This window comes from Dechloromonas sp. H13 (assembly GCF_009469615.1).
In the GTDB taxonomy this organism is placed as follows: domain Bacteria; phylum Pseudomonadota; class Gammaproteobacteria; order Burkholderiales; family Rhodocyclaceae; genus Azonexus.
Genome location: NZ_SSXX01000001.1, coordinates 224,435 through 279,965, shown reverse-complemented (window position 1 = coordinate 279,965; position 55,531 = coordinate 224,435). Strand labels below are relative to the sequence as shown.

The 55,531-nt window shown below is 64.5% G+C and carries 54 protein-coding genes (2 of these 54 cut by a window edge); 29 read left to right on the top strand and 25 right to left on the bottom strand.

Annotation, left to right across the window (positions count from 1 at the left end):
- Positions 1–971, bottom strand: partial view of a GGDEF domain-containing protein gene (locus GH660_RS01325; protein WP_194266196.1) — the 5' portion only. 55 nt of this gene lie to the left of the window's left edge; 971 of the gene's 1,026 nt are visible here — the first part of the coding sequence; it begins with the start codon at positions 969–971; its stop codon lies beyond the left edge, outside the window.
- Positions 972–1,124: 153 nt separating this feature from the next.
- Between GH660_RS01325 and GH660_RS01320 the strand changes: the two genes are divergently transcribed.
- Genes GH660_RS01320 through ispH form a run of 5 tightly spaced genes read left to right on the top strand, consistent with a single transcriptional unit; the run spans position 1,125 to position 6,676 of the window.
- Positions 1,125–2,045 carry a bifunctional riboflavin kinase/FAD synthetase gene (locus GH660_RS01320; RefSeq protein WP_153144771.1) on the top strand — a complete coding sequence of 307 codons (921 nt, stop codon included), beginning with the start codon at positions 1,125–1,127 and terminating at the stop codon, positions 2,043–2,045.
- 9 nt (positions 2,046–2,054) lie between these two features.
- The gene (ileS, locus tag GH660_RS01315; RefSeq protein WP_153144770.1) at positions 2,055–4,853 is read left to right on the top strand and encodes an isoleucine--tRNA ligase; all 2,799 of its coding nucleotides are present in this window, start codon (positions 2,055–2,057) and stop codon (positions 4,851–4,853) included.
- Complete coding sequence (gene lspA, locus GH660_RS01310; protein WP_153144769.1) at positions 4,846–5,328, top strand: signal peptidase II; 483 nt, start codon at positions 4,846–4,848, stop codon at positions 5,326–5,328. Before ileS ends, lspA begins: the two co-directional genes overlap by 8 nt.
- The gene (locus GH660_RS01305; RefSeq protein WP_153144768.1) at positions 5,325–5,756 is read left to right on the top strand and encodes a peptidylprolyl isomerase; all 432 of its coding nucleotides are present in this window, start codon (positions 5,325–5,327) and stop codon (positions 5,754–5,756) included. Before lspA ends, GH660_RS01305 begins: the two co-directional genes overlap by 4 nt.
- Positions 5,756–6,676, top strand: coding sequence for a 4-hydroxy-3-methylbut-2-enyl diphosphate reductase (ispH, locus tag GH660_RS01300; RefSeq protein ID WP_153144767.1), 921 nt, complete (start codon positions 5,756–5,758; stop codon positions 6,674–6,676). The genes GH660_RS01305 and ispH overlap by 1 nt, the downstream gene beginning before the upstream one ends.
- A gap of 104 nt (positions 6,677–6,780) precedes the next feature.
- Here ispH and GH660_RS01295 read toward each other — a convergent pair whose 3' ends face one another.
- The 6 genes from GH660_RS01295 to GH660_RS01270 form a co-directional block, all read right to left on the bottom strand.
- Positions 6,781–12,243 (bottom strand): PilC/PilY family type IV pilus protein, encoded by a 5,463-nt coding sequence (locus tag GH660_RS01295; protein WP_194266194.1) that lies wholly within the window; start codon positions 12,241–12,243, stop codon positions 6,781–6,783.
- A gap of 71 nt (positions 12,244–12,314) precedes the next feature.
- Positions 12,315–12,890 carry a hypothetical protein gene (locus tag GH660_RS01290; protein WP_153144765.1) on the bottom strand — a complete coding sequence of 192 codons (576 nt, stop codon included), beginning with the start codon at positions 12,888–12,890 and terminating at the stop codon, positions 12,315–12,317.
- Between the two features lie 50 nt (positions 12,891–12,940).
- Positions 12,941–14,056 carry a PilW family protein gene (locus tag GH660_RS01285; protein ID WP_153144764.1) on the bottom strand — a complete coding sequence of 372 codons (1,116 nt, stop codon included), beginning with the start codon at positions 14,054–14,056 and terminating at the stop codon, positions 12,941–12,943.
- On the bottom strand, positions 14,053–14,490 hold the full coding sequence (gene pilV, locus GH660_RS01280; RefSeq protein WP_153144763.1) for a type IV pilus modification protein PilV: 438 nt from the start codon (positions 14,488–14,490) through the stop codon (positions 14,053–14,055). The genes GH660_RS01285 and pilV overlap by 4 nt, the downstream gene beginning before the upstream one ends.
- 1 nt (position 14,491) lies before the next feature.
- Positions 14,492–15,076, bottom strand: a complete 585-nt coding sequence (locus tag GH660_RS01275) for a GspH/FimT family pseudopilin (protein ID WP_153145353.1) — start codon at positions 15,074–15,076, stop codon at positions 14,492–14,494.
- Complete coding sequence (locus tag GH660_RS01270; protein ID WP_153144762.1) at positions 15,073–15,501, bottom strand: type IV pilin protein; 429 nt, start codon at positions 15,499–15,501, stop codon at positions 15,073–15,075. The genes GH660_RS01275 and GH660_RS01270 overlap by 4 nt, the downstream gene beginning before the upstream one ends.
- Before the next feature lie 205 nt (positions 15,502–15,706).
- On the opposite strand from GH660_RS01270, the gene GH660_RS01265 reads away from it, so the two are divergent.
- Both GH660_RS01265 and rpsT read left to right on the top strand, forming a co-directional pair.
- Complete coding sequence (locus GH660_RS01265) at positions 15,707–16,516, top strand: hypothetical protein (RefSeq protein ID WP_153144761.1); 810 nt, start codon at positions 15,707–15,709, stop codon at positions 16,514–16,516.
- Positions 16,517–16,606: 90 nt separating this feature from the next.
- Entirely contained in the window at positions 16,607–16,876 is a 270-nt protein-coding gene (gene rpsT, locus GH660_RS01260; RefSeq protein WP_153144760.1) for a 30S ribosomal protein S20, read from the top strand.
- Between the two features lie 62 nt (positions 16,877–16,938).
- On the opposite strand, the gene GH660_RS01255 is transcribed toward rpsT, so the two are convergent.
- Positions 16,939–17,238: a DUF3579 domain-containing protein gene (locus GH660_RS01255; RefSeq protein WP_153144759.1), complete on the bottom strand. Its 300-nt coding sequence runs from the start codon at positions 17,236–17,238 to the stop codon at positions 16,939–16,941.
- 285 nt (positions 17,239–17,523) lie between these two features.
- Between GH660_RS01255 and GH660_RS01250 the strand changes: the two genes are divergently transcribed.
- The 6 genes from GH660_RS01250 to GH660_RS01225 all read left to right on the top strand — a co-directional run bounded on the left by GH660_RS01250 (position 17,524) and on the right by GH660_RS01225 (position 22,048).
- Complete coding sequence (locus tag GH660_RS01250) at positions 17,524–18,696, top strand: aspartate aminotransferase family protein (protein ID WP_153144758.1); 1,173 nt, start codon at positions 17,524–17,526, stop codon at positions 18,694–18,696.
- Between the two features lie 5 nt (positions 18,697–18,701).
- Positions 18,702–19,622, top strand: coding sequence for an ornithine carbamoyltransferase (gene argF, locus GH660_RS01245; protein WP_153144757.1), 921 nt, complete (start codon positions 18,702–18,704; stop codon positions 19,620–19,622).
- A gap of 32 nt (positions 19,623–19,654) precedes the next feature.
- The gene (locus GH660_RS01240; RefSeq protein ID WP_153144756.1) at positions 19,655–20,890 is read left to right on the top strand and encodes an argininosuccinate synthase; all 1,236 of its coding nucleotides are present in this window, start codon (positions 19,655–19,657) and stop codon (positions 20,888–20,890) included.
- A gap of 3 nt (positions 20,891–20,893) precedes the next feature.
- Positions 20,894–21,115 (top strand): DUF2788 domain-containing protein, encoded by a 222-nt coding sequence (locus GH660_RS01235; protein WP_153144755.1) that lies wholly within the window; start codon positions 20,894–20,896, stop codon positions 21,113–21,115.
- Positions 21,116–21,433 carry a pyrimidine/purine nucleoside phosphorylase gene (locus tag GH660_RS01230; protein WP_153144754.1) on the top strand — a complete coding sequence of 106 codons (318 nt, stop codon included), beginning with the start codon at positions 21,116–21,118 and terminating at the stop codon, positions 21,431–21,433.
- A gap of 120 nt (positions 21,434–21,553) precedes the next feature.
- Complete coding sequence (locus GH660_RS01225; protein WP_153144753.1) at positions 21,554–22,048, top strand: YajQ family cyclic di-GMP-binding protein; 495 nt, start codon at positions 21,554–21,556, stop codon at positions 22,046–22,048.
- Between the two features lie 85 nt (positions 22,049–22,133).
- Here GH660_RS01225 and GH660_RS01220 read toward each other — a convergent pair whose 3' ends face one another.
- Positions 22,134–22,847 carry a type 1 glutamine amidotransferase gene (locus GH660_RS01220; RefSeq protein ID WP_153145352.1) on the bottom strand — a complete coding sequence of 238 codons (714 nt, stop codon included), beginning with the start codon at positions 22,845–22,847 and terminating at the stop codon, positions 22,134–22,136.
- 21 nt (positions 22,848–22,868) lie between these two features.
- Here GH660_RS01220 and GH660_RS01215 point away from each other — a divergent pair, with 21 nt between their 5' ends.
- The 8 genes from GH660_RS01215 to GH660_RS01180 all read left to right on the top strand — a co-directional run bounded on the left by GH660_RS01215 (position 22,869) and on the right by GH660_RS01180 (position 29,870).
- A complete protein-coding gene (locus GH660_RS01215; protein WP_153144752.1) occupies positions 22,869–23,507 on the top strand; it encodes a TIGR02281 family clan AA aspartic protease in 639 nt (212 codons plus the stop codon).
- Positions 23,508–23,517: 10 nt separating this feature from the next.
- Positions 23,518–23,775, top strand: coding sequence for a hypothetical protein (locus GH660_RS01210; protein WP_153144751.1), 258 nt, complete (start codon positions 23,518–23,520; stop codon positions 23,773–23,775).
- A gap of 44 nt (positions 23,776–23,819) precedes the next feature.
- On the top strand, positions 23,820–24,365 hold the full coding sequence (locus GH660_RS01205) for a CoA pyrophosphatase (protein WP_228276359.1): 546 nt from the start codon (positions 23,820–23,822) through the stop codon (positions 24,363–24,365).
- Between the two features lie 64 nt (positions 24,366–24,429).
- Positions 24,430–25,353, top strand: a complete 924-nt coding sequence (locus GH660_RS01200; RefSeq protein WP_153144749.1) for a CobD/CbiB family protein — start codon at positions 24,430–24,432, stop codon at positions 25,351–25,353.
- Between the two features lie 23 nt (positions 25,354–25,376).
- Positions 25,377–26,558 carry an acetyl-CoA C-acyltransferase family protein gene (locus GH660_RS01195; protein WP_153144748.1) on the top strand — a complete coding sequence of 394 codons (1,182 nt, stop codon included), beginning with the start codon at positions 25,377–25,379 and terminating at the stop codon, positions 26,556–26,558.
- Between the two features lie 202 nt (positions 26,559–26,760).
- Entirely contained in the window at positions 26,761–28,173 is a 1,413-nt protein-coding gene (locus tag GH660_RS01190) for a circularly permuted type 2 ATP-grasp protein (RefSeq protein ID WP_153144747.1), read from the top strand.
- 4 nt (positions 28,174–28,177) lie between these two features.
- Positions 28,178–29,125, top strand: coding sequence for an alpha-E domain-containing protein (locus GH660_RS01185; protein ID WP_153144746.1), 948 nt, complete (start codon positions 28,178–28,180; stop codon positions 29,123–29,125).
- A gap of 10 nt (positions 29,126–29,135) precedes the next feature.
- The gene (locus tag GH660_RS01180) at positions 29,136–29,870 is read left to right on the top strand and encodes a proteasome-type protease (protein ID WP_153144745.1); all 735 of its coding nucleotides are present in this window, start codon (positions 29,136–29,138) and stop codon (positions 29,868–29,870) included.
- A gap of 10 nt (positions 29,871–29,880) precedes the next feature.
- Here the strand turns inward: GH660_RS01180 and GH660_RS01175 are convergent, their stop codons facing one another.
- The 13 genes from GH660_RS01175 to urtB form a co-directional block, all read right to left on the bottom strand.
- Positions 29,881–30,183: a hypothetical protein gene (locus GH660_RS01175; protein WP_153144744.1), complete on the bottom strand. Its 303-nt coding sequence runs from the start codon at positions 30,181–30,183 to the stop codon at positions 29,881–29,883.
- A gap of 204 nt (positions 30,184–30,387) precedes the next feature.
- Positions 30,388–30,993: an urease accessory protein UreG gene (ureG, locus tag GH660_RS01170; RefSeq protein ID WP_153144743.1), complete on the bottom strand. Its 606-nt coding sequence runs from the start codon at positions 30,991–30,993 to the stop codon at positions 30,388–30,390.
- Between the two features lie 7 nt (positions 30,994–31,000).
- A complete protein-coding gene (locus GH660_RS01165) occupies positions 31,001–31,687 on the bottom strand; it encodes an urease accessory protein UreF (RefSeq protein ID WP_153144742.1) in 687 nt (228 codons plus the stop codon).
- Positions 31,684–32,214 carry an urease accessory protein UreE gene (gene ureE / locus GH660_RS01160; RefSeq protein WP_153144741.1) on the bottom strand — a complete coding sequence of 177 codons (531 nt, stop codon included), beginning with the start codon at positions 32,212–32,214 and terminating at the stop codon, positions 31,684–31,686. Before ureE ends, GH660_RS01165 begins: the two co-directional genes overlap by 4 nt.
- A 6-nt stretch (positions 32,215–32,220) precedes the next feature.
- The gene (ureC, locus tag GH660_RS01155; RefSeq protein ID WP_153144740.1) at positions 32,221–33,927 is read right to left on the bottom strand and encodes an urease subunit alpha; all 1,707 of its coding nucleotides are present in this window, start codon (positions 33,925–33,927) and stop codon (positions 32,221–32,223) included.
- The gene (locus GH660_RS01150; RefSeq protein ID WP_153144739.1) at positions 33,927–34,232 is read right to left on the bottom strand and encodes an urease subunit beta; all 306 of its coding nucleotides are present in this window, start codon (positions 34,230–34,232) and stop codon (positions 33,927–33,929) included. The genes ureC and GH660_RS01150 overlap by 1 nt, the downstream gene beginning before the upstream one ends.
- A gap of 9 nt (positions 34,233–34,241) precedes the next feature.
- The gene (gene ureA, locus GH660_RS01145; RefSeq protein WP_153144738.1) at positions 34,242–34,544 is read right to left on the bottom strand and encodes an urease subunit gamma; all 303 of its coding nucleotides are present in this window, start codon (positions 34,542–34,544) and stop codon (positions 34,242–34,244) included.
- Positions 34,545–34,553: 9 nt separating this feature from the next.
- Positions 34,554–35,420, bottom strand: a complete 867-nt coding sequence (locus tag GH660_RS01140; protein ID WP_153144737.1) for an urease accessory protein UreD — start codon at positions 35,418–35,420, stop codon at positions 34,554–34,556.
- 60 nt (positions 35,421–35,480) lie between these two features.
- Positions 35,481–36,509 carry a polysaccharide pyruvyl transferase family protein gene (locus GH660_RS01135; protein ID WP_194266193.1) on the bottom strand — a complete coding sequence of 343 codons (1,029 nt, stop codon included), beginning with the start codon at positions 36,507–36,509 and terminating at the stop codon, positions 35,481–35,483.
- A 40-nt stretch (positions 36,510–36,549) separates the two neighbouring features.
- Positions 36,550–37,242, bottom strand: coding sequence for an urea ABC transporter ATP-binding subunit UrtE (gene urtE, locus GH660_RS01130; RefSeq protein WP_153144735.1), 693 nt, complete (start codon positions 37,240–37,242; stop codon positions 36,550–36,552).
- A gap of 590 nt (positions 37,243–37,832) precedes the next feature.
- Positions 37,833–38,669: an urea ABC transporter ATP-binding protein UrtD gene (urtD, locus tag GH660_RS01125; protein WP_153144734.1), complete on the bottom strand. Its 837-nt coding sequence runs from the start codon at positions 38,667–38,669 to the stop codon at positions 37,833–37,835.
- Positions 38,666–39,781: an urea ABC transporter permease subunit UrtC gene (urtC, locus tag GH660_RS01120; protein ID WP_153144733.1), complete on the bottom strand. Its 1,116-nt coding sequence runs from the start codon at positions 39,779–39,781 to the stop codon at positions 38,666–38,668. The genes urtD and urtC overlap by 4 nt, the downstream gene beginning before the upstream one ends.
- A 9-nt stretch (positions 39,782–39,790) precedes the next feature.
- Positions 39,791–41,368, bottom strand: a complete 1,578-nt coding sequence (gene urtB / locus GH660_RS01115) for an urea ABC transporter permease subunit UrtB (RefSeq protein WP_153144732.1) — start codon at positions 41,366–41,368, stop codon at positions 39,791–39,793.
- Between the two features lie 258 nt (positions 41,369–41,626).
- On the opposite strand from urtB, the gene GH660_RS01110 reads away from it, so the two are divergent.
- A complete protein-coding gene (locus GH660_RS01110) occupies positions 41,627–41,983 on the top strand; it encodes a hypothetical protein (RefSeq protein ID WP_153144731.1) in 357 nt (118 codons plus the stop codon).
- 666 nt (positions 41,984–42,649) lie between these two features.
- Positions 42,650–43,738: a tRNA (uridine(54)-C5)-methyltransferase TrmA gene (gene trmA / locus GH660_RS01105; protein ID WP_153144730.1), complete on the top strand. Its 1,089-nt coding sequence runs from the start codon at positions 42,650–42,652 to the stop codon at positions 43,736–43,738.
- An 81-nt stretch (positions 43,739–43,819) separates the two neighbouring features.
- On the opposite strand, the gene urtA is transcribed toward trmA, so the two are convergent.
- Positions 43,820–45,082: an urea ABC transporter substrate-binding protein gene (gene urtA / locus GH660_RS01100; protein ID WP_194266192.1), complete on the bottom strand. Its 1,263-nt coding sequence runs from the start codon at positions 45,080–45,082 to the stop codon at positions 43,820–43,822.
- Between the two features lie 129 nt (positions 45,083–45,211).
- Here urtA and GH660_RS18095 point away from each other — a divergent pair, with 129 nt between their 5' ends.
- The 5 genes from GH660_RS18095 to GH660_RS01080 all read left to right on the top strand — a co-directional run bounded on the left by GH660_RS18095 (position 45,212) and on the right by GH660_RS01080 (position 48,591).
- The gene (locus tag GH660_RS18095; RefSeq protein WP_255478647.1) at positions 45,212–45,346 is read left to right on the top strand and encodes a hypothetical protein; all 135 of its coding nucleotides are present in this window, start codon (positions 45,212–45,214) and stop codon (positions 45,344–45,346) included.
- Between the two features lie 3 nt (positions 45,347–45,349).
- Positions 45,350–46,222 (top strand): bile acid:sodium symporter family protein, encoded by an 873-nt coding sequence (locus tag GH660_RS01095; RefSeq protein WP_153144729.1) that lies wholly within the window; start codon positions 45,350–45,352, stop codon positions 46,220–46,222.
- A 93-nt stretch (positions 46,223–46,315) separates the two neighbouring features.
- On the top strand, positions 46,316–47,509 hold the full coding sequence (locus tag GH660_RS01090; RefSeq protein WP_194266189.1) for a VanZ family protein: 1,194 nt from the start codon (positions 46,316–46,318) through the stop codon (positions 47,507–47,509).
- Positions 47,509–48,180 carry a glutathione S-transferase family protein gene (locus GH660_RS01085; protein ID WP_153144727.1) on the top strand — a complete coding sequence of 224 codons (672 nt, stop codon included), beginning with the start codon at positions 47,509–47,511 and terminating at the stop codon, positions 48,178–48,180. The genes GH660_RS01090 and GH660_RS01085 overlap by 1 nt, the downstream gene beginning before the upstream one ends.
- 159 nt (positions 48,181–48,339) lie before the next feature.
- Positions 48,340–48,591, top strand: coding sequence for a hypothetical protein (locus GH660_RS01080; protein ID WP_153144726.1), 252 nt, complete (start codon positions 48,340–48,342; stop codon positions 48,589–48,591).
- Between the two features lie 75 nt (positions 48,592–48,666).
- Here the strand turns inward: GH660_RS01080 and GH660_RS01075 are convergent, their stop codons facing one another.
- Both GH660_RS01075 and GH660_RS01070 read right to left on the bottom strand, forming a co-directional pair.
- On the bottom strand, positions 48,667–49,593 hold the full coding sequence (locus GH660_RS01075; RefSeq protein ID WP_153144725.1) for a response regulator transcription factor: 927 nt from the start codon (positions 49,591–49,593) through the stop codon (positions 48,667–48,669).
- A complete protein-coding gene (locus tag GH660_RS01070; RefSeq protein WP_228276310.1) occupies positions 49,580–53,068 on the bottom strand; it encodes an ATP-binding protein in 3,489 nt (1,162 codons plus the stop codon). The genes GH660_RS01075 and GH660_RS01070 overlap by 14 nt, the downstream gene beginning before the upstream one ends.
- A gap of 92 nt (positions 53,069–53,160) precedes the next feature.
- On the opposite strand from GH660_RS01070, the gene GH660_RS01065 reads away from it, so the two are divergent.
- On the top strand, positions 53,161–55,531 hold the 5' portion of the coding sequence (locus GH660_RS01065) for a DUF2126 domain-containing protein (protein ID WP_153144724.1). 1,004 nt of this gene lie beyond the right edge of the window; only the first 2,371 of its 3,375 coding nucleotides appear in the window; its start codon is at positions 53,161–53,163; its stop codon lies beyond the right edge, outside the window.

Below are 55,531 nucleotides of genomic sequence, written 5' to 3'. Positions count from 1 at the left end.
CAGGCAACGCGGTTGCGCCCATTCTGCTTGGCCCAGTAAAGCGCGGCATCGGCGCGGTCGATCAGGCCCGTCGGCGTGTCGTGCGGCCGCAGGCGGCAGAAGCCGATGCTGACCGTGGCCCGGCCGACGGCGGCAAAGCCGTGGCTGGCGACGGCCATGCGGAAGCGCTCGAAGACGTTCAGGGCGTTCCGCTCGGTCGCCGGTTGCAGGACGACGATGAACTCCTCGCCGCCGAAGCGGAACAATTGGTCGTCGTAGCGGAAGGTGTCGCGCAGCAGTTGCCCGAAGCCGACGAGCACCGTATCGCCGGTCAGGTGGCCGTGCCCGTCGTTGATGCGCTTGAAATGATCGATGTCGCAGATCGCCAGCCAGTGGTGATCGTCATGCCCGCTGCGCCGGCGGCGGGAGGCGTCCGGATCGTGCGTCGCGTCGTCGCCGGCAGCGTGGCCGAGGACTTCGAAGAGATGCTTGTCGAAGGTCTTGCGATTCGCGAGGCCGGTCAGGGTGTCCGTTTCGCCGTAGTCGAGGAGCGCCAGGTGGTGCCCGAAATACTCGACCAGGCCCATCAGCAGGACGCGGCGTTCGGCGGGAAAGTCGGCCGGCAGGGAAATGTCGATCAGATAGATCAGCTGATCGTCGGCGATGACCGGGAAAACCAGGCGGTCCGAGCCATCGGGGAGCGGTTCGAGGACGACGCTGCGTTCTTCCTGGCAGCGCCGCAGCAAGGGGTCGTGGTCGATCGGGCGGCAATGGCGGCGTTCCGGCAGATAGGCGTTGTGCCAGAACTGTCCGGCGGCGTCGAATCCGGCGCACGAAAAGACGATCCACTTCTTCTGGCCGGGAAAACAGCGATAGACGTTGAACGCCGGCGGCGCGAAGAGGCCCTGCGTCGCCTCGACGAGCGCCGCGTTGATTTCGGTGCGGTCGCGCTTCGATGAAATGCGGATGATGTGCTCTATCAGCTGGAGCATGGGGGCATCGACCCTGGCCGGGAGTAAAGGAACAAATGTAGCAAATTCGGGCCGTCGATGCGAAATTGCCGGCGGCCGGCCGGTGGCGCGGCGATCCCGGACAAGCGCGGCACGTGACAAGCCGTTATAATTGCCCATTTTTTCGGGCATCAAATGCGGGTTTTTCGCGGCTTTTCGCGCCCGGTTCCGGGGCCGACGGCGTTGGCGATCGGCAATTTCGACGGCGTTCATCGCGGGCACGGCGCCTTGCTGGGCCGCCTGGGCGATGTCGCGCGCCAGCATGCCCTGCCGCCGACCGTCCTCACCTTCGAACCACACCCGCGCGAATTCTTCAGCCCGGCCTCGGCGCCGGCGCGGCTGACGACCTTTCGCGAGAAGATCGAACTGCTCGGCGAGGCCGGCGTGGCGCAGGCGATGGTCTGCCGTTTCAATGCGGCCTTGGCGGCGCTTTCGGCCGAACAGTTCGTCGAACGGGTGCTGGTCGGCGGCCTGCAGGTCCGGCACGTCATCATCGGCGACGATTTCCGCTTCGGCAAGGGGCGCACCGGCGACTTCGCGCTGCTGCAAGCTGCCGGCCGGCAGCACGGGTTCGCCGTCGAAGCCATGGGCAGCGTCACGGTCGACGGCGAACGGGTGTCCAGTTCCGGCGTGCGGGCGGCGCTGGCGGCGGGCGAGATGGAGCACGCGGCGCGCCTGCTTGGCCGTCCCTACATCATCGACGGCCAGGTGACGCGCGGCCAGCAACTTGGCCGCCAGTGGGGCTTTCCAACGGCCAACCTGCGCATCCGGCACAATCCGCTGCCGATGGCGGGCGTCTTTGCCGTCGAGGTGGGCGGCCTGGGCGACCGGCCGCTGCCCGGGGTGGCGAATCTCGGCATCCGGCCGACCGTCGGCGGCACGCGGCCGCTGCTCGAGGTCCATCTGTTCGATTTCGAGCGCGACATCTACGGCGCCCATATTTCGGTCCGTTTCGTGCACAAGCTGCGCGACGAACGGCGCTTTCCCAATTTCGACGCCCTCAAGGCGCAGATCGCGGCCGATGCCGTGGCGGCGCGGGCTTTCTTCTCGCTGTGAGCATGCACAATGGCTGACTACAAAGACACCCTGAACCTGCCGGATACCGCCTTTCCGATGCGCGGCGACCTGCCCAGGCGCGAGCCGCAATGGGTCGCCGAGTGGCAGCAGAAGCAGCTCTACCGGCGCATTCGCGAGATCAGCGCCGGCCGTCCGCGCTTCGTGCTGCACGACGGCCCGCCGTACGCCAACGGCGACATCCACATCGGCCACGCGGTCAACAAGGTGCTGAAGGACATCATCGTCCGTTCGAAGACGCTGGCCGGCTTCGATGCGCCCTACGTGCCGGGCTGGGATTGCCACGGCTTGCCCATCGAGCACCAGATCGAGAAACTGCACGGCAAGAACATTCCGGCCGACAAGGTGCGCGAACTGTGCCGTACCTACGCCGCCGAGCAGGTCGAGCGGCAGAAGAAGGATTTCATCCGCCTCGGCGTGCTGGGCGACTGGGACGATCCCTACCTGACGATGAACTTCAAGGCCGAGGCCGACGAAATCCGCGCGCTGGGCAAGATCCTCGAGCAGGGCTATCTCTATCAGGGGCTGAAGCCGGTCAACTGGTGTCTCGACTGCGGCTCGGCGCTCGCCGAGGCCGAGGTCGAGTACGAGGACAAGACCTCGCCGGCGATCGACGTCGCCTTCGAGGTGCATGAAAACCACGCCGAAAAGCTGGCCGCCGCCTTCGGCCTGACCCACCTGCGTGGCCCGGCGTTCGCGGTGATCTGGACGACGACGCCGTGGACGCTGCCGGCCAACGAGGCAGTCAGCGTGCACCCGGAACTGACCTACGACCTGATCGAAACCGGGAAGGGCGCGCTGATCCTGGTGCGCGAGCTGGCCGAAGCCTGCCTCAAGCGCTATGGCCTCGAAGGCACGGTCGCCGGTTCGTGCAGCGGCGACAAGCTCGACCAGATCCTGCTCCGCCACCCGTTCCAGCAGCGCGACGTGGCCATCATCTGCGGCACCCACGTCACGACCGAGGCCGGTACCGGCCTCGTGCATACCGCGCCGGCGCACGGCGCGGACGACTTCGCCATCGGCAAGCGCTACGGCCTGCCGGTGAACAACCCGGTCGGCGACGACGGCCGTTTCCTCGGCAACACGCCGGCGCTGACGGTCGGCGCGCTGGCGGGCAAGACGGTGTGGGAGGCCAATCCGCTGGTGCTGCAGGAACTCGACGGTTGCGGTCGACTGCTCAAAACCGAGAAAATCCAGCACAGCTACCCGCACTGCTGGCGGCACAAGACGCCGATCATCTTCCGCGCCACGACGCAATGGTTCATCGGCATGGAACACCGCAAGGACGAGAACGCCTCGACCCTGCGCTGGATCGCCGAGCGCGCCGTCGACGAGACACAGTTCTTCCCGGCCTGGGGCCGCGCCCGCCTGGAGGCGATGATGAAGACCCGCCCCGACTGGTGCGTCTCGCGCCAGCGCAACTGGGGGGTGCCGATCCCGTTCTTCCTGCACAAGGAAACCGCCCAGCCGCATCCGCGCACCGCCGAACTGATCGAGCAGGTCGCGCAGCGCGTCGAGCAGGCAGGCATCGAGGCGTGGTTCAGCCTGGATGCGCGCGAACTGCTCGGCGACGAGGCCGACCAGTACGTCAAGATGAAGGACACGCTGGACGTCTGGTTCGATTCCGGCACGACGCACTGGCACGTCCTGCGCGGCTCGCATGCCGCCGTCTCGACCTATCCGGCCGACCTCTACCTCGAAGGCTCCGACCAGCATCGCGGCTGGTTCCAGTCCTCGCTGCTGTCCGGCTGCGCCATCGACGGCCGCGCGCCGTACAAGGCGCTGCTGACGCACGGCTTCGTCGTCGACGGCAAGGGCCACAAGATGTCGAAGTCCAAGGGCAACGTCATCGCGCCGCAGCAGGTTTCCGACAAGATGGGCGCCGACATCCTGCGCCTGTGGACGGCGTCGACCGATTACTCGGGCGAACTGTCGATTTCCGACGAAATCCTCAAGCGCGTCGTCGAAGGCTACCGCCGCATCCGCAACACCCTGCGCTTCCTGCTCGCCAACGTGTCGGATTTCGATGCCGGGAAAGACATGCTGCCGGTCGGCGAATGGCTGGAAATCGACCGCTACGCGCTGGCGCTGACGCGCGAACTGCAGGAAAGCTGTCGCGCCGACTACGACCGCTACGAATTCCACCGCGTCGTCCAGGCGCTGCAGACCTTCTGTTCGGAAGATCTCGGCGGCTTCTATCTCGACATCCTGAAGGACCGCCTGTATACGACCGGTCCCGATTCCCGGGCCCGCCGCTCGGCGCAGTCGGCGCTGTGGCACATCACGCAGAGCTTCGTCCGCCTGCTGGCACCGATTACCGCCTTCACCGCCGAGGAGGTCTGGCAGGTGCTGACCGGCAACGCCGACGATTCGGTGATGTTCCAGGTCTGGCACGAACTGCCGAAGCCGGAAGGCGAGGGCGATCTGCTCGCCAAATGGGCGCTGGTGCGCGCGGCGCGCGCCGACGTCACCAAGGCGCTGGAAGCACAGCGCGAGGCCGGCAAGATCGGCTCCGCCCTGCAGGCGGCCGTCGAGATCCGCTGCGCCGGCGAGAAATACGCGGCCCTGGCGACGCTCGGCGACGACCTGAAATTCGTCTTTATCTGCTCGTCGACCGCGCTGGTCGAGGACGCGGTCGAGCAGGTTGTCGCAACGCCACTGGTGCACGCCAAGTGCGAACGCTGCTGGCACGTGCGCGCCGATGTCGGCGCCGATGCCGGGCATCCGTCGCTGTGCGGCCGCTGCGTCAGCAACCTGTACGGCGAGGGCGAGGCGCGCGACTGTGCCTAGGGCGGGGCGCTGGTATGCCCTGGCCGGGCTGGTCGTCATCCTCGACCAGCTCAGCAAGTGGGTCGTCCTGCACCACATCCGGCCGGGCGAGACGATCTACGTCACGCCGTTCTGGAACTGGGTGCTGACCTTCAATCCGGGCGCGGCCTTCAGTTTCCTGGCCGATCAGCCAGGCTGGCAGCGCTGGCTGTTTACGGTGCTGGCGCTGGCGGTTTCCGGCTGGATCGCGCTCGAACTGCGTCGTCATCCCGAACAGAAACTGCTCTCGCTCGCCCTGACGCTGGTCATGGGCGGCGCGCTGGGCAACGTCATCGACCGTGTGCGCTTCGGCGCCGTCGTCGATTTCGTTCAATGGCATGCCGCCGGCTACTACTGGCCGGCCTTCAACGTCGCCGACTCCGCCATCACCGTCGGCGCGATTTTGCTGGTTTTTTCGACGTTGACCGCAACCGACAAGAGAGAGATTCCCCGATGAGCGCAACCGTCCGTTCCGACAGCTACCTGACCCTGCACTACCGCATCACCGCGCTCGACGGCGAGGAATTCCTGTCCACCTTCGACATGAGCCCGGCCACCCTGCAGATGGGCAGCGGCCAGCTCGCCGAAAACCTCGAAAGCGTGCTGATCGGCCTGCCGGTGCAGGAGCATTTCGTCTTCGAGCTGGAACCGGATCAGGCCTTCGGCCAGCACAACCCGCGCCTCGTCGAACGCATCTCCCGCAACGGCTTGCCGGCCGACATGGAACTCAAGGAAAACTCCGTCGTCGAATTCACCGCGCCGAACGGCGGCACCTTCGCCGGCTTCCTGCGCGAACTGGACGCCACGCACGCGCTCTTCGACTTCAACCACCCGATGGCGGGCAAGACCATCCGCTTCGAGGTGAAAATCATCGGAATCATGTAATGCAAATTCTCCTCGCCAACCCCCGCGGCTTCTGCGCCGGCGTCGAACGCGCCATCGCCATCGTCGAACGCGCCCTGGAAAAGTTCGGTGCGCCGATTTACGTGCGGCACGAAGTCGTGCACAACAAGTTTGTCTGCGACGATTTGCGGGCCAAGGGGGCGGTGTTCATCGAGGAACTGGCCGAAGTGCCGGCCGGCAGCACCGTGATCTTCAGCGCCCACGGCGTCTCGAAGGCGGTACGCGCCGAGGCCGAGGCACGCGGGCTGAAAGTGTTCGACGCCACCTGTCCGCTGGTGACCAAGGTGCATGTCGAGGTCGGCAAGATGCGCAATCAGGCGCAGGAAGTCGTCATGATCGGCCACAAGGGACATCCGGAGGTCGAGGGAACCATGGGGCAGAGCGAAGCAGGCATGTACCTGGTCGAGACTGCAGATGACGTTGCCTGCCTCGAGGTGCGGGATCCGGACCGGCTTTCCTACGTTACCCAGACTACGTTGTCGGTCGATGATGCCGCGCTGGTCATCGCCGCCCTGCGCGAGCGCTTTCCCTTGATCCAGGGGCCGAAGAAGGATGACATCTGCTACGCCACGCAGAACCGCCAGGATGCGGTCAAGACCTTGGCCGAAAAATGCGACATGGTCGTCGTTGTCGGAAGCCCCAACAGTTCGAACTCGCGCCGGCTGAAGGAGGTCGCGGTCGCTCGCGGAATCGACGGCTATCTGGTCGACGGGCCGGGGGAGATCGAACCCGCGTGGCTGTATGGCAAGCGAACGATCGGCGTCACCGCGGGTGCGTCGGCACCGGAAATCCTCGTCCAGCGGGTGGTCGACCGCATCCGGTCGATAACCGATGCGGAAATTGCGCAACTGCCCGGGGTCGAAGAAGGCGTGGCATTTCCGTTGCCCAAGGGGCTGGGCTGACGGGTTTCCCAGTCTTGCCACGTTTGGGTAGGCATTACGAAGATTGAATGAAAAAGGCCGGTTCATATCGAACCGGCCTTTTTTGTCATTGACGACCTGGAAACTCAGTCGGTCGTGATTTCCCGCCACGAGACCCGACGGCTTGCACCACCGGAAAGGTTGATCGGCGGCTTCTTGACCTGGGTCGCGCCATCTTCCTTGACACCCGGATAGTAGCCGGCAGGCGTCGTGCCGGAACCACCGCCGCCGCCGGTGCTCGATGAATTTCCGCCCGAGGTGCGAATCAGCGCGAACACGGTTCCATCCGGCGTCCGGACGAGCACCGGGCGCGTGGCGATCACGTTGCCCAGGCTCGTCGCCACAACCCCCGAAGCTCCCGCAACCGGCCCGCCGGTCTTGTAGTCGAGTGAATAAAGCCAGCTGGAGGAGTTGTCGGTTCCTGTCTCACCACAAGGTTCGACGCTCGCGTTGTTGGGGGTGTTGGTGGTGAACACCAGCGTACCGAGTGCGAGTGCGGGATCCGTATTCGAGCGTTCCCCGGCGGTCAGGAAGTCTACATACCAGCCGTTGTTCGAAGTCCAGTTGACCGTTTGTACGGGCTTGCTGGCATCGGGCGCGCCGATCTTGCGAATCGCTTCGCCGGGGGTACAGGAGGTTTCCGTCGTACACGTCGTGCTCTGCAGGGTCTGCTCGACAAAACCGCTGTTGTTGGCGCGGGGCGTCAGGAAACTCGTCGAATTGTAGTTGTCCTTCACCGCATACATCGTCTGGTACTGGGTATTGGTGATATCGGTAATGCCCAGGTAGGACCCGGTGCCGACATAGACGACGGGTTTGCCTTCGACCGTGCTCACAATCGGCTTGGTCGTGATCGGCTGCGCTTTAGGCGTGCCCGCTTCGTCCATGAACGTCACCATCCGGTGCGCATCGTAGCCGCTGGCGCCGATGTCGCCGTTGATGTCGAAGCGCCACAGGTTGCCGAGCATGTCGCCACCGTATACCGCCAGGGTGGTGTTGTTGGTGTCGGCATTGGGCGCATGGGCGGCGATCTTCGTCAGGCCACTCGGGTTGGAGGGCGTTCCCGCGGTCGTCGGAATGCTGCGGATCAGGCTGCCGCTGTAGGCATCGAGCACATAGAGGCGGCCCAGGCCGTCGGCGTTGTTGTAGCCCGAGGTCAGGAGAACGACCCACTGTCCGCTCTTCAGCTTGGTGATACGGGGATTCCCGTAGCTGTAGCCCATGTTCGCGTCCGTGAACTCCCACAGGACGACGGGATTCGTCGGGTTGGTGATGTCGAGGGCGTAGAAGCCCTTGCCGCCCCGGTTCAGGCCGCCGACGAGGATGGTCTTCCACTGGCTGGCGGAGCATGTTCCTGCCGGCGTCGTATTGTTGGCGTTCGGGCAGATATCCCCGACCTCAGGCGTGCCGTCGACGAAATACTCGTGCTTCTGGCTGTAATCGCGATCGGCCAGCTTGTAGAGGTCCGGCAGGACCATGGCGGGCACGTAGGCCCACAGTTCCTTGCCGGTTTCTCCGTCGAAGGCGTGCAGCATGCCGTCGTTGCCGGCAACGTAGACAACGTTCTGCCGGCTGCTGACCGTCACCTTGAAGGCGGCGTAGTTGGCGTCGTTGTAGTTGAACAGCGATGCGCTGACATAGCGGGCTTCCGAAGACACGATGTCGCCCAGCACGTGCTTGCGCTGGCGGTAGAAGGTGAGTTCGTTGGTCCGGTCACCGCGCAGGAAATTCACCAGCGCTTCGCCGGCAGCGCCATTGGTCAGAACGGTCACGTTGTTCTGCGCGGTACTGCTCAGGCAGGTGCCACCGGCCGGCGAGCAGAACTGCGACAGCCCGACGGGCGGCGTGACCGATTCGTCGTAGGCGATATGCGGCTTGGTGAAGTAGCTTTGCAGCGTAGAGTTCAGGCTGTTCCACTCGAACGGAATCCGACCGGTCGAGTCCTTGGTGTAGATCGTCCGCGAAGTCGGCGTGCCGGCCACATAGGCGGCGTTTGAGTTGGCGGAGTCGGTCAGGCCGAAGGAAGTGCCCGAGGTGTAGCCATTTGTCACATAGCGGCAGACGCCACCATAAGAGTAGATGGAACCCGCGGTATAGGCCGTCGCCGGTGCCCAGGCGGTCGAGCAGTTCGCCGGCGCGTCGGAAACCAGGGCCGTGTTGGTCGTTTCCTTATTGCCCTCGTTGTACGTGGCTCCCGACACGTAGCCGGTCAGGACCAGACGGCAGGCGGTGCCGTAGCGGAAGGCGTCGCCGGCGATGTAGGCAGTCGATGCCTGCCACTGCGTCATCGCGCAGTCGAGCATCGTCTTGGCCGACCAGTCCACGTACTGGCTCAGGTTGTTGGTGGTGAGGTCGAAGCGCTGGCGATACAGGTCGCCGTACCAGTCCACCGACTTGTAGTAGGAACTGAAGACGTAGTTATCCCCGGCGCTGATGTTCGGGTTGCTGCTCGCTGCCGCCGCCGAGGTGCCCGGGCGGGGGAAGTCGGTGATGGCACGCAGGGTGTCCCCGAGGCCTTCCGACAGGGAGGTCGGATCGGTCGCGCTGAAGTATGAGCCGCGTCCGTTGACCGCGGCATGCCAGAGGTCGTCGATGTTGGCCGGGTCGTCACTGCTCGGCTGCGGCCAGACGCAGCGCGAACCCGACGTCATCCACTGGCAGATGCCGTTGGCCGGGTCGGCGGTCTGACCGGTCTTGACCGAGTTGAAGTCCCCTGACGTATCCGTCCAGTAGCTGGGCGAGAACAGCATCTTGCCCTGTGCCCCAAGTCCGAGGGTGAAGGTCGTCATGTGTTGCCACGTGGCGACATCGCGGTCGTTCGGTTGCACATTGTTATTGCACAGGTCGTTCGCGGTGGTTTTGGGCGCAATGATCGGTCCGTCGCAGGTGCCGGTGGCGTCCGCGGCCGGCGGATTGTCGGAGGTCGGGCGCCGCAGGTCGTTGTTGTAGTAGTAGGCTGCGACGTCGGCCAGGGTGTTGCTGTAACCGCCGCTGCCCGTCACCGTCTGGCATTCGCGGGCGGTGGCAACCGTAAAGTCGGGACCGGTGGACTGTTCAACCGCGGTACAGGTGGAGACGTCTGTCCAGTTCGACCAGTTCGCGTATTGGCAAGCCGTGCGTGTTCCGGAAGCGCTCCAGTCGGTTGTCTCCGTGCAGGTCGCCGCGTTCGCCCAGCTGCCGTTGGTGACGCCGCAGTTCCGGTAGACCGTCGGGTTGGTGAAGTCGTTGGCGACATAAGTCGGTGTGCAGGTCTGCGTCGGCGCCAGCGCGGCAAAAGCATACTGGCAGGCGGTTGCAACGCCACTCGCATCGGGCGAGGTCGGAGAACAAGTGGAAGCATTAGCCCAAGAGGTAGCGCCAACAGTCTGGCATTCACGTGCCACGGGAACGCTCCATGTGCCAGATGTGTCCTGTGGCGCAGCAGTACATGTCCCTGTATTGGTCCATCCAGACCAGTTAGCGTATTGGCATTGAACTCCCTGAGTCCATTGCTCACCATTGGAAACGGCAGTGTCGGGGGTGTTGGGAGTGCATGAGGTGGCTTCATTTGCCCATGTACCCCAAGTGGAACCATTGTATCTACACACAGTTCTGGTAGATCCATTTGTATCCCAAGTGCATGATGAACCTGCAGGCACATCGGTCCAGGCTGTCGTCCAATTGGAACATGTCGGGTTCGATGCAGACCCGGAGCAACCCGTTCCGGAACGAGTTTGCAACTGGGAGTAAACGCGTTTCTGAAGTTGGCTTGTTCGCGTCTGCGACTGGGTTGTCCGCGACTGAAGCGTTCCCATTTCGGCACGCTGCGTTTCGGTGCGCTGCTGCAGGGAACTCGTCCGCGTCTGATTCTGTGCAACGCCGCCGTCGTTATAGGGGGCGGGCATGGCGCCGTCCTGGTTGCCGACGGAGCTGCTGCCGTTAAGCTTGAAGCCGGCGCCGGAGTTCCAGAAACCATCGGTGGAGAGGATGGTGAAGTTCTGCTGGCACGACCATTGCAGCGGATCGGTGACCGACACGCCGTTCAGCGTGCCACCGTTCAATTTTCCAGCATAGAGGCGTCCGGCCTTGGCCAGCGCTTCGCGCAGTGGCGTGTTGTCGCCGGGGTCGGCGGCGAACAGCTTGCCGAACCAGTCGGCTCGTTGCTGCCCGACGAATTCGCCGAGATTGAGGAACTGGCTGCCGGCCGTGTTGTTAATCGACATGTAACCGACGCGGAAGCGGGAAACCCCTGCCGTGATGTCCGCTGCCGAGTCGATGCCGGCGAAGGCGCGGCTGGCCGACGTCTTCATCATCTGCATGCGGGTCCGGTAGTAGGCGTACCAGTTGGCGTAGTTGGTCATCTCCTCGGCATAGGTGCAGGTCGTCCCGGCGCAGTCATCGCGCCCAGCGGCCTTGGTCGCTTGGCCGGGGTAGGGGTAGCTGTTTACCAGCGGGGTGATGGTATGGCGCAGGTTCTCGCCGGGAATCGCCGCTGAACTGGCACTCGGCGTGACACTGGTGTCGCGCCAGTAGGGCAGCGGGACGGTGCTGCGGTCGAAGGCCGTCGCCGTGACGGTGCGGCTACCGGTCTTGCTGATCGCCGGGGTGTAGGTATTGGCATCCGGCGCGTAGACGGTGACCTCTGCATTATTGACCGTGGCAGTGAATCCGACGGTGTCGCAGTTGCCAGTCTTGACGTTGCTGCAGGCATTGATCTTGTCACGAATCGCCGTTGCCAGATCGTTGCTGTTCGAGTACGTCGCCGTTGCACTGGGGATGATCCGCAGCCCGTTGACCGTTATGTTGTCGACGCTCGTATTCCCTGAGCCACCGACGGTCAGGGTCGCAATCCGCGGCGCCGGCATGCTCGGGTAGGTGTAGCTGTCAAGCCAGGTGGCACGGCAGGTCGTGAGGCTGGCCGTCGTGCACCACCGCATGCTTGCAGGATAGGTATAGTTTCCGCTGGGGCCGCTTTGAGCATTGCATGTCCGCAAGTCGGGGTTGTTGCAATAGAGGCCGGGAACGACGACATGGGAAAATACACCACCGCTCAGGTCATCCGTGCTGGTGCTCACGGTGCCATAGGCGTCGCGCTTGACATTCTTCCAGTTCGGCGCCGCTGTCGTTGCCGTATTGTCGCCGCCGGTCGCGGTAGACGTGCCGGTCATCGACGGATATGTCGTGGTGTCCTCGGTGTTGTTGGCGTTGAACTTGCGCGGCGGCAGGTAACGGATGGCGGGGTTGTAGGCGAGTCCGTTGAATGCCGTGTTGTAGCGCATGTAGGGCGGCATGCCGTTGTTGCCCCGACTGCTATTGTAGTTTCCGGGTCGATAGTTGGAATACCAGGCTGTGTAATACCAGGTGGCCTGGTCCGGCATCGACGTCATTCCCATACTGCCGGAGTCGTCCAGCACGAACATGATGTTCGGTTTGACATCGATCGATGACGGCGCGAAATAGGTGCTCAGGGGCACTGTGGACAAGTCGGTGGCGTTGGCGTGGATGCTGAACGTCAGCGCAACGATCGGAAGCAGTAGTCCGCTCTGGAGCAGGAAATTCTTCTGTTTCATGGTTCTTCTCCGGCGCGTTTCATGAGTATGCGGGAGTGCAAAGGTGGCACGGCAGGGGGCAGAGTCGGAAATCATAGGGTCACCATGGCCTGCACGTAGCTTCGGGTATTGCGTGGGCCATCGACCCGCGCGGTGATTCGGTAATAGATGGCCGAGGGGGCCTTGATGGCGACTTCGCCCGCCTCTTCGCCCGATCCGCTGGCCACCGACGCAACGGTCGATCCGGTGCAGTTGGCGCCGGCGGACGGATCGCCGGCATTGGTGCACATGCGATCGATGACGAGTGATACCCGGTTGCCGGTATTGGCGAAATCGGATTCGGCATCGGATAGCACCCACACCCGGTTGGCAGCGACCAGCGTGTTGAAGTAGTCGTCCCAGGATTGTCCTGCTGCCGGGCTTCTCGCAGCGGCGTTACCGTTGGCGGAATAGCCGATGTTGGCGTGGTCGGTGTGCAGGAAGCTGCCTGCGGCATTCGCCCGGAGTTCACCGAATGCCCGTTCGATGCCGATGTCCCCCGCATGGGTCGCGCCCTGCTTGAAAGCCAGGTTGCCGGCGATGATGTTCGACAGATCGACGGAGCGAAGCAACACGATGCCTGCGGCGGTCATGGCGACCAGCAGGATGAGGGCGATGAGCAGCGTCACGCCGCGTTGGCGCGAAGCCAAGATTCCCGCGGGAATGATTGAACGATGGTTTAGCATCCTGCCACGACCCCCATCCAGGCAATGTTACGAAGTGGAATCTCGGTTTCAAAGATACGGTAGCGGTACCGTTGCCAGTCCGCACGCGTGCCATTGTCCGAAACGTCCAACGCACCGCCACGCCAGTTTGGTGCGGCTGCTGTGACATTTTCCTTTTCATACTGCACGCTGCGTGTGGCAAGCACCAAGCGCAAAGCAGACGTCCGGGCCCACAGGCAAGCCGTCGTGGGGGTTGTTTGGCTGTAGCCATCGGCGTCGGCGATGCCATCCATCGGGGCTGACGTGTCCCTATGGTACTGTGCCTGAAATGCCGCTACGTTGTTGATGAGTGGCCGCCAGATATTCTGGTTGGCGAGGGTGGCCGCGGAAGCGTCACCGCAGTTGTTGACCATGTAGTCGCAGACGGTGAGCGTTCCGTTGCGTACCGCGAAAGCGAGAAAACGCGGGGTGGCGCCAAGATTGAAAAGCGCCGTTGCGCTGTCCGTGGTCGACGGGGTTCCGTTCACAGTGACGGCCGTTGTTCCGGCGGTGTAACTCGTCACCTGGCGGAGCAGCAGCGGGCAGGCTGCCGGCGCATGGATGAGCCAGTCGCCTTCGTTGGCAGCAGTACCGGGATCGTCAACTTTGAACGAACCGGTCGAGGTCAGCGTGTAGTTCGGCCCCGTCATCGGAGCGAACAGGTTGTAGCCATCTGGCTGGTCGTTGCTGCCGCCGTAAGAAACAAGCAGTCGCATGAAGTTTGCGTCGGCGGGTAAGGTGCTCGGCGGGATGACGGTATTCGGCGGATTGATGATGACCGGCGCCAGCGGTACGGGATTGCCGTTCGGCAACTGGATGTTGCAGTTGAGCAGCCGCGTATGGGCGAAGCCGGCGCCGCTTTGTGTGACGGCCCGTTGCAGCGTATCCAGCGCGATGAATGCGCTGTTCTGGGCGTCGCTGCCGGCTGTCGTCGTTCGCTTGCGCCCCTCGGACAATGCGTAGACCTGCATCATGACGATGATGCCGATCAGGCCGATCACGAGACCGACGAGGATCTCGATCAGGCTCAATCCGGATTCGCGCCGGCGGGCGCTGAACGCTGCGATGGGTGAATTGTGCAGTGTGCTCATTGGATGACGGCGGAAGTCCGGTAATTGTGGGCAGCGGCACCGGCGGGCTCGTTGGGGGCTCGCCACTGTACGGTGACGAGAACCCGGCCCGGTATGGCAGTGCCTGCGGCGTCGATGGTTACGGTCGGTGCAATGCCGCCGGGCAGGGTGGCGGCGACCCGATTGGCCCAGGCGGCGTAACTTGGTCCGCCGGTGGCGAAGTTGGTGATCAGCGTCGCCGTCGTCCGGTCGCTGACCCACATTTCCGCAATGAGTTCATTGGCCAACGCTGCCGCTTCCGTGCGATAGCGTGCATCCGTTGATTGCTTGATGGCTGTCGCCTGCAACCCTACAAGGGCAAGGATGCCGACGGAGAAAATGAGAATGGCGACTAGGGCTTCGATCAGAATTACCCCGGACTGCCCATTCGTGTTGGTTCTGGAATATGTGGTCATTTCAGCACCTCCGCGGGTCATCGGCCGGAAGACCGGCGAATGGATCACACATGCGCACCTGTCCCCCCGGGGAAACAACGACGCGCAGGCAGGCCATGTTGCCAGCGCCTCTGCAGGCGCCACCGGCCGGGTTGCTGATGTCGATGGTGAATGCGCCGGAGGTGGCCAGCCCCATGCCATTGAAGGTTGCGGTTGTCGCGCCGTTGCCGTTGACTACGACGTTCGGAGAGCCTTCGGTATTGGAACGGATCTGGACGATTCGCGGATCGACGGTGTCCGAAGCAGCTACATTGCACTTCCCGGCCGGGTCGTCGATGCTGACGACCCAGTTCGCGCCAAGTGTACTGAGGGCGCAATCACCCTGGGTGGTGCTGACCAGGCTGAAACGCACGATCGTATTCCTGCGCACAGCTTCTGCTCTCGCGAGCATCAACCCGTTCTGCATTGCCTCGGCAGCAGTCCGTATCTGCCGGTTTTGAGCCCATTGGGCGAGCGTCGGTGTGGCGAGGGCGAGCAGTATCGCCAGGATGACGATCGTGATCATCACCTCGATGAGCGATACCCCGATTTGAATGCGTCTGGTCATGAACAGCTACCGTCAGGCCTTACAGCCCAGCAATTGTTGGGGTTGGGGTTGTTCCACCCGGAACGCGTGATGTTCGATGCCTTGGCGTTTGACTGATCGACCGTATAGGTGAAATCCACTGCCGCGCCAGTGCCAACCGCCTGAAGGGTATATGTCGTTGCCGTCGGTGCTACGGGGCATGAGAAGGTAAAATGACGGCTCGTCGCCGCATCATTGTTACAGGCCGGAGCATTCACATAGGAACGGTTGTCCTGGAAGAACTGCTCCATTTCGACACGCTTTGCCGATAAACCGGAAACGGCTTCAGCGATCCGCCCTCGCATCATGTAGTTGTTATAAGCCGGAAGCGCAATCGTGGCCAGGATGCCCACAATGGCGACGACTATCATGAGTTCGATCAGCGTGAAGCCATGGTTTTTGATCATTGTTGCCTATCTCCGAAATATGGTTCGAGGGGCCGGCTGTCACTCCCTGAACCGTCCACCATTCAGACTGAAGCATAAGGTTGGCAGGTACGCGAGGGGGCATCTGTCCGATGAGTGGCAAAAGGAACTGCATCGGCGGTCAAGTGACGGACGTGCCTACGATGTATCTTATTAAGCGTAATGACTTGTCACGTCGACGATATACATGCTGATCGCCCAATTCCCGGAAAATCTCCTTCGCTACCGTATCGGCAGGCGTGTTTGCCAGCCTCGCCTCGTGGGCAGGTTGGGCGTAGCAGGCGGAGAGTCGCCATTGGGGTCCGGGAAGGCGCCCATCGCCTTTCGTTTCCGGGCAACGAGGTTTTCTTGTCTGTTTTCGCGCTTGCGGGTAGCGGCGCTGGCTTCTGTCGTATTCCACGCATTACTCCTTGCCGCCTTGCATCACTTTACTGGTGATTTGATTCATGGTGCAGGAAATCCGGGTTCGCAGCAGGCGCTGCTGGTGTCCCTGCATGGGGTTCTGGGGAGCAATGTGCCCGCAGAGGATAGGTTTGCACCTGTTGAATCCGGCGCAGGGCGCAGTCAGGCCGAGGGGGCGTCAGTATTCGACCAGGCGCCGGTTCGGGTGGCGCAGCCTGAGGGTGGGTTCGAAAGGAAACTCACGTCGAGTGGCGATGAAAAAAATGGGTTTTCAAGGGAGCCCGCGCGGCTATTTTATCCGGCGGATCAACTCTCCGTCCGGCCCCTTCCCTTGTCGGATATCGAAAGTCCGGATTTCGACATGCCGATGCAGGATCGTCGAGCATCGGTGATTATGGATGTTTCGATCAGCGAATCCGGCGAGGTGGTCTCGGCGCTGCCCGTCATGTCCGGCTTGCCGGAAAGCTATACGCAGTCGCTCGCCGCTGCATTCAGGCGACTTCGATTCACGCCGGGTGAAATTAATGGAGTGCGCGTAGGGTCTTTGCTGAGAGTCGAGCTGACCGCGGAGAATCTCGGGCTTCCTGTTCAATGATGCGGTAACGATGTGACTGAGTGCATGGATGTTGTTTATTTTTGGTGAACTGCTATACTCTCCAGCTTTTAAGTTTTCGAGTTAAATTAAATGGCCAACAGCGCACAAGCCCGCAAGCGCGCCCGTCAAGCTGACAAGCAGCGCTCCCACAACGCCAGTCTGCGTTCGACCCTGCGTACCGCGATCAAGCGTGTGCGTCAGGCCATCGACGCCGGCGACAAAGCCGCCGCCCAGGGTGTATTCCAGCAGTCCGTTGCGGTTCTCGACCGTATTGCCGACAAGAAGATCATCCACAAGAACAAGGCTTCGCGTACCAAGAGCCGTCTGTCTGCCCAGATCAAGGCGCTGGTTGCTGCCTGATTCCTGATCGGGAAAAGTAAAAAGGCACCTTCGGGTGCCTTTTTTGTTGGTGCAGCGAAAGATTACTTCTTGCCGTCGAGCGAGCAGACGCCGTCAATGATCTGCAGGTCGTTGTCCTGCGCGAAATTGAGCATGAAGCGGTAGGCCATCGGTTCGACCTCGCCGAGACGGCCTTCGACGAATACCGCTTTTTCGCCGTTGTAATCGCCAGGCCCGACGTAGGGCGAATATTTCATCTTGCGCTCGGCGCCGAAGGCGGACATGACGCCGCACAGTCGTTCGGCCCAGTCGCTGGGACGGAATTTCTTTCCTTGTTTGGTGAGGCCAACGATGATGAAGGTGGTCGATTCTGGTGTTGTCATTGTTCCACTCTGCTTTGGCGGGGCGTTGCGACCTTGTCTTGGCGCATTCTAGCAGAAGCCTCGGGGCATTGGCGTATCAGACGTTGTCATGGAATGGCCCGGACGGGTTTCGCGTGGGCGTGGTCCCGTAATTTTGGGTTGCCGGAGAGCGGCCGCATTCTATACACAGAGCGGTTTTTCACTTAACATTCAGCCTTCTGCAACTCTTTCGGACTGTTCCTGGCCGGGTGGGTGGCGATCTTTCCGGCGGCATTGACCGCCGTTTTCGTTTTTTGGGGTTGCGTCATGTCGCATGTCATGAATACTTATGCCCGCTTGCCGGTGGCGTTCAGCCATGGCCTGGGTAGCCGCATTTTCGATACCGAGGGCAAGGAATACCTGGATGCGTTGTCGGGGATTGCCGTGTCGACCCTTGGCCATGCCCATCCCCGGCTGGTATCGGCGATCGCCGCGCAGGCCGGGCGCCTGCTGCATACCTCCAACCTTTACGGCATTCGCGAACAGGAGCAGCTTGCCGACAAGCTGGCGGCGCTCTCGGGCATGCAGGAGATTTTCTTCTGCAACTCCGGTTGCGAGGCCAACGAGGCGGCGATCAAACTGGCGCGCTACTACGGCCACAAGAAGGGCATCGAGTCGCCCACCATCATCGTGATGGAGAAGGCCTTTCACGGCCGGACCATGGCGACGCTCTCGGCGACCGGCAACCGCAAGGCGCAGGCCGGGTTCGAACCGCTGGTCTCGGGTTTCGTGCGCGTTCCCTACGACGACCTGGCGGCGATCAAAACCGTTGCCGAGCACCACAACAACATCGTTGCCGTGATGCTGGAGATCGTCCAGGGTGAGGGCGGCATCAACCTGGCGTCGGTGCAGTTCCAGAAGGATTTGCGGCAGCTCTGCGACGAACTGGGCTGGCTGCTGATCTGCGACGAGGTGCAGTGCGGCATGGCGCGCACCGGCCAATGGTTCGGTTACCAGCATGCTGGCATCCAGCCGGATATCGCGACGCTGGCCAAGGGCCTCGGTTCGGGCGTGCCGATCGGCGCCTGCATGGTGGGCGGCAAGGCGGCCGGCTTGTTCGGGCCGGGCAACCATGGGTCGACCTTCGGCGGCAATCCGCTGGCGTGCACGGCGGCGCTGACGACCATCGAGACCATTGAGCAGGATGGTCTGATGGCGAACGCCGAAAGCGTCGGGGCGCTGATCCGCAAGCTGATGGCCGAGTCGCTGGCCGGGCTCAAGGGAGTGGTCGAGGTTCGAGGCCACGGCCTGATGATCGGCATCGAGCTCGATCGCCCGTGCGGCGAACTGGTCACCAAGGCGCTGGCGGCGGGATTGTTGATCAACGTGACGGCCGACAGGGTGATCCGCCTGTTGCCGCCGTTGACCTTCAGTGAAAATGAGGCCAGGGAACTGGTCGACCGCAGCGTTCCCCTCATCAAGGAATTCCTGGCAGCCTGAAAACCATGGCGATCAAACATTTTCTGCAATTCAAGGATTTCTCACGCGACGAGTTCGAGTACGTTTTCGAGCGTACGCGCTGGATCAAGAACCAGTTCAAGTCCTACCAGAAATACTGGCCGCTCAGCGACCGGACGCTGGTGATGATCTTCGAGAAAGCCAGCACGCGGACCCGTCTCTCCTTTGAGGCCGGGATGCAGCAGTTGGGCGGCTCGGCGATCTACCTGAATACCCGCGATTCCCAGCTCGGGCGCGGCGAGCCGGTCGAGGACGCGGCGCAGGTCATCTCGCGCATGAGCGACATCGTGATGATCCGCACCTTCGAGCAGGAGATCATCGAGCGCTTCGCCACCAATTCGCGTGTGCCGGTGATCAACGGGCTGACCAACGAATACCACCCGTGCCAGATCCTGGCCGACATCTACACCTACATCGAGCATCGCGGCTGCATCCAGGGCAAGACTGTGGCCTGGGTCGGCGACGCCAACAACATGTGCAATACCTGGCTGCAGGCGGCCGAAGTGCTCGACTTCAAGGTGCACGTGTCGACCCCGCCGGGCTACGGGATCCAGCCCGAGCTGGTCGGCAAGATCGATCCGGCCCGCTTCAAGGTTTTTGCCGATCCGATGGATGCCTGTCGTGGCGCCGACCTGGTGACGACCGACGTGTGGACCTCGATGGGCTTCGAGGCCGAGAACGAGGCGCGCATCAAGGCCTTCGCCGATTGGTGCGTCGATGGCGAGATGATGCGCGTCGCCAATGCCGACGCGCTTTTCATGCACTGCCTGCCCGCTCACCGCGGTGAGGAGGTGACGGCAGAGGTCATCGACGGTCCGCAATCGGTGGTCTGGGACGAAGCCGAGAACCGTTTGCACGTCCAGAAGGCGTTGATGGAATACCTGCTGCTGGGCCGCCTCCAGGGCTGAGCAGCCGAATTAAACGAAGCAAGGGAACAGAAATGAGCGATATCAAGAAAGTCGTGCTGGCCTACTCCGGAGGCCTCGATACCTCCGTCATCCTGAAATGGCTGCAGGATACCTACCAATGCGAAGTGGTGACCTTCACCGCCGACCTCGGCCAGGGCGAAGAGCTGGAGCCGGCCCGCGCCAAGGCCCTGAAGTTCGGCATCAAGCCGGAAAACATCTTCATCGACGACCTGCGCGAGGAATTCGTGCGCGATTTCGTCTTCCCGATGTTCCGCTGCAACACCGTTTACGAAGGCGAGTACCTGCTCGGCACCTCGATCGCCCGTCCGCTGATCGCCAAGCGCCTGATCGAGATCACCAACCTGACCGGCGCCGACGCCATCTCGCACGGCGCGACCGGCAAGGGCAACGACCAGGTCCGCTTCGAGCTTGGTGCCTATGCGCTGAAGCCGGGCGTCAAGGTCATCGCGCCGTGGCGCGAATGGGACCTGCTGTCGCGCGAGAAGCTGCTGGCTTATGCCGAGCAGCACGGCATTCCGGTCGAGATGAAGCACAAGCAGGGCGGTTCGCCGTACTCGATGGACGCCAACCTGTTGCACATCTCCTACGAAGGCCGCCACCTCGAAGACCCCAATGCCGAGGCCGAAGAATCGATGTGGCGGTGGACGGTGTCGCCGGAAGCAGCACCCGATCAGGCCGAATACCTGGAGCTGACCTACGAGAAGGGCGATATCGTCGCCCTCAACGGCGCGCGCATGACACCGGCGCAGGTGCTGGCGAAGCTCAACGAATTGGGCGGCAAGCACGGCATCGGCCGCCTCGACCTGGTCGAGAACCGCTACGTCGGCATGAAGTCTCGCGGCTGCTACGAAACCCCGGGCGGCACGATCATGCTGCGCGCCCACCGCGCCATCGAGTCGATCTGCCTCGACCGCGAAGTTGCCCACCTCAAGGACGACCTGATGCCGCGCTACGCCAGCCTGGTGTACAACGGCTACTGGTGGAGCCCGGAGCGCGTCGCGCTGCAGACCCTGATCGACCACACCCAGCAGAACGTGAACGGTTTCGTCCGCGTCAAGCTGTACAAGGGCAACGTCATCGTCGTCGGCCGCGATTCGCAGACCGATTCGCTGTTCGACTCGACCATCGCCACCTTCGAGGACGACGCCGGCGCCTACGACCAGAAGGACGCCGCCGGCTTCATCAAGCTCAACGCGCTGCGCATGCGCATCGCCGCCAACCTGCGCGCGCGCAAGGGTCAGGCGTAAGCGATGGAAGGCACCCTGTTCGGCTTCACCGAGGAGCAGCTGGCGGACTTCGGCGCAACCTGGGGCGTCGGTGCCTTCATCCTGTTCATGCTGTTCATCATCGGCGAGATCGCCTGGAAGTCGAAAGCCGGCAAGACGGGGACCTTCGTGCTTTTCTTCGTGCTGGCTTTCGGCATGGTCGGCTTCATCGCCAAGGCTGTAATTCAAAAACTCTGGGGTATTTAAATGTCGCAATATGACAACGTTTCGGTGGTCAAGAAGGCCAATGTTTATTTCGACGGCAAGTGCGTCAGCCACACCGTGGTGCTCGCCGACGGCACCAAGAAGACGGTCGGCGTCATTTTGCCCTCCAGTCTGACCTTCAACACCGGCGCGCCGGAAATCATGGAAGGCGTCGGCGGTTCCTGTCGCGTCAGGCTCAAGGGTGAGTCCGAGTGGAAGACCTACGGTGAAGGCCAGTCCTTCAACGTGCCGGGCAATTCCTCGTTCGAGATCGCGGTCGCCGAGGGCGACGCCTATCACTACGTCTGCCACTTCGGCTGATCGCGAAAAAGCCCGGCGCTTGGCCGGGCCGCGTTGCTCGCCCTTGCCGTAGATCGCGTACTCTCTTCGGGCAAGCGCCTTGCCCGGCCCGCCAGCCGGGACTTTTTTTAGGAGTTATCCATGCCGAGCTTTGACTTCACCTCCGAAGCGGACATGGTGGCATTGAAGAACGCCATCGACGTCACCGCGCGCCAGATCGACAATCGCTACGACTTCAAGGGCACCAGCGCCAAGGTCGAGCTGAACGAGAAGGACAAGGTCATCACCCTGTGGGGCGACTCCGACTTCCAGCTCGACCAGATCAAGGACCTGCTGTTCCCGGCAATGGAAAAGAAGGAGAAGGAGAGCGTCAAGCGCCTGGATCACCAGAAGGTGGTCAGCGTTTCCGGCAACAAGGTCAAGCAGGAAATGAAGATCAAGGACGGCATCGACAGTGATCTGGCGAAGAAGATCGTCAAGCTGGTCAAGGATGGCAAGCTCAAGGTGCAGGCCTCGATCCAGGGCGATACCGTGCGCGTCCAGGGGGCCAAGCGCGACGACCTGCAGTCGTGCATCGCGCTGATCACCAAGTCGATTACCGATTTCCCGATCAAATACGGCAACTTCCGCGACTGAGCGGCCGGTTGCGGTCGACGCCCCGAAAAGGGCAAAAATCAACGGGCAGCCCAGGCTGCCCGTTGTGTTTTTCGGGCGCCCGCCTTCAGCGCCGCAAGCCGCTGATCCACACCGAGTAAAGCTGCTCCGAGAGCTGGCGCATGACCGGCAGGCGCTCGGCGGTTTCCCGCTGCATCGCCGCCGGCGTCTGGACGCTGGCCTGGCCGGCGACCGCCGCCGCCTCGTCGGCCCATTGCCCGCACCAGGTGGCGATCATTTCCGGCGTCATCTCGACATGGCATTGCATGCCGAGATGGGGGCCGAGCGCGAACATCTGGTTGGCGCAGTGCATGTTGGCGAGCAGTCGGGTGGCGCCGGGCGGGATGCTGAAGGTTTCCCCGTGCCACTGGAAGACGGTGCCGACCCTGCCGGCCCAGGCGCCAAGCCAGTGGCGGGCGATCTCGTTGCTTTCGCCGCCCGCCTCGCCCCAGCCGATTTCCTTGACCGGATTGCGTGTCACCTGGCCGCCCAGCGCCTTGCTCATCAGTTGGCCGCCCAGGCAATGGCCGATGACCGGCACGTTCAGCGCAACGGCGGCGCGGATCAGGGCACAGACCGGTTCGATCCACGGCAACGGGTCATTGACGCTCATCGGGCCGCCCATGAAACAGAGGCCGGAAAAACCGTCGACCGTGGCAGGCACCGGCTCGCCCTCGTCGATGGCGATCAGTCGCCACGGAATCCCTTGCCGCTCAAGGAATATGGCAAAATAGCCCGGACCTTCGGTAGGGGAGTGGCGAAAGATGGCGACGGGTAGCATGGCGACAGGAGTGAACGGAAAATGAAGCGCCATTTTACGCGCATTGCCCTGGCGCTCGCTCTCGCTTCGGGTTGCGCGGCCGCCCAGGATGTCGGCCTGGCCGGCGTGATGGGCAGCAAGGCCATGCTGATGATCAACGGCGGCGAACCGCAGGCGGTCGCCGTCGGCCAGTCGCTGGACGGCGTCCGCGTCGTTTCGGTGCAGGGCGATCAGGCAGTCGTCGAAATCGGCGGCAAGAAGCGTCCGTTGCGCGTCGGCCAACATGCCGTCGGCGCCGCGTCGGCCGACGGCTCCGGCAAGATCGTCCTGACCGCCGACAACCAGGGGCATTTCTACACGACCGGCAACATCAACGGCACCTCGGTGCGCTTCCTGGTCGATACCGGAGCGACGATGATCTCGCTGGGGGCCACCGACGCCCGCCGGATCGGACTCGATTTCAACCGCGGCCAGAAGGGCATGACGCAGACGGCCAACGGCCAGTCGGTCGTCAGCAAGGTCTCGCTGGATACGGTGCGAATCGGCGACGTGACCCTGCACAACGTCGACGCCGTGATCCACCAGAGCGAGATGCCCATGGCGCTGCTCGGCATGAGCTTCCTCAACCGGATGGAAATGCAGCGCGACGGCAGTACCATGACACTAAAAAGACGCTTCTAGGAGAGAGACCATGCCGCATCGCGATCAGGAAATTGCCCTGCTTCGGCGTGAAGTCGAGATGCTGATGAACGAGCGGCAGGCCATTCTCCGCGTCGTCGGTGCGTCGGCGGCGCTGATCGCCAGCCTCGACAGCAAGCGCCTGCCGGTCGGCGCCATCGAGGCGGCCGATGTGGTCGCGACCTCGCTCAACCAGTTGTCCGAAGAAACCTTGCAGGACGCCCTGTCGTCGGTCCATGCGGAAATCGAGGGCGACGCCGAAGCGGCATGAGCCTCGATCTCGACCGCCTGCGCGCGAGCCTGCTGCGCGAGCCGATGGCGGGGCATTTCGTCCAGGAGGATGGCGGCGAGGGCCTGCCGCTGACCCCGGCTGCCGTCCTCTTCCCGATCGTCCTGCGCGATGACGGACAGACCGTCCTGCTGACGCAGCGCACGGCGCACCTGAAGGATCATGCCGGGCAGATCAGTTTTCCCGGCGGACGCGTCGAGGCGGAGGACCCGTCGCCGGTGCATACCGCCCTGCGCGAGACGGAAGAGGAGATCGGGCTGGCGCGCGAGCATGTCGAGGTGCTCGGCTTCCTGCCGGAATACCGGACCGGCACGGGCTTCCGCGTCACCCCGGTGGTCGCGCTGGTGACGCCGCCGTTCGAACTGGCGCTCGATCCCTTCGAGGTGGCGGAAGCCTTTGAGGTCCCGCTGGCCTTCCTGCTCGACCCGGCCAACCACAAGCGGCATTCGCTGCATTATCGCGGCGCCCTGCGCCACTTCTTCGCCATGCCCTATGGCGATTATTTCATCTGGGGGGCGACCGCCGGCATGATCCGCTCGCTGACCGAACGCCTCGGCCTCCACGCCGCCTGAGCTTGTGGTATGGTGGCGCTTTAGCACAATAAGATAAGCCGATCGAGGCATTCCCCGGCACTACATGAGTCTTCTCTCGCTCATCGCAGTCTTTCTCATCGAGCAGCTGCAACCCCTGAATTACCGCCGTGTGGTGGAAGAGCCGCTCGCAGCCTGGGCGGACTTCATCGAATCCCGTTTCAACGCCGGCGAATATCGCCAGGGCGTGATCGCCTGGTGTCTCGCCGTGCTAGTGCCGGTGCTCCTGGTCGCGCTCGTCTATGCCTTGCTCTACTCGGTCACGCCGCTCCTCGCCCTGTTGCTCAACATCGGCATTCTCTACCTGACCATGGGCTTCCGGCAGTTCAGCCATCACTACACCGAAATCCAGCTGGCGTTGCGTCTCGGCGACCTGCCGCGCGCCCGCCACCTGCTCGCCGAATGGCGGGGGCGCTCGGCCGACGACCTCGGGTCGCAGGAAATCGCCCGCCTGTCGATCGAAACGGCGATCGTCGCCGCGCATCGCCACGTGTTCGGCGTGCTGCTCTGCTTCGTCCTGTTGCCGGGTCCCTGTGGTGCAGTGCTTTACCGCATGGCTGCGGTGATTCAGTCGCGCTGGCTGGCCAGGAATGCTGCGGAGCACAACGATTTCTCCGCATTCTCCCGTCAGGTTTTCGGTATCATCGATTGGTTGCCGTTGCGGGCGACCGCGTCCGCTTTCGCCATCGTCGGCGATTTCGAGGATGCGGTCTATTGCTGGCGCACCCAGGCCGGCCTCTGGCCGGACCGCGATCTCGGCATCGTGCTGGCCAGCGGTGCCGGCGCGCTGGGGGTGCAGCTTGGCATGCCGCTGGCCGAAGGTGTCGAAGTGAGCGATCGCGCCGAACTGGGTCTCGGTGATCCGGCCGATGTCGATTTCATGCAAAGTGCCGTCGGGCTCGTCTGGCGGGCTACGGTGCTCTGGATGTTGTTGCTCTTTTTGTTGGAGTTCGCCAGTCTGGTGGGCTGAATAATTTTTATCTGGAGGTTTACATGAGCAGAGAAGTTGTCGTTCTGAGCGCAGTTCGTTCCCCCATCGGCGCCTTTGGCGGTTCCCTGGCCGATATGGATCCCTGCGATCTGGCCAGCACGGTCATGAAGGAAGCGATCGCCCGTTCCAACGTCGATCCGGCCCAGATCAACTACGTCACCGTCGGCACCACGATGCCGGTCGACTCCCGCTACGCCTACGTTTCCCGCGTTGCCTCGATCCAGGCCGGCCTGCCGATGGATTCCGTCGCCATGCAGGTTTCCCGCCTCTGCGCCTCCGGTCTTCAGGGCATCGTCACCACCGCCCAGAACATCCTGCTGGGCGATTGCGATTACGGCATCGGCGGCGGCGTCGAAGTCATGTCCAAGGTCGCCTACCTTCTGCCGGCCCTGCGTTCCGGTGCCCGCATGGGTGACACCAAGGCGATCGACGCCATGGTCGCCGTGCTGACCGACCCGTTCGGCGTTGGCCACATGGGCATCACCGCCGAAAATCTGGCCGCCAAGCACGGCATTTCCCGCGAAGCGCAGGATGCCTTCTCCGTCGAGTCGCAGCGTCGCGCTGCCGCCGCCATCGATGCCGGCCACTTCAAGTCGCAGATCCTGCCGATCGTCAAGCAGACCCGAAAGGGCGAGGTTGTCTTCGACACCGACGAGCATCCGAAGCGTGGCACGACGATGGAATCGCTGGCCAAGATGAAGCCGGCCTTCAAGAAGGATGGTACGGTCACCGCCGGCAACGCCTCCGGCATCAACGACGGTGCCGCCTTCTTCGTGCTGGCCGACGCTGCCAAGGCGGCCGCTGCCGGCCAGAAGCCGATCGCCCGCATGGTTTCCTACGCTGTTGCCGGCGTGCCGAACGACATCATGGGCGAGGGCCCGATCCCGGCGACCCAACTGGCCCTGAAGAAGGCCGGCCTGACCCTGGACAAGATGGACGTCATCGAGTCCAACGAAGCCTTCGCCGCCCAGGCGCTGTCGGTTTCCAAGGTGCTCGGTCTCGATCCGGCCAAGACCAACCCGAACGGCGGCGCCATCGCCCTCGGCCACCCGGTCGGCTGTTCGGGCGCCTTCATCGCCACCAAGGCGATCTACGAAATGAACCGCATCGGCGGCAAGTACTGCCTCGTCACCATGTGTATCGGTGGCGGCCAGGGCATCGCGGTGATTTTCGAGCGCGTCTGATCGCTGCGGCGTTTCCGATGACAAGAAACCCGCCGGAGCGATCCGGCGGGTTTTTTATTTGCACCAGTTTGAAATCGCCTGCACCGATGTGGGGCGCAATGGCCGGTCATGAAAATGTAATTCACTGATTTGCTGCAGTATTCACCGATGGCATGGAACCTGCTGAAACCCTGCCGAGAGCATCCTCAGCGACGAGTCCAAAATGAACTTCTATAACGAAATGATGGACGCCAACGGCGGCGTTCGTGCTCATTACAAGTGTTACGACGACTGGCTCAAGGCCACGCCGCCCGAGCGCATCGCCCGCAAGCGGGCCGAAGCCGACCTGGCCTTCCATCGCGTCGGCATCACCTTCGCGGTCTACGGCGAGGAAGCTGGGAAGGAGCGCCTGATTCCCTTCGACATCATTCCGCGCATCATCCCCTCGGCGGAATGGAAGTCCCTGCAATCCGGGCTGCGCCAGCGCGTCAAGGCGCTGAACATGTTCCTCGACGACATCTACCACGATCAGGAAATCCTCAAGGCCGGCAAGATTCCGGCCGAGCAGATCCTCAACAACGCCCAGTACCGGCCGGTCATGAAGGGCGTCGATGTGCCGGGCGGCATCTACGCCCACATCGCCGGCGTCGATATCGTGCGGGCCGGGGAGGGCGAGTTCTACGTGCTGGAGGACAACCTGCGCGTGCCGTCCGGCGTTTCCTACATGCTGGAAGACCGCAAGATGATGATGCGGCTGTTCCCCGAACTGTTCGCCAAGAACAAGGTGGCGCCGGTCCAGCATTACCCCGACATGCTGCTGGAAAAACTGCGCGCCGTCGCACCCAAGGGGGTGAGCAACCCGACGGTCGTCGTGTTGACACCGGGCGCCTACAACAGCGCCTATTTCGAGCACACCTTCCTCGCCCAGCAGATGGGCGTCGAACTGGTCGAGGGCCGCGACCTCTTCGTCAAGGACGAAGTGGTCTACATGCGCACGACGCAGGGTCCGCAGCGCGTCGACGTCATCTACCGGCGCATCGACGACGACTACATGGACCCGCAGGCCTTCCGCCCCGAATCCACGCTCGGCGTGCCGGGCATCCTCAAGGCCTACCAGGCCGGCAACGTGACGCTGGCCAACGCCATCGGCACCGGCGTCGCCGACGACAAGTCGATCTACCCCTACGTGCCGGACATGGTCCGCTTCTACCTCGGCGAGGAGCCGACGCTGAATAACGTGCCGACCTGGATGTGCCGCAAGAAGGACGACCTGGCCTATGTCCTCGACCACCTGCCGGAACTGGTGGTCAAGGAGGTGCATGGCGCCGGCGGCTACGGCATGCTGGTCGGCCCTGCATCGACCAAGGAGCAGATCGAGCACTTCCGCAAGCTGCTGATCGCCAAGCCGGACGGCTACATCGCCCAGCCGACGCTGGCGCTGTCCAACTGTCCGACCTTCGTCGAGGAGGGCATCGCGCCGCGCCATCTCGACCTGCGGCCCTTCGTGCTGTCGTCGGGCGAGTGTGTGAACATGGTGCCGGGCGGCCTGACCCGGGTGGCCCTGACCAAGGGCTCGCTGGTGGTGAATTCGTCGCAGGGCGGCGGCACCAAGGACACCTGGGTTCTGGAGGACTGACCAAATGCTATCCCGTACTGCCGACCACCTTTTCTGGATGTCCCGCTACATCGAGCGGGCCGAGAACCTCGCCCGCCTGCTCGACGTCACCTGGCAGATGTCGCTCGTGCCGCAATCGCTGGAAGCGGCCAACCAGAACTGGAATGCCATCATCGCCCTGAACAGCCTCGAGGAAGCCTTCGCCGCCAAGTATGCTGCGGTCAACGCTGAAAACGTGCTGCGTTTCATGGTCAGCGATCCCGACAACTACGCCTCGATCCACAGCTGCCTGCGCATGGCGCGCGAGAACGCCCATGCCGTGCGCGGCACGGTGACCACAGAAATGTGGGAAACGCTCAACTCGACCTGGCTGGAGGCCCGCGAGAAGAGCTTCGAGCAGATCTTCAACGCCGGCATCGGCGAATTCTTCGAGTGGGTCAAGATGCGTTCCTCGCTGTCGCGCGGCACGACGCTCGGCACCCTGCTGCAGGACGAGGCCTACCACTTCATCCGCCTCGGCACCCTGCTCGAACGCGCCGACAACACGGCCCGCATCCTCGACGTCAAGTACCACGTCCTGCGACCGCACGGCGATGAGGGGGCGACCGACTTCTACCAGTGGGGCGCACTGCTGCGTTCGGTGTCGGCCTTCGAGGTGTACCGCAAGGCCTACCGCGACGTCATCACGCCGGAGCGTGTCGCCGAGTTGCTGATCCTGCGCAGCGACATGCCGCGCTCGCTGCATTTCTGCATGAACGGCGTGGTCAAGAACGTCGAGTTGATCGCCAACCGGCAATCCGGCGAAACCCAGCGCCAGGCCGGCCTGCTGCACGCGCAACTGCATTACGCGCGGGTCGAGGACATCCTCGAGCAGGGCCTGCACGAATGGCTGACCGACTTCATGGACCGCATCTATGCGCTCGGCGACGGCATCAGCAAGGATTTCCTGGTGCCGATGTCAGAAGCCGCCTGAGGACGGCGGCGTGACCTATTGCGTGGCCATGCGTCTCGACGCCGGCCTCGTCTTCCTCTCGGACTCGCGGACCAACGCCGGGGTCGATCACATCAACACCTTCCGCAAGATGCACGTCTTCGAGAAGCCGGGCGAGCGGGTGCTGGTGCTGATGACCTCGGGCAACCTGTCGATCAGCCAGTCGGTGGTCAACACCCTGCGCGAGAAGCTGGAGTCGTCGCGTGGCACCAACCTGTACAAGGTCAGGAACATGTTCGAGGCGGCCAAGCACGTCGGCGACTGCCTGCGCGAAGTGCATGACCGCGACGCGGCGGCGCTCAAGCAGTTCGGCGTCGAGTTCGCAGCCGGCCTGATCCTGGGCGGCCAGATCCGGGGCGAGGAACAGCGCCTCTTCAACATCTACGCGGCCGGGAATTTCATCGAGGCGACGCGCGACACGCCGTATTTCCAGATCGGCGAATCGAAGTACGGCAAGCCGATCATCGACCGCGTGGTCAATCCGCAGACCTCGCTCGACGAGGCCGCCAAGTGCGCGCTGATCTCGATGGATTCGACCATCCGCTCCAACCTGTCGGTCGGCCTGCCGCTCGACCTCGCGATCTACGAGAACGACGCGTTGACGATCGGCCGCCACGTCAATATCACGCAGGAAAACGCCTATTACGCGCAGATCCGCAAGCAGTGGGGCGAACATCTGCGCCAGGGTTTCGCCGACCTGCCGGCGCCGGCCTGGAACACCCTCTAGCGGCCTGTCGTTACCAGGAACGCGCACCCATCAGGTAGCGGCGGGTTTCCTTCGCCTCCGGCGCGGCCGGCGCCGCGACGGGCGCCGGTGTCGGCGGGGTTTCAGGCGGCAACAGGTGATCGCGCAGGCGCAACACCATCACCAGCAGGTCCTCGTCGAGCGCCGCCTCCTCGATCTCGGCCAGCCGCTGCCGCGTGTAGTCGGCGTCGCGGGTGATCCGTTCCAGATCGACCGTCTCGCCCAGCGTGCGCTTGACCTGCAATTTGAAGCGGGCCAATAACTGGGCAACTGCCATCTGCTTGTCCATCGACATGATTTTTCCTTATTGCTGAAACAGCCCGGTTGGGGTCGGGGAGTGCAGTTCAGCGAAAATCGTGCCGGCTGGAGTGCCAGGTAACCCCTCTTTAAAATCAGTGGCTTGCCAGGAAATTCCTGTCCGGCCCGGGCTGACGATGAGTTTCGATGGTGCGGGCCGGGGGCGCCGCGAACAGGTTTGGTGCGGTGCAGCAATGCCGGTTCAGATCATGCCGCGTTCGCGGATGAAGGCGATGATCCGGTCCAGTCCTTCGCCGGTCTTCAGGTTGCTGAACACGAAAGGTCGGGAGCCGCGCTGCGCCTTGGCGTCGTGGGCCATGACCTCCAGCGAGGCACCGACCATCGGGGCGAGGTCGATCTTGTTGATCACCAGCAGGTCGGACTTGGTGATGCCGGGCCCGCCCTTGCGTGGAATCTTCTCGCCGGCGGCGACGTCGATGACGTAGATCGTCAGGTCCGAGAGTTCCGGTGAAAAGGTGGCGGCGAGGTTGTCGCCGCCCGATTCGACGAGGATCAGTTCGACGCCGGGAAAGGCGCGCTGCAGGCGGTCGACCGCTTCGAGGTTGATCGAGGCATCCTCGCGGATCGCCGTGTGCGGGCAGCCGCCGGTCTCGACGCCGATGATGCGTTCCGGCGCCAGGGCCGAATGATTGACGAGGAATTTCGCATCCTCGGCGGTGTAGATGTCGTTGGTGACGACGGCCATGTCGATCTGCTCGCGCAGGGCCTGGCACAGAGCCAGGGTCAGAGCGGTCTTGCCGGAACCGACGGGGCCGCCGATGCCGACGCGCAGGGCTTGCTTGCTCATGTTTTTCCTAGGATCTGAATAGACGGGAATACTGGGTTTCGTGGCGGGCGCAGGCGATCGCGAAGGCCGGCGTGAAGTTGGACCAGCCGGTTTCGGGCAGTTTCCGGGCGTCGACCGCAACCGTCGGGATCTGCCGCCCGAGACCGGCGAGCAGCCGCTGGCCGGCGGCCTGGCCGAGCGGCACCGCCTTCAGCGCGGCCATCACCTGGTTCTCGGCCCACGACCACAGGTAGGCGGTCAGTGCCGCCTGCGGATCGATCTGCCAGGCGGCGGCGATGCCGGCCCAGACGGTGGGGAAGGCGACTTCGGGCAGCGCGTCGACGGCCGCCGCGACGCCGGCCAGCGAATCGTCGCGCAGGTCGCGCAGCAGGCGGCACAGCGAGAAGCCCATTTGCGCCGTTTCGGCGCGCAGTTCGGCGGCTTCGCGGCTGGCCAGGAATTCGTCGTTGAGGCAGGCGACTTCGGCGGCGTCTGCTGCGGTCCACGCCGCCATCAGGGCAAAAACCAGCGGCGCCTCGTAGCGGCCGATGCCGTGCCGCAGCAGGTCGGCGATCCAGCGCCCGGCGCTCGCCTCGTCGCGGACGACGCCCGATTCGACGGCCCATTCGAGGCCCTGCGAGTAGGTGTAGGCGCCGACCGGCAGCGCCGGGCTGGCCAGTTGCAGGAGGCGGGCGAGTTGCAATTGCGGGTTCAACGCGGCTTGAACTCGTGAATTTTCGGCACCGAACGGTGTGGGCCGTGGCCGGGGTCGTGCAGATCGGACCTCGGCTCGTCGCCGTGGTGCTGATGACCGCCGCCATAGGCGCCGGCCTCCGGCTGGAAGGGGGCTTCGGTTTCGGCCACGGCGCACCCTAAACCGCGGACCATCTCGGCCAGCACGTGGTCGATCTGGAAGCGCAGCTTGCCGCCGTTTTCCGTCGGCAGGATCTGCACCGGCACATGGCGGTTGCCAAGGTGGTAGGCAGCGCGGGCGAAGAGCAGCGGGCTGTCGGCGACGGCTTCGATCAGCTTTTCCGGGGCGGCGAGGATTTGGATGACCACCGAGCCGTCTTCCGCGGCGAGACGGTCGCCGCCGTGCAGGTGGTCGCCACGCTCGAGGAAGATGCCGGCCTCGGCGCCGGAAGCGAGCGTTACTTTCAGGCGGCTGCGTTTGCGCTCGTCGTAGGCCAGCGCCACCGAGTCGGTGGCGGGGGCGGTGGTGCGTTGGTTGAGGATGAGCATGACGCTTCAGAACAGGAAGTAACGTTGCGCCAGCGGCAATTCGGTCGCCGGTTCGCAGACGAGATGCACGCCGTCGGCCTTGACCACGTAGGTTTCAGGATCGACGGTGATTTCGGGCGTGGCGCCGTTATGCACCATGTCGGCCTTGGTCAGCGTGCGCGTGCCGGAAACGGCGATCAGCGGTTTGCTCAGGCCAAGCGCGGCCATGGCCGGATTCTTCAGCGCCGCTTGCGAGACGAAAGTCACCGAGGTCTTCAGTGCCTTGCCGAAGCTGCCGAACATCGGCCGGTAGTGCACCGGCTGCGGCGTCGGAATCGAGGCATTGGGGTCGCCCATCGCGGCGGCGGCGATCATGCCGCCTTTCAAAATCAACGAAGGCTTGACGCCGAAGAAGGCCGGCTTCCAAAGCACCAGGTCGGCCAGCTTGCCGACTTCGATGGAGCCGACGGTGTGCGCGATGCCGTGCGTCAGCGCCGGGTTGATCGTGTACTTGGCGATGTAGCGCTTGACGCGGAAGTTGTCGTTGCGGGCGTTGTCTTCGGGCAAAGAGCCCCGCTGCAGCTTCATCTTGTGCGCAGCCTGCCAGGTACGGATGATGACTTCGCCAACCCGGCCCATGGCCTGCGAGTCGGACGACATCATCGAGAAAACGCCCATGTCGTGCAGGATGTCTTCCGCTGCAATCGTCTCGCGGCGGATGCGCGATTCGGCGAAGGCGACGTCCTCGGCGATGCTCGGGTCGAGGTGGTGGCAGACCATCAGCATGTCGAGATGCTCGTCGATGGTGTTTACCGTGTAGGGCATGGTCGGGTTTGTCGAGCTGGGCAGGACGTTCGGCAGACCGGTCGCCTTGATGATGTCCGGCGCGTGGCCGCCGCCGGCGCCTTCGGTGTGGAAGGTGTGGATGGTGCGGCCCTTGAAGGCGCCGATGGTCGCTTCGACGAAGCCGGATTCGTTGAGCGTATCGGTGTGAATGGCGACCTGCACGTCCATCTCGTCGGCGACGCTCAAACAGCAGTCGATGGCGGCCGGCGTCGTACCCCAGTCCTCGTGCAGCTTGAGGCCGATCACGCCGGCCTCGACCTGCTCGCGCAGGGCTTCCGGCAGGCTGGCGTTGCCCTTGCCGAGGAAGCCGAGATTCATCGGGAAGGCCTCGGCCGCTTCGAGCATGCGGTGGATGTGCCACGGGCCGGGTGTGCAGGTCGTGGCATAGGTGCCGGTCGCCGGGCCGGTGCCGCCGCCGATCATGGTGGTGACGCCGGAGTTTAGCGCTTCCTCGATCTGCTGCGGGCAGATGAAATGGATGTGGCTGTCGATGCCGCCGGCGGTGACGATCATGCCTTCGCCGGCAATGACTTCGGTGCCGGGGCCGACGATGATGTCCACGCCGGGCTGGATGTCCGGGTTGCCGGCCTTGCCGATGGCGGCGATACGGCCGTCCTTCAAGCCGATGTCGGCCTTGACGATGCCGGTCACCGCATCGACGATCAGCGCATTGGTGATCACGGTGTCGACGGTTTCCGCCGAGACGCGCTGGCTCTGGCCCATGCCGTCGCGGATGACCTTGCCGCCGCCGAATTTCACTTCCTCGCCGTAGATCGTGTAGTCCTTCTCGACCTCGATGATCAGCTGGGTATCGGCCAGGCGCAGGCGGTCGCCGGTGGTCGGGCCGAACATCTCGGCATAGGCTTGACGGGTGATTTTATTGGCCATCAGAGCGCTCCTTGTACCAAACCACGGAAACCATAGACCTTGCGTTCGCCGGCCAGCGCCACCAGCTGCACAGTGCGCGTCTGGCCCGGCTCGAAGCGCACGGCGGTGCCGGCGGCGATGTCGAGGCGGTAACCGCGCGCAGCTTCGCGGTCGAAGCTCAGGCCGGCGTTGGTCTCGTAAAAGTGATAGTGCGAGCCGACCTGGATCGGCCGGTCGCCGGTGTTGGCCACGACCAGCGTGATGGTCGGCCGGCCGACGTTCAGTTCGAGTTCGCCGGGTTCGGCGAGGAGTTCTCCGGGGATCATGTCAGCGCCTCAGACGATGGGGTTATGGACCGTGACCAGCTTGGTGCCATCCGGGAAGGTGGCTTCGACCTGGATTTCCGGGATCAGCTCGGCGATGCCGTCCATCACGTCGGCGCGCGTCAGGACTTGCGTGCCGGCGTGCATCAGTTCGGCCACCGTCCGGCCTTCGCGGGCCCCTTCCATGATCGCGCAGGTGATCAGCGCCACCGCTTCCGGGTAGTTGAGCTTCAGGCCCCGGGCCTTGCGCCGCTCGGCGAGCAGGCCGGCGGTGAAGATGAGCAGTTTGTCCTTCTCTCTCGGTGTCAGTTCCATGAAGACTCCTCAGGTATTCCAGATTCGGGGGATGACGGCCGGGCGGCCGCAGCAGGCCGGGCGCAGGATTTTCCACAGTTCGGCGAACCACAGACGGGCGGCCTCGCTGTTGTCGCCGAGGTAGCGGGCGACGAGGATGCCGGGCAGGGCAGTCAGGCCGTGCCGGGCACCGTCGGCGGGGGCGAATGCGCGCAGGGCTTCGAGCAGGGCGGCGGCCTGCTGCGGCAGTTCCGGGAAGGTGCACAGCAGCGTGCCGCACACCGTGGCGCCGGCCCAGCCGGCCGGGCTGGTCAGCAGCGGGTCGCTGCCGGCGAGGCCGCCGCGTTCGATCCAGATCGGGCGCCGGTTGCGGTCAACCCGGCAAAACAGGTTAAAACGGCCGTTGGCGAAGCGTTCGCCGGCCGCGGCGCGGCCCAGGCAGAGAATGTCCCAGCCGATGAAACGGCTGTCGGCGGCGAGCGCCACGCGTGTTTCCATGCGCGCCCGGGCGCCGTCGAAAACGATGCTTTCCTGCGGCAGCCATTCCAGCGTGGCGCCTTCGGCGACGGTCAGGGTGAGCGTTTGCGAGGCCTCCGCCCCGGCGCTGCGGTACCACTTCCCGGCGCCCGGCGTCGTCAACTGGGCGCGGGCGCCGGCTGCGACGTCGACCTCGATCGCCAGGTGGTCGCCGCCGGCAATGCCGGACGGGGGGTGAAGCACGATGGCCTGGCACACCGCCTCGCCTTCCGGGTAAAGCGCCTTCTGCACGCGCAACGGGCCGCGATGGCGGTTGTCGCGCAGCACCGTGCGCGCGCCGTCGCGGGCGAAACCGAGGCGCAACTCGGCGTGCCAGTTCGCTGCAAGCTCGGGCGCGACGATGGGAAGGCGCGAATTCATGGGCGGATTATCGGGCAAGCCCGGCAGGCGGTGAATACGCAGGAATGCGCAATCGTCGATTCAGCCTGCGCCAAGGGGAAGGAGCAACGCCGCGTCGGCATCGGCGAAGCCTTCCGGCGACCAGACGGCCGTGTCCGGTAGCCAGGTGTCGAGGTAGGCGTGGAGCTTCGCCCCCGATCCCGCGGTACGCTCCAGACTCAGGCAGGGGCGCCCGAAAGCGGCGGCAACGATACGCGCGTGCAGGCTGCTGCCGACGAAACCCCGGCTGCCGGAAATCAGTCCCGCGATCCGCCAGACGTCGAGCGATTCGAAGAGCGATACCGGTACCCGCAGGCGCTGCGCGAGCCGGGCATAGACCGCCAGGTCGTCGTGCCAGGGCGCCGCCCCGGCCCGGAACAGCACGACGGGCAGGGCGCTGCGTTCGAGACCGCGGGCGATGGCGGCGAGGCTGCGGTCGTCGCCGAATTCGGCCGCGAACTGGACCGCGAGATAGGGGGCGTTCACCGGCGCTGCGGGCGCAATGCGGGCCCCGAAGGCCGCGGCGATCCGCGACACGGGGTCGGGTTCGAGCACTGCCGCGATGCCTTCGCCCGCCAGGAATTCCTGCGTCACCCGATCGCGGACGCCGAGCGCATCCGCCTGCCGCAGGGCGTCCAGCACTTCGTCGCGAAACGCCTTGCCCCGGCGCGCCAGACCGACCCCGCCGAGCGCCCGGAAGACCGTGCGCGAGCCGGCCGGCAGGCGATTGCGCGCAATCACGTAGGGCGCCCGTCGCGGCCAGCGCAGGGCGCTGTCGCCGAGCATCCAGGCCGCTTCCGCGGCATCGCAGTCGAGCAGTTCGCCGCCGACGTGGATCAGCGTCACCGGCGTCGTGATGGCGTCGACCGGCGTCACGCGAAAACCGCCGCAGGCGCTGAGATCGCATTCCGCCAGCCCGGCGCAGCGCGGCGCGGCGACCCCCGCGTCGTGGATGGCCATGTGGCCGAGCAGGATGTCGCCGAAGTTGTGACGGTCGAAGGCGCCGAAAAAGAGCGGCGGCGGGCCGGGTGGGGCAGCTAATCCGGCTTTCATGGCGGCAGGCTGGTTCATCGCGCCAAGTCTAGCCCAGCGCCGCCCCGCCGGGTTTCCGCTACACCGCCAGCGCCTCGCGCACCCCATCCTGCGGCATCGTTTCGCCGCGGCCGCGCATGATGAACTCGCCGCGTTCCATCAGCAGGTACTGGTCGGCCAGCGATTCGGCGAAGTCGTAGTACTGCTCGACGAGCAGGATGGCCATTTCGCCGGTTTCGGCGAGCGTGCGGATGGCGCGTTCGATGTCCTTGATGATCGATGGCTGGATGCCCTCGGTCGGCTCGTCGAGGATCAGCAACTTCGGCCCCATCGCCAGCGCGCGGCCGATGGCGAGCTGCTGCTGCTGGCCACCGGAGAGGTCGCCGCCGCGGCGGTGCATCATCTGCTTGAGGACCGGGAACATTTCGAAGATGCGCGGCGGAATCTTCGTGCTGCCGGGTTTGGTGGCCAGCCCCATCAGCAGGTTCTCCTCGACCGTCAGGCGCGGGAAGATCTCGCGGCCCTGCGGCACGTAGCCGATGCCGGCCTTCACCCGCTCGTGCGGGGGCAGGTGGGTGATGTCCTGGCCGTCGAAGGTGATGCTGCCGGATTTCGTTTTCACCAGGCCCATCAGCGACTTGAGCAGTGTCGTCTTGCCGACGCCGTTGCGACCGAGGAGGGTGGTGACTTCGCCGGTTTTGACTTCGAAGGAGAGGCCACGGAGGATGTGGGAGCCGCCGTAGGCTTGGTGGAGGTTGTCGATTTTGAGCATTCTCGATAATCCTTTTTTGCGTTTAGCGCCGGGTTCCGCGCCTGACGCGCGTCTTACTTTCTTCTTGGGTCGCCAAGAAGAAAGTAAGCAAAGAAGAAGGCGACCCTGGGTCGGTGCCGGCTGCGCCGGTACCCTGCGCTACTCGCCTTGTGCGGGGGCTGCGCAACTCGGGGCTAAAGCCCCTCAGACAGTGCTCGCCCTTTTTCCGCCCAAGCCTGCGTTGCTCGGCACCTCCCAAGGGGCCCGGAAAACCGACCCGTGCTGAATCGGTGTCGCAGCGAATTTGATTTTTGCCCCTTTTTGGCCGTCGACCGCAACAGGCCATTCTTTGTCTTGGTGGGTGAGCCGAGACGTCTTTCGGGCCCCTTGAGAGGCGCTGAGCAACGCAGGCGGGCCGGGGGAAGTCGGCTGGCGTTGTCTGAGCCGAAGGCGAGTTTAGCCAGCCGCCCGGCCCGTCGAGTAGCGCAAGGGATCGGGCGTAGCCCGACGCCGACCCTGGGGTGGCCTTCTTTTTGGCTACTTTTTCTTGGCCACACAAGAAAAAGTACGCCCGCGCGTCAGGCGCGGAAACCAAGGCTTGAGAAAAGCAATCACCGCCCAAGATAAACCTCAATCACCCTTTGATCGTTCTGCACGGTCGCCAGATCCCCCTCCGCCAGCACCGACCCCTCGTGCAGCACGGTCACCAGCCCGCCGAGTTTCTCGACAAACGCCATGTCGTGCTCGACCACCACCAGCGAATGCTTTCCGGCCAGCGAAACGAAGAGCTCCGCCGTCCGCATCGTCTCGTCGTCGGTCATCCCGGCGACCGGTTCGTCGAGCAGCAGCAGCTTCGGTTCCTGCATCAACAGCATGCCGATTTCCAGCCACTGCTTCTGGCCGTGCGAGAGCAGGCCGGCCGGGCGGTCGGCTTCGCCGGCGAGGCGGATCAGGCGCAGGGTTTCGGCGATGCGGTCGCGCTCGTCGTCGGCCAGCCAGGCGAAGAGGCTCTTCCACACCCGCTTGTCGGTCTTCATCGCCAGTTCGAGGTTCTCGAACACTGTGTGCTGTTCGAAGATGGTCGGCTTCTGGAACTTGCGGCCGATGCCGACGTGGGCGATTTCCGGTTCGCTCAGCCGGGTCAGGTCGATGGTCTGGCCGAAGAAGGCCTTGCCGCTGTCGGGCCGCGTCTTGCCGGTGATGACATCCATCATCGTCGTCTTGCCGGCGCCATTGGGGCCGATGATGCAGCGCAGTTCGCCGGCGTCGATTTCGAGGTTGAGGTTGTTGAGCGCCTTGAAGCCGTCGAAGCTGACGGTGATGTCTTCGAGGTAGAGGGCGACGCCGTGCGAGAGGTCGAGTTCGCCGGTCGCCAGGTGGCCCAGCTGGTCGATGCCGTCGCTGCCTTCCGGGCGGTCGTCGGGGGCGCGGTTGAGGGTGCTCATCATGCGGCGGCTCCTTCCTTGCGGGTCGTCAGTTTCTTCCACAGGCCGACCAGGCCTTGCGGCAGCATCAGCGTCACGACGATGAACAGCAGGCCGAGGAAGAACAGCCAGTATTCGGGAAAGCTGACGGTGAACCAGCTCTTGGCGAGATTGACGACGAAGGCGCCGATGACCGGGCCGATCAGCGTGCCGCGCCCGCCGACGGCGACCCAGATGGCGATCTCGATCGAGTTGGCCGGGCTCATTTCGGAGGGATTGATGATCCCGACCTGCGGCACGTAGAGCGCGCCAGCGATGCCGCACAGCACGGCCGAGACGACCCAGATGAACAGCTTGTACCAGAGCGGGTTGTAGCCGATGAACATGACGCGCGATTCGGCGTCGCGGATCGCGGCGAGCACGCGGCCGAACTTCGACTTGACCAGCCAGGCAGCGAAGACCAGCGTCGCGGCGAGCAGCAGCGCGGTCAACCCGAACAGCACCAGCCGCGTTTCCGGCGAGGTGACGGTGTAGCCGAGGACGCGCTTGAAGTCGGTGAAGCCGTTGTTGCCGCCGAAGCCGGTTTCGTTGCGGAAGAAGAGCAGCATCGCGGCGTAGGTCAGCGCCTGGGTGATGATCGAAAAATAGACTCCCTTGATCCGCGAGCGGAAGGCGAAATAGCCGAAGATGAAAGCGACAATGGCGGGCACGACGACGACCAGGATCGCCACCCACAGAAAGCTGTCGCTGCCGCTCCAGAACCACGGCAGTTCCTTCCAGTCGAGGAAGACCATGAAGTCCGGCAGGTCGCTCTGGTAGCTGCCGTCGCGGCCGATCTGGCGCATCAGGTACATGCCGAAGGCGTAGCCGCCGAGCGCGAAGAAGAGTCCGTGGCCGAGCGACAGGATGCCGCCGTAGCCCCAGATCAGGTCCATCGCCACCGCCACCAGCGCGTAGCACATGATCTTGCCGATCAGCGTGATGACGTAGGTGGAAACGTGGAAGGCGCTGTCTTCCGGCACCGCCAGGTGCAGCACCGGGACGGCGACCAGCGCGAGGGCGAGGAAGACGCCGAGCGCCAGCCAGGCCTTGCCGTCCAGGGAGTCGATGATGCGGAGGGTGAGAGGTCTGCGCATGATTCGGCCTTACTCGACGAAGCGGCCCTTGAGGGCGAAGATGCCCTGCGGACGCTTCTGGATGAAGATGATGATGCAGACGAGGATGCTGATCTTGGCGATCACCGCACCGGCCCAGCCCTCCAGCAGCTTGCTGAGGATGCCCAGGCCGAGCGCCGCCCACACCGCGCCGGCCAGTTGCCCGACGCCGCCGACGACGACGACCATGAAGGAATCGACGATGTAGCCCTGGCCCATGTCGGGGCCGACGTTGGAAATCTGCGACAGCGCCACGCCGCCCAGCCCGGCGATGCCGGCGCCGAGCGCGAAGGCCAGGGTGTCGATGCGCGCCGTCGGCACGCCGACGCAGCCGGCCATCGGGCGGTTCTGGGTGACGGCGCGGACGAACATGCCGAGCCGCGTCCGGTTCATCAGCACCCAGACCAGGGTCAGCACGAACAGCGCGAAGCCGACGATGATGATGCGGTTCCACGGCAGGACCAGGTTGGGCAGCAGCTCGATGCCGCCGGACATCCAGGTCGGGTTCGAGACCTCGACGTTCTGCGCGCCGAACAGCACGCGGGCGCTCTGGATCAGCACCAGCGAGATGCCCCAGGTGGCGAGCAGGGTTTCCAGCGTGCGGCCGTACAGCCAGCGGATCACCGTGCGCTCCATGACGACGCCGACCAGCGCGGCGGCGAAGAAGGCGACCGGGATGGCGGCCGGCAGGTACCAGTCGATCCAGTCCGGCAGGTAGGCGCGGAACAGGCTCTGCATGCCGTAGGCGGCGTAGGCGCCGACCATCAGCAGCTCGCCGTGCGCCATGTTGATGATGCCCATGACGCCGTAGGTGATGGCCAGCCCGAGCGCGGCGAGCAGCAGGATGCTGCCGAGCGAGAGGCCGGAGAACACGCGGCCGAGGTTCTCGGCCAGCGCCAGCCGGCCGTCGATCGCCTTGACCGCGGCGATCGCCTCGTAGCGCACCTTATCGTCCGGCTCGCCGGCCTTGTCGGTGAGTGGCAGCAACAGGCTCTTGATCGTCGGCGAGGAGGTTTCAGAGAGGGCCTTGACCGCTGCCATGCGCGCCGCCGGGTCGTCGTTGCCGAGGTTGGCCTGGGCGTGGGCGACCGTGAGCAGCGCCCTGATCTGCGCATCGCCCTCCTTTTCCAGCGCCTGCGCCAGCAGCGGCGCCATCTCCGGGCTGACGCTGCTCTGCAGTTTCTGCGCCGAGGCGAGGCGGACGCCGGCATCGGCGTCGAACAGCTTGAGCGCCGCCAGCGCATTGGCCAATTCGCCACGAATCCGGTTGTTGACCGTAACCGACTCCGCATCGGCCGGCACTCTGATCGCGGCGCCGGTAGCGGCATCGAAGGCCTTATCGCCGTCGATGATCACCGCCTTGCCGCCCGCCAGATACAGGCTGTCATCGGCCATCGCCTGCAGGACGCGCACGGCGTCGGGGTCCGCCGTCTGCGTCAGCTGGCGGATCGCCGCGACCTTGTCGCTGGAATCCTCGGCCGCCAGCTGGCGCACCTGCGCCGCATCGAGCGCCGCCTGCGCCGACAGGCTACAGGCGTAGAGCAGAAATACAAGAATCGTTTTGGTCATTAAGGGTCCGTCCGCAATTTGTGCAGTGCAGCGACAGATTACGGGGCGGGCCGGGAGGCGGGAATACGATGAATTGCGTAGCTGGGCGCGAAGGCAGTTGCGCGGCTACTTCAAATCCTCGGACCAATGCTCATCGGCAGGCTGGTATCCACATTTCGTTGCATCCATCTTTGCTGCGTATTCGAATTGTGTTTTTCATGGCGTTTGCTAATTTGAAAAAAGATGCAGATGTTTTATTTGAACAAGGTGATTAAGGGAATGAAGCGGATAAAAAACATCCTGTCGACCGTGGCAACGGTGGTTTTGTTAGCCAGTTGCGCGAGTGCGCCTATCGGCGACAAGAAACTGCTGAATTTTCTTCAGAACGGTGTAACGACGCGCCAGGACGTTTTTTTGCATCTCGCTGAACCGAACGCAACATTCGAGAGCGGGCGGATTCTGATTTACAGGCTCGACGAGGATCAAGCCGGATACTTCATTCGAAAAAACGATGGCAGCAGGGGACTGACCGGAAAGTTCAGCCTGGTCCTGGCTTTTGACGAGCGAGGAGTTTTGTCGCGCTTCAATCTGGTGAGAATCAATGAAGAGTATCGAAGCGAGCTTCCCAAAAAGTGATCTCCTTCAATAACCGTTTGGCAATATTGGCCTTGGTTACCGTACTGGTCGACGGGTGCGTGATACCGATTCCGCCAGGGGCGCGCGGAACTCGATGCAACCTTCCTGAAGGCATTCCGGATTCCATTAAGCCGGGGCTAAGCACACGTGAAGATGTGCTCATGTGTTTAGGCGAACCGGACGCTGTCGCTGTCGATGAGTCCTGGGTCTCGTATAGCGAACAATATTATTTGGGCGGTGTAGTACTAATTTTTGGTGGGGGTGGTGGGGTAGGTGCAATTGACGCCGGGGGGCAAAAGTCTTCCAGACTCGTTGTTCCATTTGACTCGCGAGGTATCGTTACACAACCGATTTTTGAAACTATGCAATGCGTTTCCGGGGGCGTTTTTGTAGCCTCGGGAGGTGGAGGTGGTGGTGACCACAGCGGGCCATGCCTCGACACCTCGGGTGGCGATTTACAGAGGCGCTACAATCTGGCTTTGCCTCAGCCTTAAGAGTCTGCGTAGTAGCGGTGTCGGGGTTTCCGGGGTTCTCTTTACGTTCGGCAATTTGCCGCGTGAATCGCCAGTAAAACGGCAGACCGGCGTATATTCCGCCCTCGCCCGATTTACCAACACACAAGGTTCAGGATTGCCACCCGCGAGCCAGACTGCCGCCGCTACGACCATGCCATTGCCCCGTATCGATTCCACCAATTACGCCACCCAACTCGCCGGGAAGGTCGAACAGTTCAAGTGCGATTTCGCGCCGTTCGCCATTCCCGAACCGGAGGTATTTTCCTCCGCCCCCGAGCACTACCGCCTGCGTGCCGAGTTCCGCATCTGGCATCAGGGCGACGAACTGGATTACGCGATGTTCGATCCGGAAAACCCCAAGCAGCCGGTGATGGTCGAGGATTTTCCGATCGCGGCGGCGTCGATCTGCGCGCTGATGCCGCGCCTGAAGGCGCGCCTGCGCGGCAGCCAGACCCTGCGCGGCGGCCTGTTCCAGGTTGAATTCCTCGCCACGCTGAGCGGCGAGCTGATGGTCACGCTGGTTTACCATCGGCGGCTCGGGGAGGGCTGGGAACTGGCGGCCCGCGACCTGGCGAGCGATCTGCAGGTGCAGGTGATCGGACGCAGCCGCGGCCAGAAGGTGGTGCTGGACCGTGACTGGCTGTTGGAGGAATTCGAGCTGAACGGGCGTCGGCTGCGCTACCAGCAGATCGAAGGGAGCTTCACCCAGCCCAATGGCGGGGTGAACCGGCAGATGCTGGGCTGGGCCTGTGCGCGGGCCGCCGGCCTGGGCGGCGACCTGCTCGAACTGTATTGCGGCAACGGCAATTTCACGATAGCGCTGGCGCCCCTCTTCGGGCGCGTGCTGGCCACCGAGGTCAGCAAGACGTCGGTGCGCGCCGCTGAATACAACCTGGCTGCCAACAACGTCGACAACGTGGCGCTGGTGCGCGCTTCCAGCGAGGAGATTGCCGATGCCCTGGCCGGCCGCACGGTGCTCAAGCGCATGAAGGATATCGATCTCGCCGGCTTCCGTTTCTCGACCCTTTTCGTCGATCCGCCGCGTAGCGGGCTGGATGCGACGACCCTCGAATTCGCCGCCGGCTTCGACCACATCCTGTACATCTCGTGCAACCCGCAAACCCTGCGGGAAAACGTCGCCGCGCTGCAGGCTACCCACGCGGTGAGCGCTGCCGCGGTGTTCGACCAGTTTCCCTACACGCACCATCTGGAATGCGGGCTGTTGCTGACCCGGCGCTGAAGGCGACTCGCCGCCGCCGGGCGCGGCAATGAAAAACGGGAGCCGAAGCTCCCGTTACTGGCGACTGACCGTCGGTGCCGATCACTTGCCTTCCGGCGCGTCCTTCTTGTTCTCGTTGCCGGCGATGAAGGGGCTCCACGGCTGGGCGCGGATCGGACCCTTGGATTTCCAGACCACGTTGAACTGACCGTCGGCCTTGATTTCGCCGATGAAGACCGGCTTCCACAGGTGGTGGTTGGTTTCGTCCATCTTGAGCGTGTAGCCGGACGGCGCGGCGAAGCTCTGGCCACCCATCGCGGCGATGACCTTGTCGACCTCGGTGGACTTGGCCTTCTCGACCGCCTGCTTCCACATGTGGATGCCGACGTAGGTGGCTTCCATCGGGTCGTTGGTGACGACCGTTTTGGCGTTCGGCAACTTGTTCTTGGCCGCCCAGTCCTTGTACATCTTGACGAACTTCTCGTTCTGCGGGTTCTTGAGCGACATGAAGTAGTTCCACGCGGCCAGGTGGCCGACCAGTGGCTTGGTATCGACGCCGCGCAGTTCCTCCTCGCCGACCGAGAAGGCGACGACCGGCACGTCGGTGGCCTTGAGGCCGGCGTTGCCCAGTTCCTTGTAGAAGGGTACGTTGGAGTCGCCGTTGATGGTCGAGACGACGGCGGTCTTCTTGCCTTCGGAAGCGAACTTCTTGATCTTGGCGATGATGGTCTGGTAATCGCTGTGGCCGAACGGCGTGTACTCTTCCATGATGTCGGCTTCGGCGACGCCCTTGGACTTCAGGAAGGCGCGCAGGATCTTGTTGGTGGTGCGCGGATAGACGTAGTCGGTGCCGAGCAGCACGAAGCGCTTGGCCTCGCCGCCGTCCTTGGACATCAGGTATTCGACGGCCGGGATCGCCTGCTGGTTGGGGGCGGCGCCGGTGTAGAAGACGTTCTTCTCGAGTTCCTCGCCTTCGTACTGGACCGGGTAGAAGAGCAGGCCGTTCAACTCCTTGAACACCGGCAGCACGGACTTGCGGGACACCGAGGTCCAGCAGCCGAAGACGACGTCGACCTTGTCCTTGCTCAGCAGCTGGCGGGCCTTTTCGGCGAACAGCGGCCAGTTGGAGGCGGGATCGACGACGACCGGCTCGAGCTTCTTGCCCATCACGCCGCCGGACTTGTTGATCTCGTCGATGGTCATCAGCGCCGTTTCCTTGAGCGCCGTTTCGGAGATGGCCATGGTGCCGGACAGCGAATGCAGGATGCCGACCTTGATGGTGTCGGCGGCGTGGGCGGCCATGCCGATGGAAGACAGCGCGGCGGCCAGGACGGTGGCCTTGATGAAATTGCGACGATTGCTCATGGAAGCTCCTCGGGGGTTGGGGTGATCCGTTCGGAAACTGCGTTGTTGCAGTGCAATGTCAGATTACGGATCGCCGGCGCCGCGAGAAATACGTTAGATTGCGTAGGGATTCGCTTCGCGGAGAAAACCATGTTCGACCTCCATATCGACAACAGGAACCGCTTGCCCTGGCGGCTGGCCGACGCCTGCGGCGGGGCGCGCCGGATGTTGCGGTCGACACCGTTTTCAGGGGCGTTTCCGGTTTTCCCGAAGAGGCTGGGCTGAGGCATGCCGGTCGACGGCCCGATACCCGGCTGGCTGCTGTCCGGCGCAGCCGTCGCGACGGTGTTCACGGTCATGTTCGACCTCGGGCTGGCCATCGTTCCCGGCGATTTCCGGCGCGCCTGGCAGCACCCGGGCCAGATGCTCAAGGGGCTGTTTTCGGTCCTGGTCGTCGTGCCGGCCGTCGCCCTGGCCGTGACCCGGATGTTCGACCTGGCGCGCGCGGTGGAAATCGGCATCGTGCTGATGGCGATCTCGCCCGGCGCTCCGGTTGCGCTGCGCCGTTCGCTCAATGCCGGGGGCGACCGCGCCTTTGCGCCGGCGTTGCAGATCGCGGTGGCGATCCTGGCAGTGGTTTCGATGTCGCTGTGGATAGCGGCGCTGAACGAAGTCTATAGTGGCAGCGCATCGATCGATCCCCGCCATCTGGCGCGCCAGGTTTTCGTCGCCCAGTTGCTGCCGCTCGGCCTCGGCATGCTGGTGCGCCAGATCACCCCCGACTGGGCCGCCCGGATCGGGCGGCGCCTCGACCGGGTCGCGACCGTGCTGCTGATCGCCCTGGTGCTGCTGACGCTCATCGACGTCTGGCATACGGTGATCCAGGCCGGGCTGGGCGCGACGCTGGCCATCGTCGTCATCACGACGCTGGTCCTGGCCTGCGGGCACGCGCTGGGCGGCCCCGAACCGGCGACCCGCACCGCGCTGGCGATCGTCAGCGCGGCGCGCAACCCCGGGCTGGCGCTGGTCGTCGCCACGGTCAATGGCGCCGCGCCGGGCATCATCGCGACGGTGCTCGCCTACCTCGTCGTCTCGGCATTGACCGTCGTCCCCTATCTGGCCTGGCGCCAGCGAATCGGCGCCATGCGCCGCCTGCGCTGACGGTTGCGGTCGACGCCGGAAAAGTGGTGAAATCCATCGGGCATGCGCACGGCGCCCGCCGGGCATGTTCGACCGCCATCACGAAAGGCCAGCGTGGAACCCATCGACAAGGCAGGACATCCGGCCGCCGCCGGCGGCAGCAACTACCGCATCGCCGTCGCCCTGCTGCTGGCGCTGATCGTCTATGGCTCGCTCTATCCGCTGACCTGGAACTTCGCGCAGCCGCAGGAATTCATCTTCCGCGGGCCGATCGGACTTGCCGACCTGCTGGAAAACGTGGTCCTGTTCCTGCCGCTCGGCTGGCTGCTGGCCTGGCACTGGCACGGCCGGCCGGGGCGCCTCACGGGCTTCGCCGTCTGGTTCGCGGTCGCGCTGGTCGTCGCCAGCGTCCTGCAATGGCTGCAGAAATACCTGCCGCGCACCCCGGCGCTGTCCGACATCGGCTTCAACATGCTGGGTTTCCTGCTGGGCTGGCTGGGCGGGATGGTTTCCGGGAACAGCCTGCGGCGGCTGGCGCAGCGCCACCTGAACCTGCACGGCGTGGACCGCTTCGCGCTGGTGATGCTGGCGCTCTGGCTGGCCGCCGAGCTGTTCCCCTTCATTCCCACCATCGACCGCTCGTCGGTCGTCGATAACGTAAAGTCGCTGTGGCAGCAGGCGGCCTGGCAGCCGCGCCGGATGCTGCTGCATGCCGGGATGACGCTGATCGGCTTGGAAGCCCTGGCCCATCTGGCCCGCTCGGTGGCGGCCGAGCGCCTGGTCCGGCCGCTGGCGGTCGTCGCCACGCTCGCCATGCTGGGCGGCAAGTTCGTCGTCATCAACCAGGCGCCCGGGGTGCCGGTGGTGCTCGGCATCGTCGCCGGCGCCGCGGCGTGGGCGGCCATCGAGCGGCTCGACAGCGTTCGCCGCCTGTGGAGCGTGGCGGCGATCGCCATCGCCAGCTACCTGCTGCACGCCCTCTGGCCGCTGCGCTGGAACGATGTGCCGACCGCCATGAGCTTGCTGCCGTTCGCCTCCTCGCTCGCCGGGTCGATCGAGGCGGTGGTGACCTCGGTGGCGTTCGAGAGCCTGTGCTTCGGCGCCATCATCTGGAGCGCCGTGCGCAACGGCGCGGCGCCGGGCGGGATGACAGTCGTCGTGGCGATCGTCGCCTTCGCCTGCGAATGGACGCAGCGCTACCTGCCCGGCCGTACCGCGGAAATCACCTCGGTCCTGCTGGCCATCGGCATGGGCTGGCTGGTCGTCGCCCTGGGCAGCAAACATCACTTCAAGCGAGGTACCCACTGATGTACGAACTCCATATCGGCAACAAGAACTATTCGTCCTGGTCGCTGCGCCCCTGGCTGCTACTGAAGCACTTCGCCATTCCCTTCACCGAGCATATGGTTTCCGTCGCCGGCCGCGACTACAACCCGGCGCTCAAGCCGCTGGCCGGCAACGCCCGCGTGCCCTGCCTGCACGACGACGGCTTCCAGATCTGGGAAAGCCTGGCGATCGCCGAAACGCTGGCCGAGCGCCATCCACAGATGTGGCCCGCCGACGCCCGGGCGCGCGCCCGGGCACGCAGCATTTCGGCGGAAATGCACTCCGGCTTCACCCATCTGCGAACGGCGATGCCGATGAACCTGAAGCTCAAACTCAAGGGCAAGCCGGCCAGCTCCGAGGTGCAGCGCGACATCGACCGCGTCTGCGAAATCTGGGAGGAGGCCCGCACGCACTTCGCGACAGCCGACGGACCGTGGCTGTTCGGCGCCTTCTCGGTGGCCGATGCGATGTACGCGCCGGTCGTCTGGCGCTTCCATGTCTACAACGTGCCGCTGCCGCCGGTCGCCGCCGCCTATCGCGACGCCATGCTCGCGCATCCGGCGATGCAGGAATGGTACGCCGCCGGCATCCGCGAAACCGAGGCGCACGCCCATTACGACCGGCTGGCCGACGACTACGGCGGCGCGCGCTGATCGCTGCGGTCGACGCCGGAAAAGGGGCGATTTCCGGGCCGGCGATCCGGGGAAAGCTACCCGCTGCGGCGGCTGAAAAACGATTTGTCGGACAGTGTGGAATATGTCACGGGCAACCCGGAAGCCATTGCGCTATCCTAAGTTCGAGGAGGTAGTGCCATGGCGATTTATGCAACCGTAGCGTTTTGCCACCATGAATTCGTTGCCGAACTGAGCGACGGGCGGTGTCTTGCCCAGCCCGATTTTCGGGCGATGGCGGAGGCGCTGGTTCACGCCAGGGTGAAGGAAGGCGACGTTCAATACGAATGGAAGGCCGGACAGCGCATGATCACCGCCGGCCAGCAGGTCGCGTTGCGCGCCGAGATGCGGCGCCTGGAGCGTGAATTTGTGGGGCTGTCGATCGCGGCGTGAGGCCGGCTGAGATGATTTGAGGTCAGCTGGTCTGGCGCGCAGGGCGATTCGCGGCCGAAGGGAAGAGGTTTGTGCTCAGCCTCCCCGCATCCTGCTCAGCGCCAGGTTGGCCGCCGCGGTGCGGGTTTCGACCCCGAGCTTCTCGAAAACGTGTTCGAGGTGCTTGTTGACCGTGCGCGGGCTGTTGCCGAGGATTTCGCCGATGTCGTTGCTGGTCTTGCCCTGGACGACCCAGTAGAGCACTTCGGCCTCACGCTGGGTGAGGCGAAAGGCGGCGATCAGCGAGTCGATGGCGGAAGCGTCGTTTTCCTCGCGCAGGACGACGAGCCATTCGTCGTCGCCGGTCTGGTCGTGGAATGAGGCGAGGAGCCGGCGGCTGCCGTCGGCGAACACCAGGGACGGCGGTTCGCGGCCGTCGCGCCGGGCGCGGTGGGCGCCGGCGATCCAGGCCAGCAGTTCGGGCGGGGCGACATCTTCCGGGTTGGCGAAAAAATCCTTGAGCAGTTGGCGGGCGAGCGGCGTCTGCCAGACCAGGCGGCCGTCGGCGGCGCGCACGGCGACGGTGGCCTGGCCGAAGGCGTCGAGCGCGCTGCGTGCCTGCTTCATCTGGCGGGCGTTCTGTACGTGGGCGGCGATGCGCGCGAGGACTTCGGCCGGGCGGATCGGCTTGGTCACGTAGTCGGCGCCGCCGGCGGCGAAGGCGGCGACGACGTGCTCGGTCTCGGTCAGCCCGGTCATGAAGACGATGGGAATGTGCTGGGTGGCGAAGTCGGCCTTCAGGCGACGGGCGACCTCGAAGCCGTCGATGCCGGGCATCACGGCGTCGAGCAGGATGACGTCGGGCAGGCTCTGGCGCGCACGCTGCAGGGCCGATTCGCCGCTGGTGGCGACGAGTACCGTGTGACCGGCCTCGTCGAGCGCATCGTGCAGCAACGAGAGATTTTCCGGGACGTCGTCGACGATCAGGACGATGTCGGAAATGTTGCGGTCAACGGTGGGCATCGCGCGTTTTCCTGAGGAGTTCCTTCATGGCATCGAACTCGAATTGTCGCGCCAGATCGCGCAGGACACGAACGAATTCGCCGTGCCGCGGGTCGATTTTCTCGATTTCGGCCAGCTTGGCGAGGATGCCGCGCAGGTAGCCGAGGCCGATCAGCTCGTCGAGCGCCGCCAGGTGCGCTTCCGGCGGTGCCACCAGCGGTGGCGGCTCGGCGGCGACGGCGGGGGCTGGCGGCGTGTCGGCGGCGACCCATTCGAGGGCCAGCTTGCGGCCGATCCAGTCGAGCAGTTCATTGACGCGCAGCGGCTTGACGATGAAATCCGCGGGGGCGATGCCGACGTCGTTGTCCAGCCCCTTGTCGAAGGCGTTGGCCGAGAGGATGGCGATTTGGGCGTCAGTCAGGCGCTGCTGGCGGATGCGGCGGATGGTTTCCCAGCCGTCGATGCCGGGCATGCCGAGGTCCATGAAGACCAAGTGCGGCGAGAAGCGCGGGATCGCCTGCAGCGCCTCGTAGCCACTGGCCGCCTGCTCGACGACGAAGCCGAGCGGTTCGAGGACGCTTTGCAGCATGTCGCGGTCCACCTTCTCATTGTCGACGACGAGGATGCGCCGGCGCACGCCGACGTAGCCGATGCGATTCAGGCGCGGCAGTTCGCGCGCCGCCTGCGCCGAATGCACCTGCGGCAAGAAGAGGCGAATGCGGAACAGGCTGCCTGCGCCGGGCGTGCTCGACACCTGCATCTCGCCGCCCATCAGGTCGGTCAGCATGCGCGCGATGGTCAGGCCGACGCCGCTGCCGCCGGCCTGCGCCGTGCTGCCACGCTGGAAGGGCTCGAAGATGCGTTGGAGATCAGCGGCCGGGATGCCGGGGCCGCTGTCGCGGATCTCGAAGACGGCCATCTCGCGCCGGCATTCGACGCTGAATTCGACGCCGCCGCGCACGGTGAACTTGACGGCGTTGCCCAGCACGTTGATCAGGATCTGGCGCAGGCGCCGTTCGTCGGCGCGCACCACTGCGGGAATCTCGCCGGCCGGCCGGTAGGCGAAGGACAGCCCCTTGTTGCGCGCCTGCAGCTCGAACATGCCGACGATCTGCTGCAGGAATTCCGGGAAGTCGAGGGCGCGGACGTCGAGCGTCAGCTTGCCGCCCTCGATGCGGGCGATGTCGAGCGTCCCCTCGATGACCGACAGCAGGTGGTCGCCGCTCTTGCGGATGACGCTGACCGCCTGCTTGCGGTTGGGCGGCACGTGCTCGTCGGCGGCGAGGATCTGCGCGTAGCCGAGGATGCTGTTGAGCGGCGTACGCAACTCGTGGCTGATCGCGGTGATGTACCGGCTCTTTGCCTGGTTGGCCTGTTCGGCGACCTGGCGGGCCTTCTGCAGGGCCGCGTCGGTGCGCTGGTGCGATTCGATTTCCTGCATCAGCAGCTGCGTCTGGCGATTCGATTCTTCCTGCGCGACCTGGCGGCTCTGCTGGGTCAGCACCATCCACCACGCGGCGACGCCGGAAAGCAGCAGCAGCGCGGCGAAGGCCTTGACGAAGCTGTCCTGCAGCGCGGCGGCCAGCGCCGTCTGCTCGCTCCCGAGGGCGAGCAGTTCGTGGGTGTATAGCACGCCCAAAACCAGCGCCAGCACCGGCACGATGCCGGTCATCAGCAGCAGGTAGTGGCCGAGACCGGTTTCCAGGTAGGGCAGGGCAGGCGCCGGCAACAGGCGGCGCAGCACCGCGTTCCACTGCGCCGTGAGGCTGGCCTCCGGCTTGCACAGGTCGTGGCAGCGGGCGTCGAGCGAGCAGCACAGCGAGCAGATCGGCCCCTGGTAGGCGGGGCAGTGCGCCATGTCCTCGCCTTCGTACTCGCGTTCGCAAATTGCACATTTTTTGCCGTCGACCGCAACCGGCGCCGGCGGCCGGGCCAGGTAGTAGCGGCCGCCGGTGGCCCAGGCGATCAGCGGCGCGGCGAGCAGCGCGCTGCCCAGCGCGACGAACGAGGCGTAGGGCTGGATGTCCGTTCCGAACAGACCGACGAAGGTGGCGATGGAGAGCAGCGAGGCGATGCCCATGGCGCCGACGCCGACCGGGTTGATGTCGTAGAGATTGCTGCGCTTGAACTCGATGCCCGGCGGCGCCAGGCCGAGCGGCTTGTTGATGACGAGGTCGGCGACCACCGCCGCCATCCACGAGATGGCGATGTTGGAGTAGAGGCCGAGCACCTGGCCGAGCGCCTGGAAGACGTTGAGTTCCATCAGCAGCAGGGCGATCAGCGTGTTGAAGACGACCCAGACGACGCGCCCGGGGTGGCTGTGGGTCAGCCGCGCGAAGAAGTTGGACCACGCCAGCGAACCGGCGTACGCGTTGGTGACGTTGATCTTGAGCTGCGAAACGACGACGAAGAGCACGGTGGCGCCGATCGCCAGCGTCGTGTGGTCGAAGACGTGCGAGAAGCCGATCAGGTACATCTGGTTGGGGTCGACCGCCTTTTCGGCCGAAATTCCGTTGCGCAGCACCAGCCAGGCGAGCAGGGCGCCGCCGAGCATCTTTAGGATGCCGGGCACGACCCAGCCGGGGCCGCCGACGACGACACCGAACCACCAGCGGCCGGCGTTGGCCGGTGTTTTTTCGGGCATGAAACGCAGGTAATCGACCTGTTCGCCCATCTGCGTGACCAGCGCGATGCCGACGGTCAGCGCGGCGCCGAACAGGTGCGGGTCGAAGCCGGCGCCGGTGCCGTTCGCGCCGGCATAGGCGAGCAGGCCGGCGAAGGCATCGGGCTCTTCGATGAGCACGAACACGTAGGGGAGTACCAGCAGGAAAATCCACAGCGGCTGGGTCCATGCCTGCAGCCGGCTGATCGCCGTGACGCCGTGGGTGACCAGCGGGATGACGACGAGCGCGCAGATCAGGTAACCCCAGGCCGGCGGGATGCCGAAGGCGAGTTCGAGCGCGTAGGCCATGATCGCCGCTTCGAGGGCGAAGAAGATGAAGGTGAACGAGGCGTAGATGAGCGAGGTAATGGTCGAGCCGATGTAGCCGAAGCCGGCGCCGCGCGTCAGCAGGTCCATGTCGAGGCCGTGGCGGGCGGCGGTGACGCTGATCGGCAGGCCGAGCAGGAAGATGATCAGGCCGGTCGCCAGGATCGCCCAGAAGGCGTTGATGAAGCCGGCATTGACCAGCATGGTCGCGCCGACCGCTTCGAGGACGAGGAAGGAGGCGGCGCCGAAGGCGGTGTTGGCGACGCGCATTTCCGACCACTTGCGGAAGCTGCGGGGCGTGAAGCGTAGCGCGTAGTCCTCCAGCGTCTCGTCGGCGACCCAGGTGTTGTAGTCGCGGCGGATCTTGATGATGCGTTGGGCGGGATTGCGTTGATTCATGGCGACGAGACTAGCATGTTCCATGCCCTGGCCCGGGGCGGGGCGCCCGGCGGCGGGATGCACCGGCTTGGTGCGGCGAAACGGCGGGCGGGCCTGCGGGCGGTGCATGGCATAATTCGCCCTCAGAAAAAACAATGGCTTGCAAGCTGGTTCGGCTCTTGCTTTTATGCCATCAATCATTTTTCCCCCGGAGCAACCCCGTGTCCATTCACGTCGCACTCAACCACGTTACCAAATACAACTATGACCGCCTGGTCAATCTCGGCGCGCAGATCATCCGCCTGCGCCCCTGCCCGCACTCGCGCACCCGCATCCTCTCCTACTCGCTCAAGATCGGCCCGGACAAGCACTTCATCAACTGGCAGCAGGATCCGCAGGGCAACTACCTGGCCCGCCTCGTCTTCCCGGAAAAGACCCGCGAATTCAGCTTCGAGATCGACCTGGTGGCCGAGATGTCGGTCATCAACCCCTTCGACTTCTTCCTCGAGGAGCATGCCGAGCATTTCCCCTTCGCCTACGAGGACTGGCAGCGCCACGAGCTGACGCCCTACCTGTACAAGGTCGCCGGCGGCGCGCTGTTCGACAAGTACGTCGCCGCCATTCCGCGCGAGAAGAAGCGCAGCGTCGATTTCCTGGTCGCGCTGAACGCGCAGCTGCAGCAGGACATCGGCTACACCATTCGCATGGAGCCGGGCGTCCAGACGCCGGAAGAGACGCTGACCAAGAAGACCGGCTCGTGCCGCGACTCGGCCTGGCTGCTGGTGCAGATCCTGCGTCACCTCGGCCTGGCAGCGCGCTTCGTTTCCGGCTACCTGATCCAGTTGACCGCGGACGTCAAGTCGCTCGACGGCCCGTCCGGTCCGGAAAAGGACTTCACCGACCTGCACGCCTGGGCCGAGGTCTACCTGCCGGGCGCCGGCTGGATCGGCCTCGACCCGACCTCCGGCCTGTTCGCCGGCGAAGGCCACATCCCGCTCGCCTGCACGCCGGAGCCGTCGTCCGCCGCGCCGGTGACCGGCGCCATCGACGAATGCGAGACCGAGTTCGAACACCACATGTCGGTGACCCGCATCTGGGAAGCACCGCGCGTCACCAAGCCCTACACTGACGAGCAGTGGCTGGAGATCGAGAGTCTCGGCCACCAGATCGACAACACCCTGCAGGATCTCGACGTGCGCCTGACCCAGGGCGGCGAGCCGACCTTCGTCGCGGTCGACGACCCGGACGGTGCCGAATGGAACACCGCCGCGCTCGGCCCGACCAAGCGGCTGTTCGCCGCCGACCTCTTCCATCGCCTGCGCGAGAAGTACGCGCCCAACGGCCTGATGCACTTCGGCCAAGGCAAGTGGTACCCCGGCGAACAGTTGCCGCGCTGGAGCCTGAACTGCTTCTGGCGCAAGGACGGCGAGCCGATCTGGAATTCGCCGGCGCTGTATGCCAATGAAGGCGTCAACTACGGCGTCACCGCCGAGCAGGCCGGCGCCTTCCTGAAGCAGGTCGCCCGCCGCCTCGGCGTCACCGACGAGTACGTCTTCCCGGCCTTCGAGGATGTCTATTACTACATGTGGCGCGAGCGCCGCCTGCCGGGCAACGTCGATCCCTTCGATTCGCGGGTCGACGACCCGCTCGAACGCGAGCGCCTGATGAAGGTGTTCACCCAGGGTATGACCTACACCGTCGGCCACACGCTGCCGATCATGAAGAACGTCCGCAACCAGTGGCAGACCGGGCCGTGGTTCCTGCGCTCGGAGCGCTGCTACCTGTTCCCCGGCGATTCGGCCATGGGTTACCGCCTGCCGCTCGACTCGCAGCCGTGGACGGCGCAGAGCGACTACCCCTACGTCAATCCGCCCGATGCCGAAACGGCTATTGATCCGCTCGCCAGCCACGCCGCGCTGCGCGCCCGCGTCAGCGGCGAGCGCGAGGCCCGCGTGCCGCAGATGCAGGATCGGCGCAGCGCCGCTGCGGCTGCCGCCGTCGGCGGCGATGGCCGCGGCCCGGGCAAGACCCGGCCCTGGGAAAAGCCTTCCGACACGGCGCCCGGCTTCAAGGAATCCGCCGCCTGGATCACCCGCCTCGCCATGTGCGCCGAGCCGCGTGACGGCAAGCTCTACATCTTCATGCCGCCGACCCAGGCGCTCGACGATTACCTGGAAATCGTCGCCGCCGTCGAGGCGACCGCCGAGGACATGGGCCTGCCGGTCATCATGGAGGGCTACGAGCCGCCGTCCGATCCGCGGCTGACGCATTTCCGCGTCACGCCCGACCCCGGCGTCATCGAGGTCAACATCCATCCGGCCAAGAGCTGGGATCAGCTGGTCGACCAGACCACGCACCTCTACGAATCCGCCTACTACTCGCGCCTGACGACCGAAAAGTTCATGGTCGACGGCCGCCACACCGGCACCGGCGGCGGCAACCACTTCGTGCTTGGCGGCGCGACGCCGAACGATTCGCCCTTCCTGCGTCGCCCGGACCTGCTCAAGAGCCTGATTGCCTACTGGCACAACCACCCGAGCCTGTCCTACCTGTTCTCCGGCCTGTTCATCGGCCCGACCAGCCAGGCGCCGC

What these genes read in the sequence shown, in the direction of transcription:
- urtB (WP_153144732.1), bottom strand. Translation starts at nt 41,368, where the DNA reads ATGACCAAAACGATTCTTGTATTTCTGCTCTACGCCTGTAGCCTGTCG.
- GH660_RS01140 (WP_153144737.1), bottom strand. Translation starts at nt 35,420, where the DNA reads ATGAATTCGCGCCTTCCCATCGTCGCGCCCGAGCTTGCAGCGAACTGG.
- GH660_RS01205 (WP_228276359.1), top strand. Translation starts at nt 23,820, where the DNA reads ATGGCGGGGCATTTCGTCCAGGAGGATGGCGGCGAGGGCCTGCCGCTG.
- GH660_RS01085 (WP_153144727.1), top strand. Translation starts at nt 47,509, where the DNA reads ATGTACGAACTCCATATCGGCAACAAGAACTATTCGTCCTGGTCGCTG.
- GH660_RS01285 (WP_153144764.1), bottom strand. Translation starts at nt 14,056, where the DNA reads ATGAGCACACTGCACAATTCACCCATCGCAGCGTTCAGCGCCCGCCGG.
- GH660_RS01270 (WP_153144762.1), bottom strand. Translation starts at nt 15,501, where the DNA reads ATGATCAAAAACCATGGCTTCACGCTGATCGAACTCATGATAGTCGTC.
- GH660_RS01150 (WP_153144739.1), bottom strand. Translation starts at nt 34,232, where the DNA reads ATGATCCCCGGAGAACTCCTCGCCGAACCCGGCGAACTCGAACTGAAC.
- pilV (WP_153144763.1), bottom strand. Translation starts at nt 14,490, where the DNA reads ATGACCACATATTCCAGAACCAACACGAATGGGCAGTCCGGGGTAATT.
- GH660_RS01185 (WP_153144746.1), top strand. Translation starts at nt 28,178, where the DNA reads ATGCTATCCCGTACTGCCGACCACCTTTTCTGGATGTCCCGCTACATC.
- urtD (WP_153144734.1), bottom strand. Translation starts at nt 38,669, where the DNA reads ATGATGAGCACCCTCAACCGCGCCCCCGACGACCGCCCGGAAGGCAGC.
- ureG (WP_153144743.1), bottom strand. Translation starts at nt 30,993, where the DNA reads ATGAGCAAGCAAGCCCTGCGCGTCGGCATCGGCGGCCCCGTCGGTTCC.
- GH660_RS01265 (WP_153144761.1), top strand. Translation starts at nt 15,707, where the DNA reads ATGCTGATCGCCCAATTCCCGGAAAATCTCCTTCGCTACCGTATCGGC.
- GH660_RS01075 (WP_153144725.1), bottom strand. Translation starts at nt 49,593, where the DNA reads ATGCCCACCGTTGACCGCAACATTTCCGACATCGTCCTGATCGTCGAC.
- GH660_RS01200 (WP_153144749.1), top strand. Translation starts at nt 24,430, where the DNA reads ATGAGTCTTCTCTCGCTCATCGCAGTCTTTCTCATCGAGCAGCTGCAA.
- GH660_RS01190 (WP_153144747.1), top strand. Translation starts at nt 26,761, where the DNA reads ATGAACTTCTATAACGAAATGATGGACGCCAACGGCGGCGTTCGTGCT.
- GH660_RS01230 (WP_153144754.1), top strand. Translation starts at nt 21,116, where the DNA reads ATGTCGCAATATGACAACGTTTCGGTGGTCAAGAAGGCCAATGTTTAT.
- GH660_RS01195 (WP_153144748.1), top strand. Translation starts at nt 25,377, where the DNA reads ATGAGCAGAGAAGTTGTCGTTCTGAGCGCAGTTCGTTCCCCCATCGGC.
- GH660_RS01135 (WP_194266193.1), bottom strand. Translation starts at nt 36,509, where the DNA reads ATGAACCAGCCTGCCGCCATGAAAGCCGGATTAGCTGCCCCACCCGGC.
- ispH (WP_153144767.1), top strand. Translation starts at nt 5,756, where the DNA reads ATGCAAATTCTCCTCGCCAACCCCCGCGGCTTCTGCGCCGGCGTCGAA.
- GH660_RS01250 (WP_153144758.1), top strand. Translation starts at nt 17,524, where the DNA reads ATGTCGCATGTCATGAATACTTATGCCCGCTTGCCGGTGGCGTTCAGC.
- GH660_RS01275 (WP_153145353.1), bottom strand. Translation starts at nt 15,076, where the DNA reads ATGACCAGACGCATTCAAATCGGGGTATCGCTCATCGAGGTGATGATC.
- GH660_RS01215 (WP_153144752.1), top strand. Translation starts at nt 22,869, where the DNA reads ATGAAGCGCCATTTTACGCGCATTGCCCTGGCGCTCGCTCTCGCTTCG.
- GH660_RS01235 (WP_153144755.1), top strand. Translation starts at nt 20,894, where the DNA reads ATGGAAGGCACCCTGTTCGGCTTCACCGAGGAGCAGCTGGCGGACTTC.
- GH660_RS01175 (WP_153144744.1), bottom strand. Translation starts at nt 30,183, where the DNA reads ATGTCGATGGACAAGCAGATGGCAGTTGCCCAGTTATTGGCCCGCTTC.
- GH660_RS01295 (WP_194266194.1), bottom strand. Translation starts at nt 12,243, where the DNA reads ATGAAACAGAAGAATTTCCTGCTCCAGAGCGGACTACTGCTTCCGATC.
- GH660_RS01255 (WP_153144759.1), bottom strand. Translation starts at nt 17,238, where the DNA reads ATGACAACACCAGAATCGACCACCTTCATCATCGTTGGCCTCACCAAA.
- ileS (WP_153144770.1), top strand. Translation starts at nt 2,055, where the DNA reads ATGGCTGACTACAAAGACACCCTGAACCTGCCGGATACCGCCTTTCCG.
- ureA (WP_153144738.1), bottom strand. Translation starts at nt 34,544, where the DNA reads ATGGAACTGACACCGAGAGAGAAGGACAAACTGCTCATCTTCACCGCC.
- trmA (WP_153144730.1), top strand. Translation starts at nt 42,650, where the DNA reads ATGCCATTGCCCCGTATCGATTCCACCAATTACGCCACCCAACTCGCC.
- GH660_RS01320 (WP_153144771.1), top strand. Translation starts at nt 1,125, where the DNA reads ATGCGGGTTTTTCGCGGCTTTTCGCGCCCGGTTCCGGGGCCGACGGCG.
- GH660_RS01070 (WP_228276310.1), bottom strand. Translation starts at nt 53,068, where the DNA reads ATGCACCGCCCGCAGGCCCGCCCGCCGTTTCGCCGCACCAAGCCGGTG.
- ureC (WP_153144740.1), bottom strand. Translation starts at nt 33,927, where the DNA reads ATGGCCAATAAAATCACCCGTCAAGCCTATGCCGAGATGTTCGGCCCG.
- GH660_RS18095 (WP_255478647.1), top strand. Translation starts at nt 45,212, where the DNA reads ATGTTCGACCTCCATATCGACAACAGGAACCGCTTGCCCTGGCGGCTG.
- rpsT (WP_153144760.1), top strand. Translation starts at nt 16,607, where the DNA reads ATGGCCAACAGCGCACAAGCCCGCAAGCGCGCCCGTCAAGCTGACAAG.
- ureE (WP_153144741.1), bottom strand. Translation starts at nt 32,214, where the DNA reads ATGCTCATCCTCAACCAACGCACCACCGCCCCCGCCACCGACTCGGTG.
- urtE (WP_153144735.1), bottom strand. Translation starts at nt 37,242, where the DNA reads ATGCTCAAAATCGACAACCTCCACCAAGCCTACGGCGGCTCCCACATC.
- urtC (WP_153144733.1), bottom strand. Translation starts at nt 39,781, where the DNA reads ATGCGCAGACCTCTCACCCTCCGCATCATCGACTCCCTGGACGGCAAG.
- GH660_RS01225 (WP_153144753.1), top strand. Translation starts at nt 21,554, where the DNA reads ATGCCGAGCTTTGACTTCACCTCCGAAGCGGACATGGTGGCATTGAAG.
- GH660_RS01240 (WP_153144756.1), top strand. Translation starts at nt 19,655, where the DNA reads ATGAGCGATATCAAGAAAGTCGTGCTGGCCTACTCCGGAGGCCTCGAT.
- GH660_RS01210 (WP_153144751.1), top strand. Translation starts at nt 23,518, where the DNA reads ATGCCGCATCGCGATCAGGAAATTGCCCTGCTTCGGCGTGAAGTCGAG.
- GH660_RS01095 (WP_153144729.1), top strand. Translation starts at nt 45,350, where the DNA reads ATGCCGGTCGACGGCCCGATACCCGGCTGGCTGCTGTCCGGCGCAGCC.
- GH660_RS01305 (WP_153144768.1), top strand. Translation starts at nt 5,325, where the DNA reads ATGAGCGCAACCGTCCGTTCCGACAGCTACCTGACCCTGCACTACCGC.
- urtA (WP_194266192.1), bottom strand. Translation starts at nt 45,082, where the DNA reads ATGAGCAATCGTCGCAATTTCATCAAGGCCACCGTCCTGGCCGCCGCG.
- GH660_RS01220 (WP_153145352.1), bottom strand. Translation starts at nt 22,847, where the DNA reads ATGCTACCCGTCGCCATCTTTCGCCACTCCCCTACCGAAGGTCCGGGC.
- GH660_RS01110 (WP_153144731.1), top strand. Translation starts at nt 41,627, where the DNA reads ATGAAGCGGATAAAAAACATCCTGTCGACCGTGGCAACGGTGGTTTTG.
- GH660_RS01080 (WP_153144726.1), top strand. Translation starts at nt 48,340, where the DNA reads ATGGCGATTTATGCAACCGTAGCGTTTTGCCACCATGAATTCGTTGCC.
- argF (WP_153144757.1), top strand. Translation starts at nt 18,702, where the DNA reads ATGGCGATCAAACATTTTCTGCAATTCAAGGATTTCTCACGCGACGAG.